Below are 47,076 nucleotides of genomic sequence, written 5' to 3' on the forward strand. Positions count from 1 at the left end.
CTGCTCGAGATCAGCTTTGAGCTGGGCGTTCTCCTGCTGCAGACGGATCAGTTCCGCCCGGTCGTTACGCGTCATATAGAGCCTGCTCGCCTTCTTCTCGCTGTTGGGCTCCAGCAGGCCAGCATTACGCTGGTCACGCCATCGCAACAACGTCGAGTGAGCGATGTCGTGCCGACGCAGTACCTCGACGCGCCGCCCGAAGTCAGCGTTCTCGTACTCGGCCACGATGTCGATCCGGTCCTGGATCGTGTGCCGACGCGGCCCGCGATACCCGTTCTTCATGAACGTCTCCAGTCCCCACCCCCTGTGTCTCACACCAGGCTGACACAGAGGGATGCTCGCCGAGGGCGTCCACTCGGTCGCCGACTCCTCCAACCAGGCGCTCCTGCTGCTCGGCGGGCGGCGGGCGACGAGGAAGGCCTCCGAGGTCCACCAGTTCGGCTACGGGCGCGTGCGCTACGTGGCGGCGTTCGTCGTCTCGATCGTCCTGTTCACGCTCGGTGGTCTGTTCGCCATCTACGAGGCGTGGCACAAGTTCTCCGACCCGCACCCCATCACGGACTGGCAGTGGGTGCCGATCGTCGTGCTCGTCCTGGCCGTGGTCCTCGAGAGCTTCGCGCTGCGGACCGCCCTGAAGGAGGGCGCCGCGGTCAAGGGCGACCGCTCGTGGTTCCGCTACCTCAAGGAGTCCCGGTCCCCGGAGATCCCGACGATCATCCTCGAGGACACCGGCGCGCTCCTGGGCCTCGTGTTCGGGCTCTTCGGCGTCAGCATGACCCTCGTGACCGACGACGGCCGGTGGGACGCCCTCGGGTCGGGCGCCATCGGCGTCCTGCTCGTCGTCATCGCCGTCTTCCTCGCCCGCGAGATGATCTCCATGCTCATCGGCGAGTCCGCGCTCCCCGAGCACCAGGCCGCCCTGGAGCGCGCGCTCGTCGACGGCGAGGACATCGAGCGCGTCATCCACATGCGCACCCTGCACATCGGGCCCGACGAGGTCCTCGTCGCCGCCAAGGTCGCGGTCCCCGCCGCCGAGACCGCCGCCGACGTCGCGCGGGCCGTCGACGCCGCCGAGGCCCGGGCGCGAGCCTCGGTGCCGCTGCGCCTGCAGATCTACGTCGAGCCGGCGCCGTTCGAGGACGGCCGGGCGTCCGCCCCCGACCGGGAGACCTGGGAGGTCGACCCCGCGCCGGAGCCGCCGGCCGCGCAGGGGCTCGACGCCGAGCAGGAGTGACGGCGCCCGTGCGTCGCGCGCCCGGGCGGCCGGGACGGCCGGCGGGTCAGGCGAGCGCGAGGCCCGTGCCGAGCAGCAGCCCGTAGCCCAGCTCGAGGAGGCCCGTGTCCCGCAGGACCATGACGAGGCCCCGGCCGGCGGTCCCGCGCAGCACCGGCGCGCAGCAGCGCCACGCCAGGGGCACCAGCGCGAGCACGAGCAGCGACCAGGGCGCCACGATCGCGCACGCCGCACCGAGCGCGAGCGGCAGGGCCACCATCGCCACGTAGGTCCAGCGCGCGAGCCGGTCCCCGAGCCGCACCGCGACCGTCCGCTTCCCGGCGGGGACGTCGGTGGGGATGTCGCGGATGTTGTTGACCATGAGAAGGGCGCAGGCGATCAGCCCGACGCCGACGGCGGCCACCCAGGCCGTCCACGGCAGCGTGGCGGCCTGCGTCCAGGTGGTGCCGAGCGTGGCCACGAGCCCGAAGAACACGAAGACGAAGACCTCGCCGAGCCCCAGGTACCCGTAGGGCCGGGCGCCGCCGGTGTAGCCCCAGGCGGCGAGGACGCACACGGCGCCGACCGCGAGCAGCCACCACTGGCCGGTGAGTGCGACGAGCGCCAGCCCGAGCACCCCCGCGACGCCGAGGCTCGCCAGTGCGGCCGCCCGCACCCGGCCCGGCGCCGCGAGCCCGCCGCCGGTGAGCCGCTGCGGCCCGGTGCGGAACTCGTCGGTGCCGCGCACGCCGTCGGAGTAGTCGTTGGCGTAGTTGACGCCGACCTGGAGGGCGAGTGCCACGCCCGCGGCGAGCAGCGCCCGGGGGAGCGAGGCGGCGCCGACCTGCGCGGCGGCCCCCGTCCCGAGCAGCACCGGGGCCACGGCCGCCGGCAGGGTGCGCGGACGGGCGCCCTCGATCCAGTCGGCGACGCTCGCCATGACACCTCCTGCTCCCGGGCGCCGGACACGTCCCGACCGCCCGGGCGAGATTAGCCCAGCGCGGGACGCGCCTTGTAGCGGGCGACGCCGGCCACGGTCACGTCCGCGTGGCTGCCGCTCGCGGTGTCCGCACCCAGCCCGAGCGCGCGCGCGGCCACCGCGGTGACGGCACGCCGGTCGACCTTGCCGGGGCCGCGCAGGGGCAGGCGGTCGACGACGACGAGCGCTCGAGGCGCGTGGGCTGGGCTCAGGTCGGCCGTCCGCGCACGGGCGACGGCGAGCAGCTCGGGCACGCTCGTCGGCCCGGACCCGCGGTCCCCGGCGAGCACGACCACGGCCACGACGAGCTCTCCCCACTCGGGGTGCGGGACGCCGACGACCGCGGACTCGGCCAGATCCTCCAGCTCGCCGAGCCGGCGCTCGACCGCCAGGGGCGCCACGGTGACGCCGCCGGACGTCACGGCGTCGTCGAGGCGGCCGAGGACCTCGAGCGTGCCGTCGTCGTCGAGCCGTCCGGCGTCCGTGGTCCGCAGCCGGCCGCCCACGAACGTGCGTGCGTCGGCGGCCGCGTCGTCGAGGTAGCCGTGGGCGAGGACGGGGCCCGAGAGCCAGATGCGGGACTCCTCGTCGACCTCGGCCCGCACGCTGCGCAGCGGCCGGCCGTCGTAGACGCAGCCGCCGCCCGTCTCCGTCATCCCGTAGGTGCGCACCACCGTGATCCCGCCCTCCGTCGCGGAGCGCAGGGCGGCGGGCGCAAGGGCCGCGCCGCCGACGAGGACCGCGTGCAGCCGTGCCAGCGCCCCGGTCACCTTCGGCCCGGCGGCCAGCGCGCGCACGAGCTGGGTCGGTACCAGGGAGAGGTAGGTGCGCGGGCTCCTTCCGGGGGCGCCGTCGCCCGTGGTGGTCCGGGCGAGCTCGGCGAGCGTGGCCGGGTCGAACCCGTCGGCGGTGTCGAGCACCACCGGCTCGAGGTCCGCGACGGCGGAGCGCGTGAGGATCTGCAGGCCCGCGACGTGGTGGGCGGGGACGGCGAGGATCCAGCGGCCCGGGCCGCCGAGCCGCTCGTGCGTGGCGCGGGCGGAGGCGGTGAGCGCGTCGGCGGTCAGCGCCACGACGTGCCCCTGTCCCGTGGTCGAGCCGGAGGTGCGCAGCAGGGCGACGGTGCCGTCGGGCACGGGCCGCTCGAGGTTCTCGGCGAGGTCGGCGCACGCCCGGGCGGGGTCCGTGCCCGGGGCGACCGGCAGCAGCGGGGGGAGGTCGGCGCCGGCGATCCGCCTGGCGAGCGCCTCGTGGAGGGCCGCGACGTCGCCCGGTCGCGTGCCGCCGGGCAGCACCTCGACGCTCTCCATACGGTCAGGGTAGGCGGGCCGCGCGGTGCGGGATCGTCGGGGCCGCGCGCCGGACCGCGCGTCAGACCGGGTAGGAGAAGCCCGACCAGTCCGGGTCACGCTTCTGAACGAACGCGTCCCGGCCCTCCTGAGCCTCCGCGCCGCCGTAGGCCAGCCGCGTCGCCTCGCCCGCGAACACCTGCTGGCCGGCGAGGCCGTCGTCGGCGAGGTTGAAGGCGAACTTCAGCATGCGGATCGCCTGCGGGGACTTCGTCGCGATGATCCGCGCATACTCCAGGGCCTTCGCCTCGAGCTCGGCGTGGGGGACGGCCTCGTTGACCACGCCCCAGCGCTCGGCGTCGGCCGCCGAGTACTCGCGGGCGAGGAAGAAGATCTCGCGGGCCCGCTTGTCCCCGGCATGGCGGGCCAGCAGCGTCGAGCCGTAGCCGGCGTCGAAGCTCCCGACGTCCGCGTCCGTCTGCTTGAACCGGGCGTGCTCGAGCGAGGCGATCGCGAGGTCGCAGACCATGACCAGGGAGTGCCCGCCGCCGGCGGCCCACCCGGGCACCGCGGCGACGACGACCTTGGGCATCGTGCGCATGAGTCGTTGGACCTCGAGGATGTGCAGCCGACCGGCGCGGGCCGGGTCGACCTGCTCGCGCCGCGCGCCCGCCTCCGCGAGGGGGTCCGCCTCGTCGACCTCGTACCGGTAGCCGTCCGCGCCGCGGATGCGCTGGTCGCCGCCCGAGCAGAACGCCCACCCACCGTCCTTCGGGGAGGGCCCGTTACCGGTGAGGATCACCGTGCCCACGTCGGTGGTGAGCCGCGCGTGGTCGAGCGCCCGGAACAGCTCGTCGACGGTGCGGGGCCGGAACGCGTTGCGCAGCTCGGGCCGGTTCAGCGCGATGCGCACCACCGGGAGGTCCCGCTCGCCGTCGGCGCCGCGCTCGACGCCCCGGTGGTAGGTGACGTCGGTCGCCGACCACCCCTCGACGTCCCGCCAGGCCTGCGGGTCGAACGTCTCGGACACCTGCGTGGGGATCTCGCTCACCCGGCCACGGTAGCCCGGCGCGCATCCACGTCCGCGACCTCACGAACCCGGGTCGCCGCGCCCCCGCGTCGCCGGGCCGGGTGGTCGGGGCGCGGTTACGCTGGGTCGGTGCCCCATCCCGCCGATCCGGAGCGCCCTGCCGCGCGCGCCGTGTACTCGACGGCGCTGCGCACCCGGTTCCGGGGGATCACCCGTCGTGACGGGCTGCTCCTGCGCGGGGACGCCGGCTGGGGGGAGTTCTCACCCTTCTGGGACTACGACGACGCCGGGTCCGCCCCGTGGTTGGCCGCCGCCCTCGAGGCCGTGGACCACGGGTACCCGGACGCCTTGCGCAGCCACGTCCCGGTCAACGTCACCGTCCCCGCCGTCGGGCCCGAGCAGGCGGCCGCGATCGTCGCCGCCTCCGGCGGGTGCACGACGGCGAAGATCAAGGTCGCCGAGCCCGGCCAGACGCTCGCCGAGGAGATCGAGCGGGTCGCCGCCGTCCGCGAGGCCCTCGGGCCGGCTGGGCACATCCGGGTCGACGCCAACGCCGGCTGGGACGTCGAGACCGCCGTGACCAGGCTCGCCGACCTCGACCGTGCGGCCGGCGGCCTGCAGTACGCCGAGCAGCCGGTGGCGGGCGTCGAGGACCTCGCCGCGGTGCGCCGCCGCTCGGGCGTGCGGGTCGCCGCCGACGAGTCCGTGCGCCGCGCCGAGGACCCGCTGCGGGTGGCCCGCGCCGGCGCCGCCGACGTCCTCGTCCTCAAGGTCCAGCCGCTCGGCGGGGTCCGCGCCTGCCTGCGCCTCGCCGAGGAGGCCGGGCTGCCCGTCGTCGTCTCCTCCGCCCTGGAGTCCTCCGTCGGCCTCGCCGCCGGCGTGGCGCTCGCCGCCGCGCTGCCCGAGAACACCCTCGACGGCGTCCCCCTGGCCGCCGGCCTCGCCACCGGGCACCTGCTCGAGGCCGACGTCACCACCACACCGCTCCTGCCTGCTGGCGGCCTGCTCCCGGTGCGCGAGATCGAGCCCGACGCCGTCCCCGCCGCGGATCCTGGGACCGAGGCGCGCTGGCTCGCCCGGCTCGCCGACGTGACCGGCTACCTGACGGCGGCGACCCGATGAGCGCGACCGGGGCCGCGGGGGAGCGGGACCTGCCGCCGGAGGCGTCCGCCCACCTCGTCGCCCGGGACGTCGTCCGGGCGCTCGTCGCCGGCGGTGTGCGCGACGTCGTCCTCGCCCCGGGCTCTCGCTCCGCGCCGCTCGCCCACGCCCTGCACGCGGCCGAGGGGGCCGGCTGGCTCCGGCTCACCGTCCGCGTCGACGAGCGCGTCGCCGCGTTCGTCGCGCTCGGCCTGTCCCGCGCCGGCGAGCTCGAGGCGCCGGCGGGGCTCGACCCGGCACTCGCCCGGCGGCCCGTCGCCGTCGTCACCACCTCCGGCACCGCGGTCGCCAACCTCCACCCGGCCGTGCTCGAGGCGGACGCGGCCGGGGTGCCGCTCGTCCTGCTCACCGCGGACCGGCCCCACGAGCTGCGCGGCACCGGCGCCAACCAGACCACCGACCAGGTGGGCCTCTTCGGTCCCGCCCTGCGCCACCTCGTCGACGTCCCGGCGGACGCGCCGGCGGGCCCGCCGCTCACCCAGCACGTGGCGCGCGCGCTCGCCGCCGCCACCGGCGCCCGGACGCGAGACCCGGGTCCGGTCCAGCTCAACCTCGGCTTCCGTGAGCCACTCGCGCCCGAGCGCCCCTGGGTGCCCGGCGAGGCGCCCGCGGTCCGGCCGGTCGCCCGCCCGGACCACTCACGCTCCTCGGTTCCGCTCGGGCGCGGACCGCGGACCGTCGTCGTCGCCGGGGACGGTTCCGGCCCGGAGGCGCGCAGGCTCGCCGAGCGTGGCGGCTGGCCCCTGCTCGCCGAGCCGACGTCCGGCTCGCGCGGCGGCCGGTGCGCCGTCAGCGCCTACCGCGAGCTGCTCGACCTCGCCCAGCTCGGCGGCTGCGTCCAGCGCGTCGTCGTCGCCGGCCACCCCACCCTGTCCCGGCCCGTCACCCGCCTGCTCGCCCGCGAGGACCTCGAGGTCGTCGTCGCCTCGCCGTCCGGCCGCTGGCCCGACGCCGCGGGCACCGCCCGCACGGTCGCCGCCGGGTTCGAGCCCGAGGGACAGCCGGGCCCCGACGAGCAGGCCTGGCTCGACCTCTGGCTCGACGCCGGGCGCTCGGTCGTCGCCCGCCTCGCCCACCCCGCCGCCGGCCCGCCCGACGACGGGACGCTGGACGCGCTCGTCACCGCGGCCGTCGTCGCCGGCGCCGCCCGGCACTCGGGCACTCTCGTGCTCGGCGCCTCCCGCGTGGTCCGCGACATCGACCTCGTCGGCCAGCCCTGGATGGACCCGGTCCCGCACGTGCTGTCCAACCGCGGCCTGGCCGGCATCGACGGTACGATCTCCACCGCCGTCGGCCTCGCGCGCGGCACGGGCCGACCGGTGCGGGTCCTGCTCGGCGACCTCACCCTCCTGCACGACGTCGGGGGGCTCCTGCTCGGCACCCTCGAGGACGACGTCGACGTCCAGGTCGTCGTCGCCGACGACTCGGGCGGTGCGATCTTCGCGCTGCTCGGCCACGCGGACGCCTCCCCGGACGGCTTCGCGCGCCTGTTCACCACGCCCCAGCGTGCCGACCTCGAGGCCCTCGCGCGCGGGTACGGCGCCGACTACCGGGCCCCGCGGACGCTCGACGAGCTCCAGGCGGTGCTCGCGGCGCCGATCTCCGGCCGGTCGGTCGTCCACGTGCGGATCGGCGAGCGCCGCGCCGAGACCTCCCGGGCGCGGTCGCTCATCTAGGGCGCCTCACCACCCCGACGGCAGACACGCCCTAGAGTGCCGGCTTCTCGTACGGCCGCGCCGAGATCGCCGCCGCGACGGCGAGGGCCGCCTCGCCCGCTCCGCGCGAGTACGCCACCCAGCTCGTCAGCTCGAGCGCACCCGGGCTGATCGCTACCCACGGCCAGGACGGTACGAAGCGTTGCGCGGTGTCCCTGGTGACAAGGAGCCCGTCCGCCCCGGCAGCGAGGGCGACGAGCTCGACGTGCTCGCTGAACCGGCGGAACCGCCAGTCCACTGCGGCACTCACAGCGGCCGCAGCGGCGACGAGGTCCCGCCACTGGCCGGAGTTCTCCCACGTCTCATGGCCCAGCACCCGGCGACCGTGCATGTCGGCCAGCGAGCGCACCACGCCGGCCAGCTCGGGCCGCACGGCGACGCCGAGCTGCTGGCGGAGCACTTCGCGAGTGACGAGCCCGCCCGCGTCATGGTGCAGTATCCCGACGTCGAGACGTCCCTCCTTCAGGGCTCGCTCCTGCTCCGGGGTGAAGAGGTCGACGAGGTCGAGATCGATGTGCGGGTGATGCTCGCGGAGGTCACCCATGACCTCGGTGAACCAGCTGGTGGGCAGGCTCGGGGGCATGCCGACCCGCACCGTCTCCCGTTCGGCGGCCGCGGCTGTCATCACGTCGGGGATCCGAGCGATGTCCGCGGAGATTCGGCGATAGTGCCGCAGGAGGCGTTCGCCGGCTGCCGTCGTCGTCACCCCGCGAGAGCTGCGCCGAAGAAGCTGAGTGTCGAGCTCGCGCTCGAGGTTGCGGACCTGCCTCGAGAGCGAGGGCTGGGTCATCGCCAGGCGTGCGGCCGCGCGGGACATCGACCCGGTCTCGGCGCAGGCCGCGAAGTACGACAGGTGACGAAGCTCCACGTCTCCAACCTATGCCTCCCGGGCATGGCCGCGAGGGAGGAGGCAATTCCGGTTGCCGACCAACCGTGTGAGCCTGGCGGTCGGCACTCGCCCGAGTGGCCGACGGACGCAAGGGAGCGTGCATGGTGGAGTACGACGTCGTCGTTGTCGGCGGGGGAGCAGCTGGGATCGCGGCGGCCGTCGGAGCGGCCCGTACGGGAGCCCGCACCTTGCTCGTCGAGCGCTACGGCTACCTCGGCGGCGCGGCCACGGTCTCGAGCGTCCTCACTCACTGCGGCTTCTTCGACCAACAGCGCCGCCAGGTGGTCGCTGGTATCGGCCAGGACGTCCTTGACCGGCTCGCGGCCCAGGACCTGTACAAGGTCCACACCGTCAGCTCCACGGGTAACACCATCGTGCTGCTCGACCTCGAGACGATGAAGCGGGTCTACGACGAGCTCGTGCTCGACTCCGACGTCGACCTCCTCCTCCACACCACGCTCGCCGGCGCGCGGGGCACCGCCGAAGGTCCCTTCGAGCTCGACCTCCTGCACCGCGGAGGTGTGGACACGGTCGCCGCGCGCGCGGTCGTCGACTGCTCCGGCGACGGCGCCCTCGCCGGACAGCTCGGCGCGACGATGGAGGTCTCCGCCGTCGCGGACCGACAGGCCGCCACCCAGGTCATGCGCATCGGCGGCATCGCCGACGGCGGCCCGGAGATCACACCGTCGGTGCTCGACGCCGCCGTCGGCGCATACATCGAGCGCACCGGGGCGCGAATCGACCGGACGAGCGGGATCGCCGTGCGGACCCCCGTGGTCGGCGACGTCATGCTCCTCCTCGCCGACCAGGTCGTCGACGCCCTCGACCCGCGCGACCTCACCCGTGCCGAGATCGAGAGCCGTGCCGAGAGCTGGCACTACCTACGTGCACTGCGCGAGGGCGTTCCCGGCTGGTCGGACGCGTACCTACTCTCCACCGGCCCACAGATAGGGATCCGCGAGGCACGCCGCGGAGCGGGAACTGCCACCGTGAGCGCCGACGACGTCCGGACGGGCGCTCGCTACCCCGACACGGCGGTGGCTCGTGGCGGCTGGCCGATGGAGCTCCATCTCGAGCCGGGCGTCACACGCTACGAGCGTGTCGCCGACCGCGGCCACTTCGACATTCAGTACGGAGCGGTCGCATCGGCCAGCCATGAGGGCCTCTTCCTCGGCGGTCGTATCGTCTCGGCAGACCCGCACGCTTTCGGTTCGGTGCGCGTCATGGGCACCTCCTTCGGCACTGGCCACGCGGCCGGAGTTGCCGCCGCCGGCTACGCCGAGGGCCGTGGTCGGGACGTCGCCTGGACCCGCTCGGTGCTCGCGGAGCAGAGGGCACTCCTGTGACCTGCGTACCGACGAGGGGAGGCGCGCAGTGAGCCGGATCGTCCTGACCGGGGCCGGGGGGTCGCTGGCCGCCGACGTCACGCCGGCCCTGCTCGACGCCGGACACGAGGTCGTGGCCGTCGATCTCGCCCCGCCGGACACTCGGCCCGGGCTCCTGCCGGTCCGGGCCGACGTCACCGACCTCGCCGAGATGCGCGCGGCGGTCGCAGGCGCCGACGCCCTGGTCCACCTCGCCGGCATCCCGCTCGAGGACGACCCCGACCGGTTGTGGGACGTCAACGTGCGCGGCACCCAGGTGGTCCTCGAGGCGGCCCGGCTCGCCGGCGTCCACCGCGCCGTCCTCGCGAGCTCGATCCACGCCGTCGGATTCGTCCCGGTCCCCGAGGTGGCCATCGGGCCCGACCTCACGCCCGTCCCGGAGGAGGACCGCATCCCCGACGATGTCGCCGTCCGGCCGAACACCTTCTACGGCGCCTCGAAGGCAGCGGTCGAGGCGCTCGGCTCGCTGTACGCGGAACGGTGGGGACTCCAGGTGGTCCTCCTACGCATCGGCAGCCGGCAGGCGGAGCCCACCGGGCGGCGTCACCTGCGGACATGGCTCTCGCCCGCCGACGCCGGCCGGCTCGTCCTCGCGTCGCTCGCGGCCCAGGTCGTCGGCTGCACTACTGTCTTCGGGGTCTCCGCGAACTCCGGCCGGTACGTGAGCGCCGCTGCCGCCGCACACATCGGTTTCACGCCACAGGACGACGCCGAGGCATACCGTGACCGAGTGCTCGAGACTCCCGTCGAGCACGACCCGTCCGCCGGCTGGCTCCATCTGCTCGGCGGAGAATTCTGCTCACCGGAGCCGCCGCGCGCGTCCGGCTCACCCACCTACCCGGAGGCCCAGTGACTTCCCCAGACTCCAGCGCGATCCAGGCGCGCGACATCTCCAAGGTCTTCTTCTCGGCGGCCGGCACCACCGTGGCGCTCGACCACGTTGCCCTGAACGTCGACGAGGGCGAGTTCGTCTGCATCCTCGGCCCGTCCGGGTGCGGAAAGTCGACGCTCCTGCGCATCATCGGCGGCCTCGAGACCGCGACCGCGGGCGAGGTCGCCATGGCGACGTCCGGCCGGCCCGCATTCGTGTTCCAGGAGCACGGCGTCTTCCCCTGGTACACGGTCCTCGAGAACGTGGCCTTCGGTCTTCGCATGAACGGCGTGCGACGGGCGAGCCGCATCGCCACCGCCCGCGAGTGGATCCACGCCGTCGGGCTGAGCGACTTCGAGGACGCCTACCCGCACAACCTCTCCGGCGGCATGCGACAGCGCACCGCCATCGCCCGTGCCTTCGCCACGGGTTCCGATCTCCTCCTCATGGACGAGCCGCTCGGCGCCCTCGACGCCCAGACGCGCCAGCTCATGCAGGAGCTCCTCATCGATCTGTGGGAGAAGGAGCGCAAGACGGTCGTCCTTGTCACGCACTCCATCGAGGAGGCCATCCTCCTCGGCGACCGGGTCGTGATGATGTCCGCCCGCCCCGGGCGTATCCGCCGCGAGATCGACGTCCCGTTCGCGCGGCCCCGTACGATGGGCCTCGAGGCCACGGCCGAGTTCGCCGGGCTGCGCTACGGCATCTGGAACGACCTGCGTGACGAGGTCATGGCGAGCGAGGGAGCCCGCGTATGAGCACCGGGACCACACAGGACGTCTCGACGGACGACCGTCACCGAGGGGCCGAGGGGGAGCGACGCATCGACGACTCCGTCGTCGAGCAGGCCGCGCGGGCCGAGGCGGCCCGTGCGAAGCGGCTGCGTACCCGCGACCTCGTGCTCTCGATCGGTACGCCCATCCTCCTGCTCGCACTGTGGGAGTGGGGCGCGCGGACGGGCGCGATCGATGCACGCCTCTTCTCGGCGCCGAGCGAGGTGTTCCGTCGCACGTGGGAGATGCTCGCCTCGGGCGAGCTGGGCGATCACATCTCCGTCACCGTCTACCGGTTCGCCACGGGCTATGTCGCCGGTGGTCTCCTCGGCGTGGTCGTCGGCATGCTGCTCGGGATGTCCCGGGCGGCCAACGCGGCATTCGGCCCCCTGTTCTCGGCGTTGTACGCACTCCCGAAGATCGCGATCCTGCCCCTGCTGTTCCTCATCTTCGGGCTCAACGACACCTCCCGGATCATCGCGGTCGCGGTGACGGTGTTCTTCGTCCTCCAGATCAACACCCAAGGCGGGATCCGCCAGCTCGACGCCAAGGTCCAGGAGGCGGCGACCGCTTACGGCGCCGTGGGTACCAAGCGGCTCGTGCACGTGATCCTGCCGGGCATCCTCCCGGCCGTGTTCACGGGGTTCCGGGTGGCTGCCGGCCTCGGCGTGGTCATCGTGACCGCGGTCGAGTTCGTGGCGTCGGACTCCGGTCTGGGCTACCTGATCTGGAACTCCTGGCAGCTGTTCCAGCCGGAGAAGATGTACGTCGGCCTCGTCACCGTGGCGCTGCTGGGCGCGTTGGTCACCCTCGTGGTCAACGTCGTCGAGCGACTCGCCGTGCCGTGGCGGCGCGACGGCGCAGGACGACGACGGAGTCGTCGCTCGAACCGGTGATCGGTTCGTTCACCCACAAGGAGAGAAGATGAGACGACAGACCCCGATCGCCGCCGCAGCCGCGGCGGGACTTGCCCTCACGCTCGGTGCGTGCGGTGGATCCGACGACGATGGCGACGGCGGCGATGCCGGTGGCCTCGAGACGGTCGACGTCATCCACGTGCCCTCGACGCTGTTCGCGCCCCTGTACGTGGCGGACGAACGTGGTTACTTCGAGGACGCCGGCATCGAGCTGTCGCTCGACACGGTCCAGGCTGGTCAGGACGCCATCCCGCTGACCGCCGCCGGCCAGGCCGACGTCCTCATCGCAGGCTTCGGCTCGGGCCTGTTCTCCGCAGTCAACGACGAGCTGGAGATCCGCGTGGTCGGTTCCATGGGAGGTGGCGGTGGTGAGCCCGACAACTCGCCCACCGCGCTCATGGTGGCTGCCGACCTCGTCGAGTCCGGCGAGATCAGCGAGATCGCCGACCTCGAGGGACGTACCGTCGCACTGTCCGGCGGCCTCGGTGGTGCCGGCGCGTACCAGTTCGCGGCGGTGCTTCTCGAGGCCGACCTCACGCTCAACGACATCGAGGTCCTCAACGTGGGCTTCGGGGACATGGCGGGCGCCCTCGCGAACGGCCAGGCGGACGCGGCGATGCCACCTGCCCCCTTCACCACCGCGATGGAGGAGGACGGCACCGCGGAGCAGTTCGCCCTCCCCCCGGCCGGGACCATCGCGTCCGGTGTCATCTACAACGAGGAGTTCATCGACTCGGACCTCGCGCAGCCGTTCTTCGACGCGCTCGTCCGCGGCTCCCTCGACCTCCAGGACGACCCGTACGACCCGGAGATCCTCCAGATCCTGGCCGATGCCACGGGTCAGGATCTCGAGGTCCTGGAGGCCAACCCGTCCTACGTGTGGGAGCCGGACCTCGCGCCGGCCACCGAGCAGCTCCAGCTCCAGCAGGAGGCGTTCCGAGCGGCAGGCCTGTTCGACTTCGACAACGATGTCCCGCTCGAGGACCTCGTCGTCACGCGGTTCGCGGAGAACGCGCCGACCGAGTAGCAGCCGTCGGTCGGCCACGGCCGATCGGGACCGACCGGGGCGGGTGCGTGCCGCCCGCCCCGGTCGTTCCAGGCCCGGATCGACCGGGACCGCGAGGATTGACGCGAGAGGGAACCACGCATGGATGGCACGCCCACGGATGCTCCGGTCAGTACGGTTGGTGCGCCGCTCGAGGAGGCGCTCGCAGCCGGGGACGTCCGACAGGCGGCGATATGGCTGCGCGAGGGCCGTGGCCTTGTGGCCCGCGGGGGCCTTCGGGTCGGCCTCACCGGCCCCGATCGCCTCGCACGACTGGAGGCCCTCTGGCGCGCCCTCGACGTCCGCGCGTCCGGTGGCCACACTCCGGTCGCCTTCGTGGCCTCGACCTTCACCGACAGCTCGCCGACCGCGTCGGTCCTTCACGTACCGGCGGACGTCGTGCGCATCGTGGACCGCGCCGCCACCTGGCGTCAGACGGTGCGCCCGGCATCTGTGGGCGAGGCTCTCGACGCCGATGCCGGGTGCGCCGGGACCGTGCACGCTGCGCGCGAGCTCGAACCGGCCGGGTCACGTGCGCCGGTCGACAGCGTGGGCGACCCGGACATCGACCCCGAGGTGTGCGAGGCCCGCTACGTCGATCTCGTGAAGCACGTGCTCACGGACATCGCCGGGGGAGACGTGCACAAGGTCGTCACCTCGCGTGCCCTGGTGCGGCACGAGTCGCCCGAGGTGCTCGACACGCTTCCGGCGCGCCTCGCCGAGGCCTACCCGGACGCCTGGACGTTCGCCGTCGGCGGCCTCGTAGGCGCGACACCCGAGCTGCTCGCCGCACGGACGGGGGAGCGCGTGCGATCGCGGGTTCTCGCGGGTTCGCTTCCGCGCGGGAGCCGACCCGACAAGGACTTGGTCGCCGAGATCAGCACCTCCCGGCGGTTCGCCGAGGAGCACGCGCACGCCGCCCGTTCCGTCGTCGAGGGGCTCGCCGCCGTGCTCGAGCTCGAGGAGCGGGATCCCGCGCCGTTCGTCCTCGAGCAGCCGAACATCTACCACCTGGCCACGGACGTCGCGGGGCGTCCCAGTTCCGACCTCGGCCTGCTCGGCATCGTCGCCGCGATCCACCCGACGGCTGCCGTCGCGGGCACCCCCCGCGATATGGCGATGGCGATCATCGCCCGCCGCGAGGCGCACGACCGCGGCCGGTACGCCGGTCCGGTCGGCTGGCTCGACGCCGACGGCGACGGCGAGATCGGTCTGGCGCTCCGCTGCGGCCAGGTCGAGGGCGACTCGATCCGCCTGTTCGCCGGCGGCGGCATCGTCGCGGGTGCCGACCCCGAGGCCGAGCTCGCCGAGACCGTCGGCAAGCTGCGGCCCATGCGGGAGGCGCTCGCGGCGGCCGCCGAGCGCCCCTGACGACTCTGCCGACCGCGAGCTCGCGGCGTCCAGCGAGTTCCCAGGTTGGCCCGCGGGCGTCCAGCCGGTGGGCAGGTGATCCCCGGCGGGCGTCGAGCCGGGTCGTGTTGCGTGCACCTCGTCCCCACCGAAGAGCACGAGGAGCACGACATGACCGAGCAGCACCTGCCGCCGAACGACCCGCGGAGCCGGTGGGTCGCGGCGCCGACCTCGCCGCCCGCGGACGACCCCGCCTCGGCGAGCATCGCGCCCGCCCCGGCGAGCCGGCCCGGGCCCGCGGATCCGCCCGCCGCACGCCCGACCGGCTCGCGGCACGTCGTCCTCGCGGCCGTCCTCGCCGGGGTGCTCGCCTCCGGGACCACGGTCGCGCTCACCAGCGCCACGGACGACGCCGGGCCTGCGGCGGCGCTCGTCGCGGCGCAGGCCGCCGAGCGTGCCGCCGAGGACCAGGCCACCGGCGACGACCCGGCCGCCGAATCCCCGGCGGGGGACGCGCAGACCGGCGCCGCCCTGCCGGCGAGCGCGTCGAGCGACGCAGGCTGGAGCGACGTCGTCGCCGAGGTGACCCCGTCGGTCGTCGCCGTCTCGGTCGATACCGAGCGGGGCTCCGGCACAGGGTCCGGGGTGATCATCGACGACGAGGGCCACGTGCTGACGAACGCCCACGTCGTCGCCGGCGCGCGCACCGTCGCCCTCACCCTCGACGACGGCCGACTGCTCGAGGCCGAGGTGGCCGGCACCGACGACTCCTCCGACCTGGCCGTCCTCACGATCACCGACCCGCCGGAGGACCTGACCCCGGCCACGTTCGGCTCCGACGCGGACCTCGCGGTCGGCGACTCGGTGCTTGCCGTCGGCAACCCGCTCGGCCTGCGCTCGACCGCGACGACCGGCATCGTCTCCGCCCTCGACCGTCCGGTCACCACCTCGGACGGCTCGGGCGAGGCCGCCGTCACCGCCGCCGTCCAGGTCGACGCCGCGGTCAACCCCGGCAACTCGGGCGGCCCGCTCTTCGACTCGGAGGGCCGGGTCGTCGGCATCACGAGCTCGATCGCCACGATGTCCGGGTCGGGCGAGCAGTCGGGCAGCATCGGCGTCGGCTTCGCCATCCCCGTGGACCTCGCCTCGCGCGTGGCCGGCGAGCTCATCGCCGACGGCAGCGCAGACCACGCGTTCCTCGGTGTCGGCCTCGACGACGGCGAGGCGGCCGCCGGCGGCGAGCTCCGCGCGGGTGCCGTCGTCCGGGCCGTCGAGCCCGGCAGCCCCGCCGAGGCGGCCGGACTGCGCGAGGGCGACGTCGTCACGGCCCTCGACGATGCCCCGGTCGGCTCGGCCGAGGCACTCACGGCGATCGTGCGGGAGCACGTCGGCGGCGACGAGGTCGCCCTCACGGTCGTCCGTGACGAGGAGGAGTCCGAGGTCGAGGTCGCCCTCGCGGCGAGTCCCGCCTCCGACGGCTGACCGCGCCGCCCGGCGGGCGGGCCCACCTGCGACACTGACGCCCGTGAACCGAGCTGGCCTGGACAAGGACCCCCGTGAGGTCGCGGGGATGTTCGACGACGTCGCGCAGCGCTACGACCTCACCAACGACGTGCTCACCCTCGGGCAGGTGCGGATCTGGCGGGCCGCGTCGAGGCGCGCGCTCGACGCCCGGCCGGGGGACCGGGTGCTCGACCTCGCCGCCGGGACCGGCACGTCGTCGGCCGAGCTCGCCGACCGGGGCGTCGACGTCGTCGCCTGCGACTTCTCCACCGGGATGATGTCGGTGGGCAAGCGGCGGCGCCCGGACCTCGCGTTCGTCGCGGGCGACGCCACCGCGCTCCCGTTCGAGGACGCCTCCTTCGACGCGGTGACCATCTCCTACGGGCTGCGCAACGTCGTCGACCACGCGGCCGGCCTGCGGGAGATGCTGCGCGTGACCCGCCCGGGCGGGCGGCTGGTCGTCACCGAGTTCTCCACGCCGACGTGGGCGCCGTGGCGGATGACGTACCGGTTCTTCCTCACCCAGGCGCTGCCGCGGATCGCACGCCTGTCGTCGTCGAACAACCCCGCCTACGCCTACCTCGCCGAGTCCATCGAGGACTGGCCCGACCAGGCCGGCGTCTCGGACGCGATCCGCGCGGCGGGCTGGACCGGGGTGCAGCACCGGGACCTGTCCGGCGGCATCGTCGCCGTCCACCGCGCACGCCGGGCCGGGTAGGCCGCGCGCGGAGGGCCCCACGCAGGGCCGGGCGACGGACCGACGACCCACCTATTACGTGCGGTGAATGTCCCGGAATTCCGGGCAATCTGCGGCGCGACGAGGATCACCCCGGGGGTGCCGAACGGCTCCCGCTCCAGGGCTACGATTCTTCGGGCGGACCGCCCCACCACGCGAACGAAGGAGCTCGACCGTGCCTCCCGCACCAGTCGTCGACGAGGCTGACGTCCTCGTGGTCGGCGCCGGTCCGGCGGGCGCGAGCGTCGGGCACTACATGGCGCAGCAGGGGCACCGGGTCGTCGTCCTCGAGAAGGCTCGCTTCCCACGGGACAAGGTCTGCGGCGACGGCCTGACCCCCCGCGCGGTCGCCGAGCTCATCCGTATGGGCGTGCCCACGCGCGAGGAGGACGGCTGGATCCGCAACTACGGGCTGCGCACGTCCGGGGCGGGCCACCGCATCGAGATCCCGTGGCCGGAGCTGGCCTCGATGCCCTCCTACGGGCTCGCCCGGGCGCGCACCGGGCTGGACGAGACGCTCGCGCGGCACGCCCAGGCCTCCGGCGCCGACCTGCGCGAGGGCGTCTCGGTCACGGGCGCGGTCCGGCACGAGCGCAGCGGGCGGGTCGTCGGCGTCACCGCCCGGCCCGTCGACGAGCGCGGCCGCCGGACCGGCGAGGAGGTCACCTACCGCGCCCCCCTCGTCGTCGACGCCGGCGGGGTCTCGGCCCGCCTCGCCACTGCCGTCGGCATCGAGAAGGACGCCGGCCGCCCGATGGGCGTCGCGATCCGCACGTACTTCCGCACCCCGCGGCACGACGACCCGATGATGGAGTCGTTCCTCGAGCTGTGGGACGGGAAGCCGGGGGAGTCGAACCTCCAGCCCGGCTACGGCTGGATCTTCGCCCTCGGCGACGGCACCGCGAACGTCGGCCTCGGCACCCTGTCGCCCACGGCCGCGCCCACGCGGCTCGACTACAAGGGGTTGTTCGCCACGTGGATGCGCAACGTCCCCGAGGAGTGGGGCTTCACCCCCGACAACCAGGTCGGCGAGCTGCGCAGTGCCGCCCTGCCCATGGCGTTCAACCGCACGCCCCACTACGCGAACGGGCTCCTGCTGCTCGGCGACGCCGGCGGGATGGTCTCCCCGTTCAACGGCGAGGGCATCGCCTACGCGCTGCAGTCCGGCCGGGTCGCCGCCGACGTCATGGGGCAGGCGCTCGCCCGCACCTCCGAGTACGAGCGCGTCAAGGCCCTGCGCACCTACCCGCGCATCATGCGCGAGGAGCTCGGCGGCTACTTCACCCTCGGCCGGGGCTTCGCCCACGTCATCAGCCACCCGCGCATCATGCGGGCGTGCGTGAAGTACGGGCTGCCGCGCCCCGTGCTCATGCAGTTCGTCATGAAGCTGCTCGCGGACGGCTACGACCCGCGCGGCGGGGACTGGATGGACCGCCTCATCGCCGCCCTCGCGAAGGCGGCACCCGCGTCATGACCACTCCTCGAGACCTGTTCGTCCGCGCCCGCGCCGATGCCGGACGTGTCGGGACGCGACACGCGAACGTCTACCCTGGAAGCGGGGAACGGCGTGCGCGGCCGAGGACACCGCGCGACGGCTGGACCGCCGCCCCGAGGACGTCGACGGAGGACGTATGACCAACCCTTACGTGCCGCTGCTCATCATGATGGTGGTCGCGGTGGCCCTGGCCCTCGGCGGACTCGGCGCCAGCGCGATCATCGGCCCGAAGAGCTACAACCGGGTCAAGGTCGCCAACTACGAGTGCGGGGTCGACCCCACGCCCCGCGCCCCCTCGGCCGGCCGCTTCCCGGTGAAGTACTACCTCATCGCGATGACGTTCATCATCTTCGACATCGAGGTCGTCTTCCTCTACCCGTGGGCGGTGGCCTTCACCGAGCTGGCCGCCTTCGGTCTCGTCGCGATGCTCGTGTTCATCGCGCTGATCACCGTGCCCTACATCTACGAGTGGCGGCGCGGGGGACTGGAGTGGGATTGACCGACCGCTGACCGTTCGGCATACCCGCCCGCCCCCCGCCACCCTCCTCCCGAAAGGACTGCTCATGGGCATCGAAGAGAAGCTCCCCGCAGGCTTCGGTCTCACCACCGTCGAGGCCGTCGCCGGTTTCGCCCGGTCGAACTCCCAGTGGCCGGTCACGATGGGACTGGCCTGCTGCGCGATCGAGATGATGGCCGCCGGCACGCCGCGCTTCGACATGGCGCGCTTCGGCATGGAGGTCTTCCGCGCCTCGCCCCGGCACGCCGACGTGATGATCGTGTCGGGCCGCGTGAGCCACAAGATGGCCCCCGTCATCCGCAACGTCTACGACCAGATGTCCGACCCCAAGTGGGTGATCTCCATGGGCGTGTGCGCCTCCTCGGGCGGGATGTTCAACAACTACGCGATCGTCCAGGGCGTCGACCACGTCCTCCCGGTCGACATCTACCTGCCCGGCTGCCCGCCGCGGCCGGAGATGCTCATCAACGCGATCCTCGAGCTGCGCAAGCAGATCAAGCACGCGCCGCTGGGCGTCAACCGGGTCGAGGCCGCCCGCGCGGCCGAGCAGGCCGCCCTCGGCGCGACCCCCACCCACGAGATGAAGGGGCAGCTGGCGTGAGCGGGACCGACGCCGGCGGCGACATCGCCGCACCCGACCCGCAGGGCCGGACCGAGCTCGACGTCGTGGCGGTGCGCCGCGGCCAGTTCGGCGTCCAGGGCTCCGGCGACACCTCCGGCTTCGGCGGGCTCGTCGTCGCCGTCACCGAGCCACCGCACGCCGAGCGCCCGTACGGCGGCTGGTTCGACGAGGTCGTCGACGTGCTCCGCGAGGTGCTCACCGAGCAGGGCATCGACCCCGACGCCGCGATCGAGCGCGTCGTCGTCGACCGCTCCGAGCTCACCCTGCACATCGCCGCGGAGCACCTCGTGGCCGTGGCCCGAGCGCTGCGCGACGACCAGGACCTGCGCTTCGAGCTGTGCCTGGGCGTCTCCGGCGTCCACTTCCCCGAGCACACCGGGCGCGAGCTGCACGCCTCCTACCACCTGCTGTCCATCACGCACACCCGCCAGCTCGTCCTCGAGGTCACCTGCCCCGACGCCCACCCGCACATCCCGTCGGTCGTCGGCGTCTACCCGGGCAACGACTGGCACGAGCGCGAGACGTTCGACCTGTTCGGCATCGTGTTCGACGGCCACCCCGCGCTCTCGCGGATCCTCATGCCCGACGACTGGGTCGGGCACCCCCAGCGCAAGGACTACCCCCTCGGCGGCATCCCTGTGGAGTACAAGGGCGCCACCGTCCCGCCGCCCGACACCCGGAGGTCGTACAGCTGATGTCCGCCCCCACCATGCCCAGCGCCCCCGGGCCCGCGCTCGCGGACGAGGAGCCGGACTTCGTCGCCGACGGCGGCGACTGGTCCGACATCGCCGCCGAGGCCGAGCGCCTCGGCGAGGAGCGCATCGTCGTCAACATGGGGCCCGTCCACCCCTCCACGCACGGCGTGCTCCGCCTCATCCTCGAGATCGACGGCGAGACGGTGCACGAGGTGCGGGTCGGCCTCGGCTACCTGCACACCGGCATCGAGAAGAACATGGAGTTCCGCACCTGGACCCAGGGCGTGACCTTCTGCACGCGCATGGACTACGTGGCGCCGTTCTTCCAGGAGGTCGGGTACTGCCTCGGCGTCGAGAAGCTCCTCGGCATCACCGACCAGATCCCCGAGCGGGCCAACCAGATCCGCGTGCTCCTCATGGAGCTCAACCGGATCAGCTCCCACCTCATCGCGCTGGGCACCGCCGGCAACGAGCTCGGCGCCACCACGCTCATGACCCTGGGCTTCCGGGGCCGCGAGAACGTCCTCGACATCTTCGAGCGCATCTCCGGCCTGCGGATGAACCACGCCTACATCCGCCCCGGGGGCGTCGCGCAGGACATCCCGCCCGGCACCGTGGAGTTCGTCCGTGAGCGGCTCGCCGACATCCGGCTGTCCGTCGTCGAGATGATGACGCTGGCGATGGAGAACCCCATCTACAAGATGCGGCACGTCGGGGTCGGCGTCATCTCGCTGCCCGGGGCCCTTGCCCTGGGGCTCACCGGACCCTGCCTGCGCGCCGCCGGGCTCCCGATGGACCTGCGGCGCACCGACCCGTACTGCGGGTACGAGACCTACGAGTTCAACGTCATCACCCGGGACCGGTCCGACGCCTACAACCGCGTGGCGGTGCGCTTCGACGAGTGCTTCGAGTCGCTGCGGATCATCGTGCAGGTGCTCGACCGCCTCGAGGCCTCCGCGGGGCAGCCGGTCATGGTCGCGGACAAGAAGATCGCCTGGCCGGCCCAGCTCTCCGTCGGCACCGACGGCCAGGGCAACTCCCTGGACCACATCCGCCACATCATGGGCGAGTCGATGGAGTCCCTCATCCACCACTTCAAGCTCGTCACCGAGGGCTTCCGGGTGCCGCCCGGCCAGGCGCACGTGGCGATCGAGCACGCGAAGGGCGTGATGGGGGTCCACCTCGTCTCCGACGGCGGCACCCGCCCCTACCGGGCGCACTTCCGCGACCCGTCCTTCTCCAACCTGCAGTCGATGGCGCTCATGAGCGAGGGCGGCCAGCTGGCGGACGTCGTCGTCATCCTCGCCTCGCTCGACCCCGTCCTCGGAGGAGTGGACCGATGACCGAGCAGACCTACGCGCCCGAGCTCGCCACGTCGCTGAAGGCCGACTTCGCGGAGATCGTCGCCCGCTACCCGCAGCCCCGCTCGGCCCTGCTGCCGATGCTGCACCTCGTGCAGTCCGTCGACGGCTACGTCTCCGCCCGGGGCATCGCCGCGTGCGCCGAGGCGCTGGGGATCACCCGCGCCGAGGTCTCCGCCGTCGCCACGTTCTACAGCCAGTACAAGCGCCACCCCAACGGCGAGTACAACGTCGGCGTCTGCACGAACGCGCTGTGCGCCGTCATGGGGGGCGACCAGATCTTCGAGGCGCTCTCCGACCACCTCGGGGTCGGCCACGACGAGACCACCGCCGACGGCCGGATCACCCTCGAGCAGCTCGAGTGCAACGCGGCGTGCGACTACGCGCCGGTCGTGATGGTCAACTGGGAGTTCTTCGACAACCAGACCCCGACCTCGGCCACGCAGCTCGTCGACGAGATCGCCGCCGGACGGCCGGTCCACCCCACGCGCGGCGCCACCACGGTCGGCACGTTCAAGGAGATCTCCCGCGTGCTCGCGGGGTTCGAGGACGGCCGGGCGGACGAGGGCCCGGGTGCCGGCGAGGCGAGCCTGCTCGGGCTGCGCATCGCGCGCGCCAACGGCTGGACGTCCCCGCACGAGGGCCACGAGGCCGACCGGCACGCCCCGCTGGCCGAGGCCGCGGGCGCCGCACCCGTCGGTGACACGGGCTCGAGCGCCGACCACCAGGTGCCCACGTCCGGCGAGTCCGACCCAGGCGCGGCCCGCCGCGCGGTCTCCGAGGAGGACAAGTGACACTCACCAGCCCCGGCACCCTCACGCCGGTCCTCTCCGACATCTGGGACGCGCCGCGCTCCTGGACCCTGGGCACCTACCGCGAGCACGGCGGGTACGAGGGGTGGGCGAAGGCCCTGACGATGGCGCCCGGCGACGTCGTCGACCTCGTCAAGGGCTCCGGTCTGCGCGGTCGCGGCGGCGCCGGCTTCCCCACCGGCCTCAAGTGGTCCTTCCTCCCGCCCGCCGACGGCGGACCGCGCTACCTCGTCGTCAACGCCGACGAGTCCGAGCCCGGGACCTGCAAGGACATCCCGCTGCTCCTGGCCAACCCGCACTCCCTCATCGAGGGCATGGCGATCACCAGCTACGCCATCGGCGGCCACCACGCGTTCGTCTACCTGCGCGGCGAGACCGTGCACGTCTACCGGCGCCTCCTCGCCGCGGTCCGGGAGGCCCGCGAGGCCGGGCTCATCGGCACCGGGCTCGGCCCCGACGGCGACTACCACCTCGAGATCACCGTGCACGCCGGCGCCGGCGCCTACATCTGCGGCGAGGAGACGGCGCTGCTGGACTCCCTCGAGGGGCTGCGTGGTCAGCCGCGGCTCAAGCCGCCGTTCCCCGCCGTCGCCGGCCTCTACGCCCGCCCGACGGTCGTCAACAACGTCGAGTCGGTCGCGTCCGTGCCCGGCATCCTCTCCCGCGGCCAGGAGTGGTTCACCGCCATGGGCACCGAGAAGTCGGCCGGGCACGGTCTGTTCTCGATCTCCGGCCACGTGAACAACCCCGGTCAGTTCGAGGCCCCGTTCGGCATCACCATGCGCGAGCTCGTCGAGATGGCCGGCGGGGTCCGCGACGGCCACCGGCTGAAGTTCTGGACGCCCGGTGGTTCCTCGACGCCGATCCTCACCGACGAGCACCTCGACGTCCCGCTCGACTACGAGTCGGTCGGCGCCGCCGGGTCGATGCTCGCCACCCGTGCGCTCATGGTGTTCGACGAGACCGTCTCGGTGGTCCGCGTCATCTCGAGGTGGACCGACTTCTACCAGCACGAGTCCTGCGGCAAGTGCACGCCCTGCCGCGAGGGCACCTTCTGGATGAAGCAGGTCATGCACCGTCTCGAGGACGGCCGCGGGCTGCCCTCCGACGTCGACCTCCTCCTCGAGGTCTCTGCCAACATCGCCGGCCGCTCGTTCTGTGCGCTCGGCGACGCGTCGGCGACCCCCATCCAGTCCGGCATCCAGCACTTCCGCGAGGAGTTCGAGGCCGGCTGTCACACGCCCGCACGGGAGCGCTTCCCGTACGAGGCGTCGGCGATCTTCCACGAGGCAGGTGTGCGATGACCCAGACGCAGGAGCAGGCCGCGCCCGCGGCCCCCGAGCTCGTCACGGCGACGATCGACGGCCGCGAGGTGTCCGTGCCCAAGGGCACGCTCATCATCCGGGCCGCCGAGCAGGTCGGGATCCAGGTGCCGAGGTTCTGCGACCACCCGCTGCTCAAGCCCGCCGGCGCGTGCCGCCAGTGCCTCGTCGACGTCTCCAGCCCGGACCGCGAGGGCAACGTCAAGGCGATGCCCAAGCCGCAGACGTCCTGCACGATGGAGCTCACGCCGGGCATGGTCGTGGCCACGCAGCACACGTCCGAGGTGGCCGACAAGGCCCAGCACGGCATCATGGAGTTCCTTCTCATCAACCACCCGCTGGACTGCCCGGTCTGCGACAAGGGCGGCGAGTGCCCCCTGCAGAACCAGGCGATGAGCAACGGCCGCGCCGAGAGCCGGTTCGTCGACGTCAAGCGGACGTTCCCCAAGCCGATCGCCATCTCCACGCAGATCCTGCTGGACCGCGACCGGTGCATCCTGTGCCAGCGCTGCACCCGGTTCTCCTCCGAGATCGCCGGCGACGCGTTCATCGCGCTCCAGGGCCGCGGCGCCGGCACCCCCGGGCGCGAGGTCCACGCGCTCAACGGGTCGCAGATCGGTGGCTTCGACGCCGACGTCCTCGACTTCGCCGACGACGGCCTCCCGGACGCGGCCGGCGTCCCCTTCGCGGGGCCCGACGGCATCGCCGGAGTGACCTCCGGCCACGCAACCGCGCCGATGGGCGCCGCGGAGGCCGACACCTCCGGCCGGCCCTTCACGTCGTACTTCTCGGGCAACACCATCCAGATCTGCCCCGTCGGCGCGCTGACGTCGGCGATGTACCGGTTCCGGTCGCGTCCCTTCGACCTCGTCTCCACGCCGTCCGTCGCCGAGCACGATGCCGGCGGCTCGGCGATCCGCGTCGACCACCGCCGCGGCGCCGTCGTGCGCCGCCTCGCGGGCAACGACCCCGAGGTCAACGAGGAGTGGATCACCGACAAGGACCGGTTCGCCTACCACTGGCAGGACGCCCCGGACCGCCTGCGGATGCCGCTCGTGCGCGACCAGGCCACCGGCGAGCTGCACGAGACCAGCTGGTCCGAGGCCCTGTCCGTCGCCGGCTCCGAGCTGGCGCGCGCCGCCGCGGCCGGCGGCGTCGGCGTGCTGCCCGGCGGCCGCCTCACCCTCGAGGACTCCTACGCCTGGTCGAAGTTCGCCCGCACGGTGCTGCGGACCAACGACGTCGACCACCGCGCCCGCCCGCACAGCGCCGAGGAGGCCGACTTCCTCGGCACCCACGTGGCGGCGACCGGGCTGGGGGTCACCTACTCCGACCTCCAGCGGGCGGGACGTGTCCTGCTCGTGGCGCTCGAGCCCGAGGAGGAGTGCGGCACGATCTTCCTCCGCCTGCGCAAGGGCGTCCTCGCCGGGACCACCCGGGTGACGACGCTGGCCCCGATGGCCACGCGCGGCACCTCGAAGATGCGCGCCGACGTCGTCGAGGTCGCCCCCGGCGGCGAGGCAGCGGCGCTCGACTCCCTGGGTGCCGAGCTCGTCGAGGAGCTCTCCGCCCCCGGTGCCGTCGTCCTCGTCGGCGAGCGCGCGGCGGCCCTGCCGGGCACGCTCACCGCGGTCCAGCGCCTCGCCGACCGGACGGGTGCCCGCCTCGCCTGGGTGCCCCGGCGTGCCGGCGAGCGCGGCGCCGTCGACGCCGGCCTGCTGCCGAACCTCCTGCCGGGCGGACGCCCGGTGGTCGACCCGGCCGCGCGCGCGGACGCCGGCGCCGTGTGGGGGATCGACTCCCTCCCGGACGCGCCCGGCCGCTCGCACCGCGAGATCCTCCTCGCGGCCGCCTCCGGCGAGCTGACGGGTCTGCTCGTGGGCGGCGTCGAGACGCTGGACATGATGGATCCTGCCGCCGCGCTGCGCGCCGTCGGCCAGGTCGACGTGCTCGTCCAGCTCGAGGTCCGGCGCAACGCCATCTCCGAGCTCGCCGATGTCGTCCTGCCCGTCGCGCCGCCGGTGGAGAAGGCCGGCTCGTTCGTCAGCTGGGAGGGACGCGTGCGGCCGTTCGGCCAGGTGCTCGCCTCCCACGCTCTGCCGGACCGGCTCGTGCTCGCCGACCTCGCCCGGGAGATGGGCCGCGACCTCGGCCTGGCCACCCTCGCCGAGCTCCACGCCGAGCTCGCCGAGCTCGACCCGTGGGACGGGCCGGTCGCCGAGCCCGCCGAGGCGCCGGCCCAGGTGCCCGCCGCCGGGCCGGGCGAGGCGGTCCTCGCGACCTGGAAGCTCCAGCTCGACGCCGGCCGCGGCCAGGACGGCGAGCCGCACCTCGCCGGCACCGCGCACCGTCCGGTCGTCCGGCTCTCCCCGGCCACGGCACGCGCGGTCGGCGCCGTCGACGGCGGCCGTGTCCGCGTGACCGGCCCGACCGGCTCGCTCACCCTCCCGCTGACCGTCACCCGCATGGTCGACGGCGTGGTGTGGGTCCCCGAGAACTCCCCGGGCAGCGCCGTGCGGGCGCAGACCGGGGCCGGCGCGGGCAGCGTCGTCACCGTCAGCAACGCGGAGGTCCAGCAGTGATCGCCCCGGTCATGTCCACCGCATCGGCGCTGCCGACGGCGGACTTCAGCCACGACACCTGGTGGATCTCCCTCATCAAGGCCGTCGTCATCGTCGCCCTGCTGCTCACCGGCGTCCTCATGGCGCTGTGGGTCGAGCGCCGCGGGCTGGGCAAGATGCAGACCCGCGAGGGCCCCAACGTCCTCGGCCCGTTCGGCCTGTTCCAGGCGGTCGCCGACGCGATCAAGCTCGTCCTCAAGGAGGACATCCAGCTCAAGGGCGCCGACCGGGTGCTGTACATGCTCGCGCCCGGCATCGCCGCGTTCTGCGCGTTCATGGTCCTCGCGGTCATCCCCATGGGCCCGGCCATCACCAACGGTGCCGATCCCACGTGGTGGACGCCGATGCAGCTGACCGACATGCCGGTCGCCGTGCTGTACATCCTCGCGATCACCGCGCTCGGCGTGTACGGCATCGTGCTCGGCGGCTGGTCCTCGAACTCGACCTACCCGCTGCTCGGCGCCGTGCGTTCCTCCGCCCAGGTCATCTCCTACGAGCTCTCCATGGGGCTCGCGCTCGTCTCGGTCTTCCTCGTGTCCGGCTCGATGGCCACGTCCCAGATCGTCGACGCCCAGACCAACGTGTGGTGGGCGATCTCCCTGCTGCCCGCGTTCGTCATCTACGTGATCTCGATGGTCGCCGAGGTCAACCGCCTGCCGTTCGACCTCCCCGAGGCCGAGGGCGAGCTGGTCGCCGGCCACTCCATCGAGTTCTCCTCGATGAAGTTCGCCTGGTTCTACCTCGCCGAGTACGTCAACATGTTCAACGTCTCGGCGGTGGCCACCACGCTGTTCCTCGGGGGCTGGCGGATCCCGTTCCTCTCGGACCACATCGTGTGGTGGGCCGCCCCGGTCGTCGGGTTCCTCGTCTTCTGGCTCAAGGTCTGGGCCTGCATGTTCGTCATGATCTGGATGCGCGGCACGCTCCTGCGCGTGCGCTACGACCAGCTGATGAACCTGGGCTGGAAGATCCTCATCCCTGCCGCGCTCGTCTGGCTGGTCGCCGTGACGATCATCCAGGGCGTGCGCCAGTTCTCCGACCTCGAGCTGTGGCAGCTGCTCGCCGTCATCGCCGGCCTGCTCCTCGTCGTCATGATCGTCACCTTCCTCCTCCCGGAGAAGAAGGAGCCCGAGCCCGAGCCGGACGAGCCCGAGCCGTTCGACGCCTTCGCCGGGGGCTTCCCCGTCCCGCCGCTGCCCGGGCAGACGCTGCCGCCGTCGCCGCGGGCGGACCGTCGGCGCGCCGCCCAGGCCGGTGAGCCCGTCGTGGCCAGCAGCGCCCGGGCGAGCGCCGCCGCGAACGAGACCGCCCCCGACGCCACCACCGAGGAGGCCTGACATGGCTGACGAGAAGCGCCCCGAGCCGAGAGGCCGGATCACGGCGGACGACGTCGTCGTGCGCAACGGCGAGGAGGAGATCCGACTCGCCCCCGACGAGCCGGGCCCGATCGGGTCCCTGCTCGCGCCCGTCGCCGGGTTCGGCGTGACGATCTCGTCGATGTTCCGACCCTCGCGCACCGTCCAGTACCCGTTCGAGAAGCCGCCGACGCAGCCCCGCTACCACGGCCGGCACCTGCTCAACCGGTACGCCGACGGCCTCGAGAAGTGCATCGGCTGCGAGCTGTGCGCGTGGGCGTGCCCCGCCGACGCCATCTACGTCGAGGCCGGCGCCAACGGCCCCGAGGGACAGTTCTCGCCCGGCGAGCGCTACGGCCGCGTCTACCAGATCAACTACCTGCGGTGCATCTTCTGCGGGTACTGCATCGAGGCCTGCCCGACCCGCGCGCTGACGATGTCCAACGACTTCGAGCTCGCCGGACCCACCCGGGAGGGCCTCATCTACGAGAAGGGGGACCTGCTGGCCCCCATGGCGGACGGGATGCTCGCCGCCCCGCACCCGATGGTCTCCGGCGCCACGGACGCCGACTACTACCGCGGCGAGGTCACCGGCCCCACGGCCGAGCAGGTCGAGTGGGTCGAGACCCACCGCCCGGACGACCCCACGCTCGCCTCGGCGCGCGAGGCCGCGTCCGCCGGCGCCGCGAGGGGGAGCGAGCGATGAGCACCACCCCCGTCATGACGGTGCCCGGGGAGATCGGCACCGGCGAGACCGCCCTGTTCTGGGTGCTCGCCACGGTCATGGTGATCGCCTCGACGGGCCTGATCTTCGCCCGGCGAGCGGTCTATGCCGCCGTGTCGCTCATCCTCGTCATGCTCTGCCTCGCGGTGATGTACGTCGCGCAGGGGGCGCCGTTCCTCGGGGTCGTCCAGGTCGTCGTGTACACCGGCGCGATCATGATGCTGTTCCTCTTCGTGCTCATGCTCGTCGGCGTCGACGCCGCGGACTCCCTGCACGAGACGATCGCGCACCAGCGGTGGGTGGCCGTCGTCGCGGGCCTCGGACTGATCGCGGTCCTCGTCGGTGTCGCGCTGCAGGCGGTGGGCCTGACCGAGCCCGCCGGCCTGGCGGCCGCCAACGCCGACTCCAACCCGGTCGGTGTCGCCCGCGTCCTGTTCGGCGACTTCGTGCTGACGATGGAGCTCACCGGCGCGCTGCTCATCACGGCCGCGCTCGGCGCGGTCGTCCTCACCCACCGCGAGCGACTGTCCCCGAAGGTCACACAGGTCGAGGTCGAGGCCGCCAAGATGAAGGCGTTCAAGGAGGAGGGCGGCCGGCTCGGCCAGCTGCCCACCCCCGGCGTCTACGCGCGGTCCAACGCCGCCGACCTGCCCGCCCTGTCCGCCACGGGCGAGCCGATCGTCGAGTCGGTGCCGCGCGTGCTGCGCGTCCGCGGCCAGGAGCGCACCATCGGCGAGGTCAGCCCCGAGACGGTCGCCGCCGTCGCCCGCGCGCGCACCGAGCCGGCCCGCGGCCTGCACGGCGGCGAGGCCACCCGTGGCGTCACGCGCGCCGGCCTGCCCTCGATGCCCGGCGAGCCTGCCCCGACCCCGCTCGTGCCCGGCTCGCCCGGCCGCGAGGTCGCCGCCCGCCGCCGCGCCGCGCGCGAGGCCGCACCGAGAACCGAGACGACCGCCGAGGACGACCGATGAACCCGATGAACTACGTGGTGCTCGCCGGCATCCTCTTCGCCGTCGGCGCCACGGCGGTGCTCGTGCGCCGCAACGCGATCGTCCAGCTCATGGGCGTCGAGCTCATGCTCAACTCGGCCAACCTCGTGCTCATCACGTTCGCCCGCGTGCACGGCGACCTGAGCGGCCAGGTCGCGGCCTTCTTCGTCATGGTCGTCGCCGCGGCCGAGGTCGTCGTCGGCCTGGCGATCATCGTGTCCGTGTTCCGCACCCGTCGCACCGCCTCGGTCGACGACGTCAACCTCATGAAGAGCTGAAGGGAGCAGGAGTGAACGTCCCCACCCTTCACGCCGTCACCGAGGTCGCCGCACCCGTGGCCGCCGACGGCCCGGCGAACCTGGCCTGGCTGCTCGTCGCCGTCCCGCTCGTCGGCGCCGCCGTCCTTCTGCTCGCGGGCCGCGCCGCCGACGCCTGGGGTCACTGGCTCGGCGTCGCCGCCTCGGCCGCGTCCTTCGTCGTCGCCGCCTGGATCGCCGTCGACATGGTCGGCCGCCAGGCGTCCGAGCGCGTCATGGATCTCCACCTGTACGACCTGCTGCCGGCCGGGACGCTCGACGTCTCGCTCGGCATGCGCGTCGACCCGCTGTCGATGACGTTCGTCCTGCTCGTCACGCTGGTCGGCACGCTCATCCACGTCTACGCGGTCGCCTACATGTCGCACGACCGCGCGCGCCGCCGGTTCTTCGCCTACCTCAACCTGTTCGTCGCGGCGATGCTGCTGCTCGTCCTCGGCGACAGCTACCTCGTGCTGTTCATCGGCTGGGAGGGCGTGGGTCTCGCCTCCTACCTGCTCATCGGGTTCTGGAACCAGGTCCGCGAGTACGCGGTCGCGGCGAAGAAGGCGTTCGTCATGAACCGCGTGGGGGACATGGGGCTCCTGCTCGCGATGGGCGCGATGTTCGCCGGCCTGGGCACCGTGAGCTTCGCCGGGGTCGCCGAGGCAGCCCCGGGCGCGTCCACCGCGGTGCTCACCGTGATCGGCCTGCTCCTTCTGCTCGCCGCGTGCGGCAAGTCGGCGCAGTTCCCGCTGCAGGCCTGGCTCGGCGACGCGATGGCCGGCCCGACCCCGGTCTCCGCGCTCATCCACGCCGCCACGATGGTCACCGCCGGTGTGTACCTCGTGGTGCGCTCGGGCCCGATCTTCGACCTCACGCCCGACGCCCGGATGGTCGTCGCGATCGTCGGCGCGGTCACGCTGCTGTTCGGCGCGATCGTCGGCTGCGCGAAGGACGACCTGAAGAAGGTCCTCGCCGCCTCGACGATGTCCCAGATCGGCTACATGATCCTCGCCGCCGGGCTGGGCCCGATCGGCTACGCGTTCGCGATCTTCCACCTCGTCACGCACGGCTTCTTCAAGGCCGGCATGTTCCTCGGCGCCGGCTCCGTCATGCACGGCATGAACGACCAGGTCGACATGCGCCGGTTCGGCGGCCTGTCGAAGGTCATGCCGATCACGTGGGCCACCTTCGGCCTGGGCTGGCTCGCGATCCTCGGCATCCCGCCGTTCTCCGGCTTCTGGTCGAAGGACAAGATCATCGAGACCGCCTTCGTCCCGCAGGCCGGCCACGCCGGCTGGGAGCCCTGGGTCTTCGGCCTCGTCGCGCTGGTCGGCGCCGGGATCACCGCCTTCTACATGTCGCGGCTGTTCTTCATGACCTTCCACGGCAAGAAGCGCTGGACGACGGCGGAGGAGGGCTCGGAGGTCCACCCCCACGAGTCGCCGCTGCTCATGACCGTCCCGATGATCGTCCTCGCGATCGGCTCGGTCGGCCTCGGGTTCGCGCTCCAGCTCGGCGGCGGGCTCGTCGGCTGGCTCGAGCCGGTCACCGGTCACCACGAGCACGACGCCCCCGTCCTCGCGGTCCCCGTCATCATGGGCGCGACCATCGCGATCGTCGTTCTCGGCGCGCTCGTGGCGTGGGCGATGTACGCCCGCCGCGAGGTCCCCGCGGTGGCACCGGCCGGCAACGTGCTCGTCACCGCCGCCCGCAACGACCTGTACCAGGACGCCGTCAACGAGGGGATCTTCATGCGCCCGGGCCAGCAGCTCACGCGCGGCCTCGTCGAGGTCGACCAGCTGGCCGTCGACGGCGCCGTCATGGGCACCGGCGGCGCCACGGCCGGCCTCGGTCGCCTGCTCGGCAAGCTCCAGAACGGATTCGTCCGCAGCTACGCCGCACTGATGATGGCCGGCACCGTGCTCGCCCTGCTCGCCGTCCTGGCCTGGCGGCTCTAGGCCGAGGGAAGAGGAACAGAACCTGTGAACACCGCAACTCTCCCGTGGCTCACGCTGCTCGTCGCCGTCCCGGTGGTGGCCGGCGCGCTGCTCTTCGTCCCCGCGCTGCGCCGGGTCGCCCGGCCGGTCGGGCTCGGCGTCAGCCTGCTCGTCCTGCTCGGCGCGATCGCCGCCGTCGTGACGGACTTCGACCTCGGCGCCGCCGGTGAGCACCAGCTCACCGAGCAGGTCGCCTGGATCCCGCAGATCGGCGCCTCCTACGCGCTGGGCATCGACGGGCTCGGCCTGACGATGGTCCTGCTCACGGCGTTCCTCGTGCCGGTCGTTCTCATCTCCGGCGTCCCCGTCCGCGCGGGCGACGACGAGGCGACCACCGAGCGTCGTACCTCGACCTACGTCGGGCTCGTCCTCGTCCTGGAGGGGATCCTGCTCGCCGTCTTCGCCGCGCGGGACGTCTTCCTCTTCTACGTCCTGTTCGAGGCGATGCTCCTGCCGATCTTCCTGCTCATCGGCATGTACGGCGGGCCCCGCCGCCGCGCCGCCGCGATCAAGTTCCTCCTGTACTCCCTCGCGGGCGGGCTGATCATGCTCGCCGGCGTCGTGGCCCTGTACCTCGAGGGCCCCGGCGGACCCGAGGGCTTCCTCGTGGAGAACCTCGCCGGCACGATGGCCGGCTCGTCCGACTGGGCGGCGCGCCTGATCTTCCTCGCGTTCCTCGTGGCCTTCGCCATCAAGGCGCCGATGGTGCCGGTGCACACGTGGCTGCCCGACGCCGCCGAGCAGTCCCCGGGCGGCGTGTCCACGCTCCTCGTCGGCGTCATGGACAAGGTCGGCACGTTCGGCATGATCACGCTGCTGCTGACGATCTTCCCCGAGCAGGTGGCCTGGGCCGCCCCGGTGATGATCGTGCTCGCCGTGATCTCGGTGCTCTACGGCGCGTTCCTCGCGATCGGCCAGCAGGACGTCATGCGTCTGGTCGCGTTCACGTCCGTGTCGCACTTCGGCTTCATCGTGCTCGGCGTCTTCGTCGGCTCCGAGCTGGCCCTCACCGGCGCGATGTTCTACATGGTCGCCCACGGCCTGTCCACGGCCGGCATGTTCCTCGGCTCGGAGTACCTCGTGCGCCGCGGGGGGACGCAGCGCATCGGCGCCTTCGGCGGCTACCAGCGCGTGGTCCCGGTCCTCGCCGGCACGTGGCTCGTCATGGGCCTGGCCTCGATCGCCCTGCCCGGCCTGTCCGGGTTCTGGGGCGAGTACATGGTCCTCCTCGGCACGTTCGAGGTCAGCTGGGTCGCCGCGGCGTTCGCCGTCCTGGGCGTCGTCCTCGCCGCCCTGTACGTGCTCATGCCCTACCAGCGCATCTTCACCGGCCCCGCACCGCTGGCCGCGACGCCCGCCCGGGCGACGGCGACCGTCGGGGCCGCCTCGGGGAACGCCGCGCCTTCGAGCGGCGCGGCCGGCACCGGGACGGCCGCGAGCGACACCGGTTCGACCGCGAGCGCGGCGCCCGACGACGACGCACCCCCTCGGCCGCTCGCGCTGCCCGACCTCGACGGCCGTGAGCGCACGGTGATGGGCCTGCTCGTCGCCGCGGTCCTCGCCCTGGGACTCTTCCCGGCGCCGGTGGTCGAGCTCGTCCGGCCCGTCGCGGAGCAGACCGTCGTCCTCGCCGACGACGCCGGTGACACCGCCTCCCAGCCCAGCCCGATCACGACCGTGGGGAGCGCCCTGTGACCGCCGCCCTGTCCGCGACCGCCTTCGTCGCACCCACCATCGCCTGGGCGCCGCTCGTCCCGGTGCTCATCGTCGGCGGGGCGGCCGTCGTCGGCGTCCTGCTCGAGGCGTTCCTCCCGCGCACGGTGCGGCGCACCGTGCAGGTGCCGTTCGCGCTGCTCGCGGTCGCCGCGGGGCTCGTCGCCGTCGTGTGGCGGCTCGCGAGCGTCCACGGCGCCGAGGCCCCCACCGAGGTCGTCACCGGCGGCGCATACGTCGAGGACCTGCCGTCGCTGGCGATCCAGGCCGTGCTGCTCGTCAGCTCGCTGCTCGCCCTGCTGGTGATGGCGGACCGCACGGAGGTCCGGGACGGCGCCTTCACCCCGCAGGCTGCGGCCCGCCCGGGATCGGCCGAGAGCGAGGCAGCCACCCGCGCCGGGCTCACGCAGACGGAGATCTTCCCGCTCACGCTCTTCTCGCTGACCGGCATGATGGTCTTCCCGGCGGCCGGCGACCTCATCACGCTCTTCGTGGCCCTCGAGGTCCTCTCCCTGCCGTTGTACGTGCTGGCCGCGACCGCGCGTCGTCGTCGTCTCCTGTCCCAGGAGGCCGCGATCAAGTACTTCATACTCGGGGCGTTCGCGTCGGCCTTCTTCCTCATGGGCATCGCGCTGCTCTACGGGTTCGCGGGTTCGCTGCGCCTCACGGACATCGCCGCGGCCGTCCCGGCCACGCCGGGGCTGGACTCGCTGCTCCTGCCCGGCGTCGTGCTCGTGCTCGTCGGTCTGCTGTTCAAGGTCGGGGCCGTGCCGTTCCACGCGTGGACGCCGGACGTCTACACCGGCGCACCGACCCCCGTCACGGGGTTCATGGCCGCGGCCACCAAGATCGCCGCGTTCGGCGCGATGCTCCGGTTCGTCTACGTCGTGGCCCCAGGGCTCGGCTGGGACCTCGAGCCGGTCGTGTGGACGATCGTCATCCTCACGATGCTCGTGGGCACCGTGCTGGGTGTCATCCAGACCGACATCAAGCGGATGCTCGCCTACAGCTCGATCGCCCACGCGGGCTTCGTCCTCATCGGCGTCTTCTCGCTGACGACCCAGGGCATCGGCTCGGTGATCTTCTACCTGCTCGCCTACGGCGTCGCGACCGTCGGCGCGTTCGGCCTCGTCACCCTCGTGCGCGAGACCGACGCCTCCGGCTCCGTCACCGGCGAGGCCACGCACATCGAGCAGTGGTCCGGCATCGGGCGGCGCCGACCGGCGCTCGCGGTGGCCATGCTCGTCTTCCTGCTGTCCTTCGCGGGCATCCCCCTCACCGCCGGCTTCGTCGGGAAGTTCGCCGTGTTCAGCGCCGGAATCGCGGGCGGCGGTGCGATCCTCGTGGTGCTCGCCGTCCTGGCGTCGGCCGCGACCGCGTTCTTCTACTTCCGCCTCGTCCAGCTCATGTTCTTCGAGGAGCCCAAGGAGCAGGGCGTGACGGTCGTGTCCTCCGAGGGCCTGACGATCGTCGCCGTCGTCGTGTGCGCCGTCGCCACGATCGCGCTCGGCGTCTACCCTGGTCCGGTGCTCGAGCTCCTGACCGACGCGGCGGTCTTCGTCCTGTGACCCGGCTCGAGCTCCTCTCCGCCCGCCTCGATCAGGTCGACCCCGCCCTGACCGAGGTCGAGGAGCGCCTGGCGGCGGCCGTGCGCGGCGCCGACCGGCTGACCGAGGAGCCGGCCGCCCACCTGTCCGACGCCGGGGGCAAGCGCCTGCGCCCGCTGCTCACGATCGTCACCGCCCAGCTCGGGTCGGGCGTCGGGGACGAGGTCGTCCGCGCGGCCGTCGCGGTCGAGCTCACCCACCTGGCCACGCTCTACCACGACGACATCATGGACTCGGCCGAGGTGCGCCGCGGGGTGCCCGCCGCGCACGTGGTCTGGGGCAACAACGTCGCCGTCCTCACCGGGGACCTGCTGTTCGCCCGGGCGTCCTCCCTCGTGGCTTCCCTCGGCGCCGAGGCGGTCATGCTGCACGCGGCCACGTTCGAGCGCCTCTGCCTCGGGCAGCTCCACGAGACCGTGGGCCCCGACGAGGGGTCGGACGAGATCGAGCACTACCTGAGGGTGCTCGCGGACAAGACGGGATCGCTCATCGCGGCCTCCGCCTTCTACGGCGCGCGGTTCTCCGGTGCGGAGGCGCACCTGGCCGACGCCGTGTCGACCTTCGGGGAGAAGGTCGGCGTGGCGTTCCAGCTCGCCGACGACGTCATCGACGTCGCCTCCGACACGGCGGAGTCCGGCAAGGTCCCCGGCACCGACCTTCGCGAGGGCGTCGCGACGATGCCGGTACTGCTCCTACGCGCACGGCGCGCGGCCGGCACGCTCGACCCGGCGGGGGAGCGGGCCCTGGCCCTGCTCGACGGCGACCTGTCCGGCGACGCCGAGCTCGCCGCCGCGGTCGAGGCCCTGCGCGCGCACGAGGTCATGGCGGAGTCCCGCGCGATCGCGCGGCGCTGGGCCGACGACGCCGTCGCCGAGCTCGCGGTCCTGCCCGACGGCGAGGTGAAGGACGCCCTCACCGACCTCGCCACGATGCTCGTCGACCGCATCTCCTGACGAGCGAGCGGACTTCTGCTCCACGAATGAGCGCGGTTCTGCTCGCCGCGCGTGATGGTGAGCGCGGTGCTGCCCGCCGCTGTCGCGCCGGGACCCCCGGCGCCGCGGCTCCGGTTCGCCGAGCTCGACCTCGGTCAGGCGGTCGAGGTCCGCACCTGCTCTGTCGTGCGTCTGCCGATCCAGACCCCGCTCTTCCGCCACAATGGGGGATCAACGGTCTGACCGGATGAAGGGGCCCCATGCCGTTCGAGAAGAAGTACAGCGACGAGCTGCGCGAGGCAGCCGTACGCCGCGTGGTCGAACGGCGCGAGGCCGAGCCGGGCAACAGGGCGATCTTCCGCGAGGTGGCGGAGGAGTTCGAGGTGGGGGAGCAGTCCCTTCGTCTGTGGGCCAAGCGGCTCGACGACGGCATGTTCGACGCGAGCTCGCGGGCACGGTGGCGGCAGGCCCCCAAGGAGGATCTCGTCGCACGTGTCGCGGAGCTGGAGGGGGCGCTCGCACGGGCCGAGGAGGAGATCGAGATCCTCAAACGGGCCTCGGCGATCTTCGCCGCCGAGATCGCCCGGCGCTGACCGCCCGTCGGTGACCCTCCCGCGCCTCCCTCACGCCGGCGTCCCGGCATCTGGACCTGCGGGGGCATGTCCGGGTGGGGGCGGCACGCGTCGGAGCAGACTGCCGGTGAACCGCCCGACCCGAGCGTGAGGAGCACCGATGTCCGGACTCGACTACTCCAGTGCCGTGACCGTGTGTACCACCGCCGTCCGTGGCCGGTTCACCGTGCAGGGCGAGGGCTTCGCCCTGCTGGCCGACGGGTCGGTGGCCACCGGGGGCCCGGGCAGGGCGCCGGGGCCGCTCGACCTGCTCGTCTCGGCACTCACGGTCAACCTCGTCAACACGCTGCGCAGCGGGGCAAGCCCCGACGCCGATCCCGAGGACGACCTCTCGGTCCAGGTCCGCGCTCGCACGACGCGCTATCACCGCGGGCGCATCAAGGCCGGCCGGCTCCTCGTCGAGGTCGTCGTGGCGGGACTCGACGAGATCGACACGGCCGCTCTGGTCGAGCGCTACCGGGAGGGCTGCCGCATCCTGCCCGCGGTCGAGACGGTCCTCGACGTCGAGATCCGGTCCGTGCCCGCCTCCGCGATGGCCGCCTGACCCGCCTGACCCGCCCGACCGGCCGGACGGTCGCCGCGGATGGCGAGGGCGGCGCGGCCAGCATCGCCGGCGCGCTGCCGACGGAGGTCGACCAGTGCGACCGCGAGGGAGGCGAGCAGGAAGCACATCGCCACGGCAGTCGCCCGGAGGGTCGCGCCGAGGTGGGCGGCGGGAGGAGCGTCGGACACGCTCCACCCGCCGCCGTAGATCACGGTGAAGTAGGCGACCGACGCCGCCGCCACGCCGAAGCTGTTCGCCACCCGCTGGCCCAGCTGGCCGACGGCTCCGGCTGCGCTGCCCTGTGCCGGTGGGACGTCGGCGAGCATCTGGGCGTGATTGGGCGAGACGACCATGCCCGTGCCCACGCCGGAGACCAGCTGGAGGGCCGACACCGCGGCGAGCAGGGCGGTACCCGGCAGGTCGCCGTGCAGGAGCACCACGACGGCGGCCATGGCGAGGAGCGTCAGCGTCATGCCGAGCGCGGTGAGCCGGCGGCCCCACCGCGTGACGGTGCGACCGCCGATGTCCGCGCCCACCGCGGAGCCGACGGCGGCGGGCAGCAGGACGAGCCCCGCGAGCAGGGGGCTGAGGTGCTCGACCTGCTGCAGGTAGATCGTCAGGGCCAGCGAGGCGCCGGGCACGGCTGCGAACCAGGTGGCCGAGATGAGCACGCCGTTGCGGAACGACGGCAGCGCGAGCAGCGCGGGACTGATGAGAGGGGAGCGGCCTGCGGCGGCTCGCGCCCGGGTGCGCAGGACGAATGCGGTCGCCAGCGCGGCCGCGGGGACCAGAAGCAGCCAGCGTCCGGCCGAGTCGACCGGACGCCCCGTCGTGAGGACGACCGGGAGGAGGAAGCCGACCAGGGCGCCGGACAGCAGGACGACACCGCCGTGATCGAGATCGGGCCAGCGCCTCGTCGGGCGGGGCTCGTCGACGCCCCTGAGCAGGACGTGCGCCGCAACGACGAGGGTGAGGCCGACCGGGAGGTTCATCGCGAACACGCCGCGCCACCCGAACATGCCGGGAAGCAGGAAGAGCCCGCCCACGCTGGGGCCGAGCGCCGTCGCGCAGGCGACGCACACGCCGTACACGCCGAAGGCCCGTGCGCGGGCCGGTCCGGTGAACCGCCCCTGGACGACGCCCATCATCTGCGGCATCAGCAGACCCGCCGAGACCCCGAGAAGGGCGCGTCCGACGATGACCATGTCGGCGTTCGGCGCGATCGTGCACACCACGCTCGAGACGAGGTATCCGTAGAGGCCGATGAGCGCAAGTCGGCGGCGCCATCCGTGGTCCCCGAGACGCCCTGCCGGGACGAGCGTGACGGCGAAGAGGACGACGTACGCGGCCGAGACGAGCTGGAGCCGGACCGGGCCGGGATCGAGGGCCGCGTCGATCGACGGGATCGCGATCGAGATCTTGTGCAGGTCCAGGAGCAGCATCCCGGCCGTGAACCCGCAGAACAGGATGAGGACACGGTCGCGTACGGGCACGGGCGACGGCGCCGGCCCCCGCGGCGCCGTCGCGCGCCCGGTCACCGCAGGTCGACGAACTTCGAGCTGTCGACCAGCTTCTCGTACTCGGCGTCGGCGCGGATCAGTCCCCAGCTCGCGATCCAGTCGAGGATGCGGTTGTAGTCCTCCTCCGGGTACGGCCCGGGGTGGATGTAGCGCAGCCGGCTCGGCCGCAGGTCCTCCGGGCGCAGATCCTCCACGCCCGCCGCCTGCTCGATGAAGTAGTGCAGGAACGGCCGGATGTCGTCGTGGACCGTGTCGACGGCACGGCTCACGGCCCGGTTGATCCGGTCGAAGTCCTCCGGCGAGATCGCGTCGTCCGCGACCTCGGCGCCGAAGTAGTGGGCCTCGGCGAGCACCTTGTACCCGCGCTTCTCCGCGACGCTGATCCACGGCTCCATGAGCGCCACCGCCTCGATGTCCCCGTCGGCGAGGGCGTCGAGGCGACTCTTGCCCTTGACGCCGAGGAGCTTGATGTCCGTGCGGGGCAGGAAGCCCTCCAGCGTCTGGAGCACCAGGTAGTGCGAGCCGTGGTGGAAGTTGACCCCGACGGGCACCCCGGCGAGGTCGGTGGGCACGTTGTGGGGCGAGTCGCCGCGCACGACGATCGCCTGGCTCGCGACGGCCGCGCGCCGGGCGACCACCCGGCCCCCGCGGTTGCTGTCCTGGGAGCGGCGGAGCTGCCCCCACTCGCACGCGTTGTACAGCTGGGTCGTGCCGGACTCGAACAGCGTGAAGGTGTGGAACGAGTCCTGAGCCGCAGGCTCCTCGATGAGCTCGAGGCCGTCCTCCGGCGGCGCCGGCTTCGGGACCAGCTCGACGTCGAGGCCCTCGTCCGCGAAGTAGCCCTTGTCCCTCGCCACGAAGTAGGGCAGGTAGAAGACGGCGGCGTGCGTCTCGATCTTGATCGTGCTCATGTCTCACCTCAATGGTCGTCGGTGAACGTTCTATATGGACGCTCGGGATGGACGGTAGATAACTCGACGAAGCGAACATCGTGTCATGGTTGAAATCTCAATATGCGAGAACCAGAGGGTTCTTGCGATAGAAGTTCTATGTAGATCCTTAGCGTCCCTCGTGCACGGCGACTGTCGGCCGACCGCCCGCATCGCGCGATCGGCCCGCCCACCGAGAGGAACGACCCCATGGCACGAACGACCAGAGTCCGGCGCTCCGCCGCTGTCCCGAAGGCCCTGCCGGCTGTCGCCGGCGCCGCCATGCTGCTCTCGGCCTGCGCGGCGGCGAGCGGCACGGGCAGCGGCGAGGCCGCCGACATCGACGGGGAGCCCGTGAACGGCGGCACGCTCCACTACCGAGCTGCTCCCGGGCCGGGCGGCGGGAGCTCGATCGACCCCGCGACCGCGACCGGCTACGGCCTGGCCGTACCGCTGCGCCAGACGGTCGACTCCCTCGTCCTGCACGACGCCGACGGTGACTTCGAGCCGTGGCTCGCGACGGACTGGACCGTCAACGACGACGCCACGGTCTACACGTTCACGCTGCGTGAGGACGTCACCTTCAGCAACGGCGAGGAGCTCGACGCCGAGGCCGTGGCCGCGAGCTACCGGTCGATCGTCGACGCCGGGGCGAGCTTCGCCGTCGCCAACTCATGGATCGGTGACCTCGGCGAGATCGTCACCCCGAGCGAGTACGAGGTCGAGTTCCGGTTCGAGAGCCCGAACTCCTCGTTCCTGCAGGCCGCCTCGACCAGCGCGCTCGGGATCGTCGCGCCGGAGACGTCGGCCCGGACCTTCGAGGAGCGGCAGGAGGGGCTGACCGTCGTCGGCTCCGGGCCGTTCGTCGCGACCGACGTGCGCGCGAACGAGGGATACGTGCTGGAGCGCCGCGACGACTACGCGTGGGCACCCGAGTCGTTCCCGAACCAGGGGGCGGCCCACCTGGACGCGATCGAGGTCCACCACATCAGCGACAACAGCATCGCCGCCTCCGAGCTCCGCGCCGGCGGCCTGACGCTCCTGCACAACACGGAGCCGGCCGACAAGACCGAGCTCTCGACCAACCCGGACGTGACGATCCGTACCGAGCCCCTGCCCAGCGGCGCGATCGGCCTCGTCGCCAACACCGAGCACCCCGGCCTGGACGAGCCCGAGGTCCGCGAGGCACTGAGCCTCGCGGTCGACCGGGACGCGATCCTCGAGCGGGCGTCCGCGATCGACGTCCCGGCCTCGAGCGTGCTGAGCGCGACCAACCCCTACTGGGAGGACCTGTCCGACCACATCGTCACCGACGTCGCCCGCGCCGAGGATCTCCTCGACGAGGCCGGGTGGCTGCCCGCCGAGGACGGCGTCCGGGAGCGCGACGGTGAGCGACTGAGCTTCGACCTCATCTACACGGGCTCGACCATCTCCCACGAGCCCAACCTCGCCGTGCTGCAGTCCCAGTGGGCGCAGATCGGGGTGGAGCTCACCTTCGGCAGTCTCACCACACCGGATCTCAACCAGCGCATCGCCTCCGGCGACTACGCCTTCTCCTGGCAGCTCGCCGGTCGTCCCGACCCCGAGGTGCTGCGCACGAACTTCGCGGGGAACGACGAGGAGCTCGACGCCCTGTTCGGCGAGATCCTCTCCACGCCCGGGCAGGAGGAGCGCCGGCCGCTCGTCACCGAGGCCGCCGAGCTCGTGCTCGACCGCGGGTACTTCATCCCGCTGTACGACTTCGTCCAGCCGCTGGCCTACCGCAACGAGCTTGCTCTGCCGACCTTCGAGGCCAGCCACATGCCGCTGCTGGTCAACGCCTGGATCGAGGAGTGACCCGGTGAGTGCCACCGACCTCCAGGAGGAGGTGCTGCAGGAGGTCCGGCCCCGGCCGCGTCCGCCCGAGGACCCGCGCGAGGGGCGCAGGACCCTGCGGCTGGTCGTGGGCAAGGTCCTGCGAGCGGTCGTGGTGGTGCTCGTGGCCTACACGCTCGCTTTCGGCCTGCTGTTCGTCCTCCCGGGCGACGCGGTCCTCAGCCGGATCGGCTCGGCCGACGCGGTCGGGACGGCTGAGCTCTCGTCGGTCGAGATCGGCCCGCTGCGCGAGGAGCTCGGCCTCGAGGCCTCGCTGCCCGCGCAGTACGTCACGGGGCTGGTCGGCCTGTTCTCCGGCGACCTGGGTGACTCGCTCGTCACCGGCGAGCCGGTCACCCGCCTCATCGGGCAGGCACTCCCGCCCACGGCGCTCCTCGCGGGGCTCTCGCTCGTCATCTCCGTCGCGGCCGGTCTCGCGCTGGCCGTCGTCGCGGTGGCGCCGCAGAGCCGTCGGTTGCGCTCGGTGGTCGCCATGGTCCCGGCGGCGTACGCGAGCCTGCCGGTCTTCTGGGTCGGCATCCTGCTCATCTACGTCTTCGCGATCCTGCTGGGCTGGTTCCCGTCCTCGGGCAGCGACGGGGCGGCCTCGCTCGTGCTTCCCGCCACTGTCATCGGCCTGCTCGGCGCCTCGCAGCTCGCGCAGGTCCTCATCAGCTCGCTGCGCGCCGAGCTCGGCACCACGTACGCCGCGGTCACCGCTCCGGCGAAGGGGGCCTCGCGGTGGTACACCGTGCTGCGGCACTGCCTGCGCAACGCCGCCCTGCCCTTCCTCACGGTCCTCGGCCTGAGGGTGGCGTCCCTGCTCGGCGGCACCGTCGTCGTGGAGACCGTCTTCTCGAGGAACGGTCTGGGGCGCCTCATCGTGGACTCGGTGAGCGCCGTCGATCTCACGGTCGTCCTCGGCATGGTGGTGCTGCTCGCGATCGTCTACGTGGTGGTCAACGCGCTGGTCGACCTCCTCTTCCCGCTCGTCGACCCACGACTGCGTCGTAGCGCCGGACCGTTCCGAGGAGGCCAGGACGATGTCCGCTGACCCCACCGCCGCACCCGGACCCCACGCCGCACCCGGACCCACCAGGGTCGGATCCCACCGCAGGCGGCGCCGGTCCCCGGAGCTCGTCGTCCTCCTCGGTCTGCTGGGCGCCGTCGTCCTGATCGCCCTGTTCCCCGCGGCGCTCGCCCCCTACGACCCGCTCGAGCTCGCGGGGCCCTCGCTCGAGCCGCCCGGCGCGTCCTTCCTCCTCGGCACCGACGAGGTCGGGCGTGACCTGCTCTCGCGCATCCTGCACGGTCTGCAGATCTCGATGTTCGCGGGCGCCGTGGCCATCGCGGTCGCCCTGGGTGCGGGGGTCCTGGTCGGGGTCGTCTCGGGCGTGCGCCCGGGCGGCGTCGCCGACCGGGTGCTCGGTGTCGTCAGCGAGTCCGTCCTCGCCGTGCCGTCCATCCTGCTCTCGCTCGCCGTCATCACCGCGTTCGGCCGCGGGGCGCTCATCGCGGGCATCGCCGTCGGGATCGCCGAGGCCCCCGGGTTCGCCCGGCTCGTGCGCGGCCAGGTCATCCAGGCGCGCACGCTGACCTACGTCGAGGCGGCCGTAGGTCTCGGCGCACGCCCGTTGCGCGTGATCACGCAGCACATCGTCCCGCGGATCGCGCCGCCGCTCATGGCGTACACGGCACTGAACTTCGCGCTCGCCCTGCTCGCCATCGGCTCGCTCAGCTACCTCGGGTTCGGCGAGGCACCGCCGTCGCCCGAGTGGGGGGTCCTCATCTCCGAGGGGCAGCGACTGCTCGTCCACGCGTGGTGGGTGGCGATCCTGCCCGGCCTCGCCCTCGCACTCACCGCGATCCTGCTCAGCCGGATCGCCCATCTCCTCCAGGAGGACGCATGACCGACACGCTGACCGTCGAGAACCTCACCGTCACCTACGGCGCCGACCCGCGATCGACGCCCGCCCTCGACTCAGTCTCGCTGCACCTGCCGCGCGGGGAGGTCACCGCGGTCGTCGGCGAGTCCGGGTCGGGCAAGTCCACGCTGGCGCACTCGATCGTCCGTCTCCTGCCACGGACCGCCGAGGCCCGTGGCCGGGTGACGCTCGAGGGTCAGGACGTGCTGCGGATCGGCCGGCGCGAGCTGCGCTCCCTGCGCGGCCGGAGCATCGGGTTCGTCCCCCAGGACCCCGTGGCCTCCCTCAACCCGACCAGGACCGTGGGTGCTCAGCTGCGCGAGACCTTCACCCTGGCCGGTCGGCGCGTCGACGAGGCCCAGGTCCTCCAGGACCTCGCCGACCTGGGGCTGCCCGACCCCGAGGCGCTGCTCGAGCGGTACCCGCACGAGCTCTCGGGCGGGATGCGCCAGCGGATCCTCGTGGCCATGGCCTTCTCGCAGCGGCCCGAGCTGGTCGTCGCCGACGAGCCGACCAGTGCGCTCGACGCCCTCGTGGCACGCGCCGTGCTGGAGCGCATGGAGTCGATCCGTGCCCGGCACGGTACGACGGTCCTTCTCATCACGCACGACCTGGCCGTCGCCCGTCGGTACGCGCAGCACGTGCACGTCCTGCGGCGCGGCACGCTCGTCGAGAGCGGCCCGGTGGCGGACGTGTTCGCCGCTCCCGACCGGGCCTACACCCGGGAGCTGCTCGACAGCTCGGTGCGGATCCGCGGCGGGGAGGTCGTGAGCATCGCCGAGGCGTACGACGCCCAGGTCCACCGGCCGCTGCCGACCGTCGTGGAGGGCGCTGAGCCGGCCGTGCGGATGGACGGAGTCTCGAAGTGGTTCGGCTCCACGCTCGCCGTCGACGACGTCTCGCTCACCCTGCCGGTCGGGCAGACCCTCGCGGTCGTCGGCGAGTCGGGCTCCGGGAAGACGACGACGGGTCGGATGATCCTCGGGCTCGAGCGCCCCAGCGCGGGAAGCGTCCGGGTCCTGGGCCACGAGGTCGGGAGCCTGGGCCGGCGCGAGCTGCGCGACCTGCGCCGGCAGATGCAGGTCGTCTACCAGAGCCCCTTCGAGTCGCTCAGTCCCCGGCTCACCCTCGCTCAGGTCGTCGCCGAGCCGCTGGCGGCGCACGGCGAGGGCGGCAGGCGCTCGCGCCGACGCCGTGCCGAGGAGCTGCTCGAGCTCGTGCAGCTCCCGTCGACGCTGGCCGACCGCCGTCCCGCTGAGCTCTCCGGGGGCCAGCGCCAGCGCGTCGCGATCGCCCGGGCGCTCGCGCTGAGCCCCCGGCTCCTGGTCCTGGACGAGCCGGTGTCCGCCCTCGACGCCACCGTCCAGTCCCAGGTGATAGCGCTCCTGGGCCGGCTCCAGCGCGAGCTCGACCTCACCTACTTCCTCGTCACGCACGACCTCGGGGTCGTCACCGAGCTCGCCGACCAGGTGATGGTGCTGCGCGGCGGGCGCGTCGTCGAGGCCGGGCCCGTGGGCGACGTGGTCACCACACCGGCCGACTCCTACACCCGCGACCTGGTGACCGTCTGAGCCGGATGAGGGAGGATCGACACATGGCCAACCGCCTCGCCTCGGCCACCAGTCCCTACCTCCTCCAGCACGCCGACAACCCGGTCGACTGGTGGGAGTGGGGCGAGCCCGCGTTCGCGGAGGCCCGCCGCCGCGACGTGCCGATCCTGCTGAGCGTCGGCTACGCCGCCTGCCACTGGTGCCACGTCATGGCCCACGAGTCCTTCGAGGACGAGGAGGTCGCCGCCGCGATCGACGCCGGGTACGTCGCGGTCAAGGTGGACCGCGAGGAGCGCCCCGACGTCGACGCCGTCTACATGGCCGCCACCACCATGACCACCGGGCGGGGCGGCTGGCCGATGACCTGCCTGATCACCCCCGACGGCGAGCCGTTCCACTGCGGCACCTACTACCCGCGCGAGCAGCTCCTGCGGCTTCTCGCGGCCGCGGCCGAGGCGTGGACCGGCCGCCGGGGCGAGATCGCCGACGTCTCGGCCGCGCTCACCGACGCGCTCGAGCAGCTCGGCGCCCCCACGGAGCCGCACGCCCTCGACGAGGACGCTCTCGCCGCCGCCGTCGAGGCGTTGTCGAAAGACCACGACGAGCGCCACGGCGGGTTCGGCACGGCCCCGAAGTTCCCGCCGTCGATGGTGCTCGAGCACCTGCTGCGCCACCACGACCGGACGAGCCCCGACGGGACGAGCGCCGGCCCGGCGGGCAGCCGTGCGCTGCGCATCGCCGGCTCGACCTGCGTCGCGATGGCCCGCGGCGGGATCCACGACCAGCTCGCCGGCGGGTTCGCGCGCTACGCCGTCGACGCCGCCTGGACGGTGCCGCACTTCGAGAAGATGCTCTACGACAACGCCCAGCTCCTCGGCGTCTACCTCCACCTCGCGCGGTCCACCCCCGACGACGCCGTGGCCCGCCTCGCGGAGCGGGTCGCCAGGGGCATGGCCGACTTCCTGCTGCGGGACCTGCGCACCGACGAGGGCGGGTTCGCCTCGGCGCTCGACGCGGACACGGCGGGGGAGGAGGGGCTGACGTACGTGTGGACGCCCGCCCAGCTCGTCGACGTTCTCGGCGACGACGACGGGGCCCGCGCGGCCGCCCTGCTCGGCGTCACGGAGGACGGCACGTTCGAGGCCGGGGCGTCCACCCTGAGGCTCCTGCAGGACCCGGACGACGACTGGTGGTCCGACGTCCGGCTCCGGCTCCTCCGGGCCCGGTCGGCGCGCCCCCAGCCCGCGCGCGACGACAAGGTCGTCGCCGCCTGGAACGGACTCGCGATCGGCGCCCTCGCCCGCGCAGGGAGCGACCTCGGCGACCCGCGCTACGTGAGTGCGGCGCAGGAGTGCGCCGACCTGCTGCTGCGCGTCCACCTGGTCGACGGCCGCCTGCGCCGGGTCTCCCGCGACGGTGTCGTGGGAGACGCGGCGGGCCTGGCGGTCGACCACGGCAACGTCGCGCAGGGCCTCCTCGCGCTGCACCAGGTCGACGCCGACCCGCGGTGGCTCCGGGCGGCGGGCGACCTGCTGGACACCGCGCTCGAGGTGTTCGCCGACCCCGACGGCGGGGGCTTCCACGACGTCGCCGTCGACGCGGAGAAGCTCATCACCCGGCCCCGGGACGTCACCGACAACGCCGAGCCGTCCGGGACGTCCGCCCTCGCCGGGGCCCTGCTCACGTACGCGGCGCTCACCGCGTCGACCCGGCACCGCGCCGCCGCCGAGGCCGCGCTCGCCTCGGCCGGTGCGCTCGCACTCGAGGTGCCGCGGTTCGCCGGGTGGAGCCTCGCCGTGGCCGAGGCGCTGGCGGCCGGTCCGCTCGAGGTGGCCGTCGTCGGACCGGACACCGGGCCGGGGCGGGCCCGGCGCGACGAGCTCGAGGCCGTGGTCCGCGCGGCGACCTCCCCCGGCCTGGTGCTCGCGGTGGGGGAGCCGGACACCGACGGGATCCCGCTGCTCGCCGGGCGGGGCCTGGTGGGCGGGGAGCCGGCGGCCTACGTGTGCCGCGGTCACGTCTGCGACCGCCCCGTCTCCACGGCCGCCGAGCTGGAAGCGTTGCTCCGGCGCTGACGGGGCGACGTACGGGACGGGCATGCCGGACCGCGTCATCCCCGCTCGACGTCGAGGTCGTGCCCGGTGTGGGGGGGGGGGGTGTGTGAAGGAAAACCCCGCCCACCCAGGAAAAAAACCGACAAAGGGA

Annotated in this window: 41 protein-coding genes; 34 read left to right on the forward strand and 7 right to left on the reverse strand. The window is 73.1% G+C overall.

Annotation, left to right across the window (positions count from 1 at the left end):
• On the reverse strand, positions 1-282 hold a 282-nt coding region (locus ACZLKG_RS05800; RefSeq protein WP_463648222.1), incomplete at its 3' end, for a transposase.
• A 52-nt stretch (positions 283-334) separates the two neighbouring features.
• On the opposite strand from ACZLKG_RS05800, the gene ACZLKG_RS05805 reads away from it, so the two are divergent.
• Complete coding sequence (locus ACZLKG_RS05805) at positions 335-1,234, forward strand: cation diffusion facilitator family transporter (protein ID WP_463648223.1); 900 nt, start codon at positions 335-337, stop codon at positions 1,232-1,234.
• A gap of 46 nt (positions 1,235-1,280) precedes the next feature.
• Here the strand turns inward: ACZLKG_RS05805 and ACZLKG_RS05810 are convergent, their stop codons facing one another.
• The 3 genes from ACZLKG_RS05810 to ACZLKG_RS05820 all read right to left on the reverse strand — a co-directional run bounded on the left by ACZLKG_RS05810 (position 1,281) and on the right by ACZLKG_RS05820 (position 4,532).
• Entirely contained in the window at positions 1,281-2,153 is an 873-nt protein-coding gene (locus ACZLKG_RS05810) for a 1,4-dihydroxy-2-naphthoate polyprenyltransferase (RefSeq protein ID WP_463648224.1), read from the reverse strand.
• A gap of 50 nt (positions 2,154-2,203) precedes the next feature.
• The gene (locus ACZLKG_RS05815; RefSeq protein ID WP_463648225.1) at positions 2,204-3,502 is read right to left on the reverse strand and encodes an AMP-binding protein; all 1,299 of its coding nucleotides are present in this window, start codon (positions 3,500-3,502) and stop codon (positions 2,204-2,206) included.
• A 61-nt stretch (positions 3,503-3,563) separates the two neighbouring features.
• Complete coding sequence (locus ACZLKG_RS05820) at positions 3,564-4,532, reverse strand: 1,4-dihydroxy-2-naphthoyl-CoA synthase (RefSeq protein ID WP_463648226.1); 969 nt, start codon at positions 4,530-4,532, stop codon at positions 3,564-3,566.
• A gap of 108 nt (positions 4,533-4,640) precedes the next feature.
• Here ACZLKG_RS05820 and ACZLKG_RS05825 point away from each other — a divergent pair, with 108 nt between their 5' ends.
• Both ACZLKG_RS05825 and menD read left to right on the forward strand, forming a co-directional pair.
• Positions 4,641-5,633, forward strand: coding sequence for an o-succinylbenzoate synthase (locus ACZLKG_RS05825; RefSeq protein ID WP_463648227.1), 993 nt, complete (start codon positions 4,641-4,643; stop codon positions 5,631-5,633).
• Positions 5,630-7,348 (forward strand): 2-succinyl-5-enolpyruvyl-6-hydroxy-3-cyclohexene-1-carboxylic-acid synthase, encoded by a 1,719-nt coding sequence (gene menD / locus ACZLKG_RS05830; RefSeq protein WP_463648228.1) that lies wholly within the window; start codon positions 5,630-5,632, stop codon positions 7,346-7,348. Before ACZLKG_RS05825 ends, menD begins: the two co-directional genes overlap by 4 nt.
• 31 nt (positions 7,349-7,379) lie before the next feature.
• On the opposite strand, the gene ACZLKG_RS05835 is transcribed toward menD, so the two are convergent.
• Positions 7,380-8,255 (reverse strand): LysR family transcriptional regulator, encoded by an 876-nt coding sequence (locus tag ACZLKG_RS05835; protein ID WP_463648229.1) that lies wholly within the window; start codon positions 8,253-8,255, stop codon positions 7,380-7,382.
• A gap of 122 nt (positions 8,256-8,377) precedes the next feature.
• On the opposite strand from ACZLKG_RS05835, the gene ACZLKG_RS05840 reads away from it, so the two are divergent.
• From ACZLKG_RS05840 to ACZLKG_RS05965, 26 genes are all read left to right on the forward strand, one after another.
• The gene (locus tag ACZLKG_RS05840) at positions 8,378-9,622 is read left to right on the forward strand and encodes an FAD-dependent oxidoreductase (protein ID WP_463648230.1); all 1,245 of its coding nucleotides are present in this window, start codon (positions 8,378-8,380) and stop codon (positions 9,620-9,622) included.
• Between the two features lie 28 nt (positions 9,623-9,650).
• Positions 9,651-10,514 carry an NAD-dependent epimerase/dehydratase family protein gene (locus tag ACZLKG_RS05845; protein ID WP_463648231.1) on the forward strand — a complete coding sequence of 288 codons (864 nt, stop codon included), beginning with the start codon at positions 9,651-9,653 and terminating at the stop codon, positions 10,512-10,514.
• Positions 10,511-11,290 carry an ABC transporter ATP-binding protein gene (locus ACZLKG_RS05850; RefSeq protein ID WP_463648232.1) on the forward strand — a complete coding sequence of 260 codons (780 nt, stop codon included), beginning with the start codon at positions 10,511-10,513 and terminating at the stop codon, positions 11,288-11,290. Before ACZLKG_RS05845 ends, ACZLKG_RS05850 begins: the two co-directional genes overlap by 4 nt.
• Positions 11,287-12,201, forward strand: coding sequence for an ABC transporter permease (locus tag ACZLKG_RS05855; protein WP_463648233.1), 915 nt, complete (start codon positions 11,287-11,289; stop codon positions 12,199-12,201). Before ACZLKG_RS05850 ends, ACZLKG_RS05855 begins: the two co-directional genes overlap by 4 nt.
• 28 nt (positions 12,202-12,229) lie before the next feature.
• Positions 12,230-13,249: an ABC transporter substrate-binding protein gene (locus ACZLKG_RS05860; RefSeq protein ID WP_463648234.1), complete on the forward strand. Its 1,020-nt coding sequence runs from the start codon at positions 12,230-12,232 to the stop codon at positions 13,247-13,249.
• A gap of 354 nt (positions 13,250-13,603) precedes the next feature.
• The gene (locus ACZLKG_RS05865) at positions 13,604-14,638 is read left to right on the forward strand and encodes an isochorismate synthase (RefSeq protein WP_463648235.1); all 1,035 of its coding nucleotides are present in this window, start codon (positions 13,604-13,606) and stop codon (positions 14,636-14,638) included.
• Positions 14,639-14,788: 150 nt separating this feature from the next.
• Positions 14,789-16,099 (forward strand): S1C family serine protease, encoded by a 1,311-nt coding sequence (locus ACZLKG_RS05870; RefSeq protein ID WP_463648236.1) that lies wholly within the window; start codon positions 14,789-14,791, stop codon positions 16,097-16,099.
• Positions 16,100-16,142: 43 nt separating this feature from the next.
• Positions 16,143-16,838, forward strand: coding sequence for a demethylmenaquinone methyltransferase (locus ACZLKG_RS05875; RefSeq protein ID WP_463648237.1), 696 nt, complete (start codon positions 16,143-16,145; stop codon positions 16,836-16,838).
• A 193-nt stretch (positions 16,839-17,031) separates the two neighbouring features.
• The gene (locus ACZLKG_RS05880; RefSeq protein WP_463648238.1) at positions 17,032-18,330 is read left to right on the forward strand and encodes a geranylgeranyl reductase family protein; all 1,299 of its coding nucleotides are present in this window, start codon (positions 17,032-17,034) and stop codon (positions 18,328-18,330) included.
• A gap of 157 nt (positions 18,331-18,487) precedes the next feature.
• Positions 18,488-18,850, forward strand: coding sequence for an NADH-quinone oxidoreductase subunit A (locus ACZLKG_RS05885; RefSeq protein ID WP_425709156.1), 363 nt, complete (start codon positions 18,488-18,490; stop codon positions 18,848-18,850).
• A gap of 64 nt (positions 18,851-18,914) precedes the next feature.
• Complete coding sequence (locus tag ACZLKG_RS05890) at positions 18,915-19,469, forward strand: NuoB/complex I 20 kDa subunit family protein (RefSeq protein ID WP_425709155.1); 555 nt, start codon at positions 18,915-18,917, stop codon at positions 19,467-19,469.
• Complete coding sequence (locus tag ACZLKG_RS05895; protein WP_425709154.1) at positions 19,466-20,185, forward strand: NADH-quinone oxidoreductase subunit C; 720 nt, start codon at positions 19,466-19,468, stop codon at positions 20,183-20,185. Before ACZLKG_RS05890 ends, ACZLKG_RS05895 begins: the two co-directional genes overlap by 4 nt.
• Positions 20,185-21,528 carry an NADH-quinone oxidoreductase subunit D gene (locus ACZLKG_RS05900; protein ID WP_425709153.1) on the forward strand — a complete coding sequence of 448 codons (1,344 nt, stop codon included), beginning with the start codon at positions 20,185-20,187 and terminating at the stop codon, positions 21,526-21,528. The genes ACZLKG_RS05895 and ACZLKG_RS05900 overlap by 1 nt, the downstream gene beginning before the upstream one ends.
• On the forward strand, positions 21,525-22,340 hold the full coding sequence (gene nuoE, locus ACZLKG_RS05905; RefSeq protein ID WP_463648239.1) for an NADH-quinone oxidoreductase subunit NuoE: 816 nt from the start codon (positions 21,525-21,527) through the stop codon (positions 22,338-22,340). The genes ACZLKG_RS05900 and nuoE overlap by 4 nt, the downstream gene beginning before the upstream one ends.
• Positions 22,337-23,662 (forward strand): NADH-quinone oxidoreductase subunit NuoF, encoded by a 1,326-nt coding sequence (gene nuoF, locus ACZLKG_RS05910; protein WP_463648240.1) that lies wholly within the window; start codon positions 22,337-22,339, stop codon positions 23,660-23,662. The genes nuoE and nuoF overlap by 4 nt, the downstream gene beginning before the upstream one ends.
• Positions 23,659-26,262: an NADH-quinone oxidoreductase subunit G gene (locus tag ACZLKG_RS05915; protein WP_463648241.1), complete on the forward strand. Its 2,604-nt coding sequence runs from the start codon at positions 23,659-23,661 to the stop codon at positions 26,260-26,262. The genes nuoF and ACZLKG_RS05915 overlap by 4 nt, the downstream gene beginning before the upstream one ends.
• A gap of 11 nt (positions 26,263-26,273) precedes the next feature.
• The gene (nuoH, locus tag ACZLKG_RS05920) at positions 26,274-27,638 is read left to right on the forward strand and encodes an NADH-quinone oxidoreductase subunit NuoH (protein ID WP_463648242.1); all 1,365 of its coding nucleotides are present in this window, start codon (positions 26,274-26,276) and stop codon (positions 27,636-27,638) included.
• A 1-nt stretch (position 27,639) separates the two neighbouring features.
• Complete coding sequence (nuoI, locus tag ACZLKG_RS05925) at positions 27,640-28,362, forward strand: NADH-quinone oxidoreductase subunit NuoI (protein ID WP_425709148.1); 723 nt, start codon at positions 27,640-27,642, stop codon at positions 28,360-28,362.
• The gene (locus tag ACZLKG_RS05930) at positions 28,359-29,351 is read left to right on the forward strand and encodes an NADH-quinone oxidoreductase subunit J (RefSeq protein ID WP_463648243.1); all 993 of its coding nucleotides are present in this window, start codon (positions 28,359-28,361) and stop codon (positions 29,349-29,351) included. The genes nuoI and ACZLKG_RS05930 overlap by 4 nt, the downstream gene beginning before the upstream one ends.
• Positions 29,348-29,647, forward strand: coding sequence for an NADH-quinone oxidoreductase subunit NuoK (gene nuoK, locus ACZLKG_RS05935; protein ID WP_425709146.1), 300 nt, complete (start codon positions 29,348-29,350; stop codon positions 29,645-29,647). The genes ACZLKG_RS05930 and nuoK overlap by 4 nt, the downstream gene beginning before the upstream one ends.
• Positions 29,648-29,658: 11 nt before the next feature.
• Entirely contained in the window at positions 29,659-31,626 is a 1,968-nt protein-coding gene (gene nuoL / locus ACZLKG_RS05940; RefSeq protein ID WP_463648244.1) for an NADH-quinone oxidoreductase subunit L, read from the forward strand.
• 24 nt (positions 31,627-31,650) lie between these two features.
• Positions 31,651-33,360 carry a complex I subunit 4 family protein gene (locus ACZLKG_RS05945; RefSeq protein WP_463648245.1) on the forward strand — a complete coding sequence of 570 codons (1,710 nt, stop codon included), beginning with the start codon at positions 31,651-31,653 and terminating at the stop codon, positions 33,358-33,360.
• Positions 33,357-34,946: an NADH-quinone oxidoreductase subunit NuoN gene (gene nuoN / locus ACZLKG_RS05950; protein WP_463648246.1), complete on the forward strand. Its 1,590-nt coding sequence runs from the start codon at positions 33,357-33,359 to the stop codon at positions 34,944-34,946. The genes ACZLKG_RS05945 and nuoN overlap by 4 nt, the downstream gene beginning before the upstream one ends.
• Positions 34,943-35,938, forward strand: coding sequence for a polyprenyl synthetase family protein (locus ACZLKG_RS05955; RefSeq protein ID WP_425709142.1), 996 nt, complete (start codon positions 34,943-34,945; stop codon positions 35,936-35,938). Before nuoN ends, ACZLKG_RS05955 begins: the two co-directional genes overlap by 4 nt.
• Before the next feature lie 239 nt (positions 35,939-36,177).
• Positions 36,178-36,510, forward strand: a complete 333-nt coding sequence (locus tag ACZLKG_RS05960) for a transposase (RefSeq protein ID WP_425709141.1) — start codon at positions 36,178-36,180, stop codon at positions 36,508-36,510.
• Positions 36,511-36,649: 139 nt separating this feature from the next.
• Positions 36,650-37,093: an OsmC family protein gene (locus ACZLKG_RS05965; RefSeq protein ID WP_425709140.1), complete on the forward strand. Its 444-nt coding sequence runs from the start codon at positions 36,650-36,652 to the stop codon at positions 37,091-37,093.
• Here ACZLKG_RS05965 and ACZLKG_RS05970 read toward each other — a convergent pair.
• A complete protein-coding gene (locus ACZLKG_RS05970; RefSeq protein WP_463648247.1) occupies positions 37,003-38,586 on the reverse strand; it encodes an MFS transporter in 1,584 nt (527 codons plus the stop codon). The genes ACZLKG_RS05965 and ACZLKG_RS05970 overlap by 91 nt on opposite strands.
• Positions 38,587-38,627: 41 nt before the next feature.
• Positions 38,628-39,524: an ABC transporter substrate-binding protein gene (locus ACZLKG_RS05975; protein WP_463648248.1), complete on the reverse strand. Its 897-nt coding sequence runs from the start codon at positions 39,522-39,524 to the stop codon at positions 38,628-38,630.
• A gap of 228 nt (positions 39,525-39,752) precedes the next feature.
• Between ACZLKG_RS05975 and ACZLKG_RS05980 the strand changes: the two genes are divergently transcribed.
• The 5 genes from ACZLKG_RS05980 to ACZLKG_RS06000 are packed head-to-tail and all read left to right on the forward strand — an operon-like array spanning position 39,753 to position 46,946.
• Complete coding sequence (locus tag ACZLKG_RS05980; protein ID WP_463648249.1) at positions 39,753-41,378, forward strand: ABC transporter substrate-binding protein; 1,626 nt, start codon at positions 39,753-39,755, stop codon at positions 41,376-41,378.
• A gap of 4 nt (positions 41,379-41,382) precedes the next feature.
• Positions 41,383-42,450, forward strand: a complete 1,068-nt coding sequence (locus tag ACZLKG_RS05985) for an ABC transporter permease (protein ID WP_425709136.1) — start codon at positions 41,383-41,385, stop codon at positions 42,448-42,450.
• The gene (locus ACZLKG_RS05990; protein ID WP_425709135.1) at positions 42,440-43,306 is read left to right on the forward strand and encodes an ABC transporter permease; all 867 of its coding nucleotides are present in this window, start codon (positions 42,440-42,442) and stop codon (positions 43,304-43,306) included. Before ACZLKG_RS05985 ends, ACZLKG_RS05990 begins: the two co-directional genes overlap by 11 nt.
• A complete protein-coding gene (gene nikE, locus ACZLKG_RS05995) occupies positions 43,303-44,892 on the forward strand; it encodes a nickel ABC transporter ATP-binding protein NikE (protein ID WP_425709134.1) in 1,590 nt (529 codons plus the stop codon). The genes ACZLKG_RS05990 and nikE overlap by 4 nt, the downstream gene beginning before the upstream one ends.
• Before the next feature lie 23 nt (positions 44,893-44,915).
• A complete protein-coding gene (locus ACZLKG_RS06000; protein WP_425709133.1) occupies positions 44,916-46,946 on the forward strand; it encodes a thioredoxin domain-containing protein in 2,031 nt (676 codons plus the stop codon).
• The last annotated feature ends 130 nt before the right edge of the window (positions 46,947-47,076 follow it).

It is taken from the genome of Georgenia sp. Z2081 (genome assembly GCF_055326445.1).

Excerpts from the sequence above, each read along its gene's own strand:
- ACZLKG_RS05810 (WP_463648224.1), bottom strand. The coding sequence starts at position 2,153 with ATGGCGAGCGTCGCCGACTGGATCGAGGGCGCCCGTCCGCGCACCCTG.
- ACZLKG_RS05840 (WP_463648230.1), top strand. The coding sequence starts at position 8,378 with ATGGTGGAGTACGACGTCGTCGTTGTCGGCGGGGGAGCAGCTGGGATC.
- nuoI (WP_425709148.1), top strand. The coding sequence starts at position 27,640 with ATGGCTGACGAGAAGCGCCCCGAGCCGAGAGGCCGGATCACGGCGGAC.
- ACZLKG_RS05915 (WP_463648241.1), top strand. The coding sequence starts at position 23,659 with ATGACCCAGACGCAGGAGCAGGCCGCGCCCGCGGCCCCCGAGCTCGTC.
- ACZLKG_RS05870 (WP_463648236.1), top strand. The coding sequence starts at position 14,789 with ATGACCGAGCAGCACCTGCCGCCGAACGACCCGCGGAGCCGGTGGGTC.
- ACZLKG_RS05805 (WP_463648223.1), top strand. The coding sequence starts at position 335 with ATGCTCGCCGAGGGCGTCCACTCGGTCGCCGACTCCTCCAACCAGGCG.
- ACZLKG_RS05855 (WP_463648233.1), top strand. The coding sequence starts at position 11,287 with ATGAGCACCGGGACCACACAGGACGTCTCGACGGACGACCGTCACCGA.
- ACZLKG_RS05860 (WP_463648234.1), top strand. The coding sequence starts at position 12,230 with ATGAGACGACAGACCCCGATCGCCGCCGCAGCCGCGGCGGGACTTGCC.
- ACZLKG_RS05965 (WP_425709140.1), top strand. The coding sequence starts at position 36,650 with ATGTCCGGACTCGACTACTCCAGTGCCGTGACCGTGTGTACCACCGCC.
- ACZLKG_RS05815 (WP_463648225.1), bottom strand. The coding sequence starts at position 3,502 with ATGGAGAGCGTCGAGGTGCTGCCCGGCGGCACGCGACCGGGCGACGTC.
- nuoE (WP_463648239.1), top strand. The coding sequence starts at position 21,525 with ATGACCGAGCAGACCTACGCGCCCGAGCTCGCCACGTCGCTGAAGGCC.
- ACZLKG_RS05975 (WP_463648248.1), bottom strand. The coding sequence starts at position 39,524 with ATGAGCACGATCAAGATCGAGACGCACGCCGCCGTCTTCTACCTGCCC.
- ACZLKG_RS06000 (WP_425709133.1), top strand. The coding sequence starts at position 44,916 with ATGGCCAACCGCCTCGCCTCGGCCACCAGTCCCTACCTCCTCCAGCAC.
- ACZLKG_RS05980 (WP_463648249.1), top strand. The coding sequence starts at position 39,753 with ATGGCACGAACGACCAGAGTCCGGCGCTCCGCCGCTGTCCCGAAGGCC.
- ACZLKG_RS05890 (WP_425709155.1), top strand. The coding sequence starts at position 18,915 with ATGGGCATCGAAGAGAAGCTCCCCGCAGGCTTCGGTCTCACCACCGTC.
- nuoK (WP_425709146.1), top strand. The coding sequence starts at position 29,348 with ATGAACCCGATGAACTACGTGGTGCTCGCCGGCATCCTCTTCGCCGTC.
- nuoH (WP_463648242.1), top strand. The coding sequence starts at position 26,274 with ATGTCCACCGCATCGGCGCTGCCGACGGCGGACTTCAGCCACGACACC.
- ACZLKG_RS05885 (WP_425709156.1), top strand. The coding sequence starts at position 18,488 with ATGACCAACCCTTACGTGCCGCTGCTCATCATGATGGTGGTCGCGGTG.
- menD (WP_463648228.1), top strand. The coding sequence starts at position 5,630 with ATGAGCGCGACCGGGGCCGCGGGGGAGCGGGACCTGCCGCCGGAGGCG.
- nikE (WP_425709134.1), top strand. The coding sequence starts at position 43,303 with ATGACCGACACGCTGACCGTCGAGAACCTCACCGTCACCTACGGCGCC.
- ACZLKG_RS05960 (WP_425709141.1), top strand. The coding sequence starts at position 36,178 with ATGCCGTTCGAGAAGAAGTACAGCGACGAGCTGCGCGAGGCAGCCGTA.
- ACZLKG_RS05990 (WP_425709135.1), top strand. The coding sequence starts at position 42,440 with ATGTCCGCTGACCCCACCGCCGCACCCGGACCCCACGCCGCACCCGGA.
- ACZLKG_RS05930 (WP_463648243.1), top strand. The coding sequence starts at position 28,359 with ATGAGCACCACCCCCGTCATGACGGTGCCCGGGGAGATCGGCACCGGC.
- ACZLKG_RS05900 (WP_425709153.1), top strand. The coding sequence starts at position 20,185 with ATGTCCGCCCCCACCATGCCCAGCGCCCCCGGGCCCGCGCTCGCGGAC.